Source organism: Serratia sp. TSO36, from assembly GCF_057808395.1.
The window spans coordinates 1-57,671 of sequence record NZ_JBJZOU010000013.1 but is presented as its reverse complement, the minus strand read 5'-3'; the positions used below and the strand labels follow the sequence as shown (position 1 = coordinate 57,671).

The window sequence follows — 57,671 nt, the reverse complement described above, 5'->3', positions numbered from 1 at the left end:
AGTCATAAGCGTGGGCGCCCTCATCGCGGCAGAGAATGATGGCGCGCTGAACCGCACGCAGGATTTCGAGATGGGTGCCGCAGCGGCACAGGTTGCCGGACAGCGCCTGACGGATCTCCACCTCGCTCGGGGCGGGATTGCGATCCAACAGGGCTTTGGTGGTCATGATCATGCCGTTGAGGCAGTAGCCGCATTGCGCCGCCTGCTCTTCGATAAAGGCACGCTGCACCGGGTGCGGGCGCTGGCGATCGCCAAGGCCTTCCAGGGTCACGATCGCCCGGCCGGACACGCGGAGCGCCGGGATCACGCAGGAGCGCGCCGCCACGCCGTCGATCAACACGGTACAGGCGCCGCATTCGCCCAGGCCGCAGCCGTATTTCGGGCCGTTGAGCGCCAGATCGTTGCGCAGTACCAGCAAGAGCGGCGTATCCGCCATCACCTGCGCATGAAGCTGTTCGCCGTTCACCGACAGCATCAGCGGATGCTCCGTCAGCGTGGTTTTCGCGCCTTCCCTGGGCGACTGCACTTCAGATATCGCCATTGTTCGCGTCTCCGCCTGCACTTGATGGTCTTATGGGCTGGCCTCTCGCCACCGACCACCAGGCAACCGACGTTGCGCGGGCGAATCAGCCGGTGGGCGGATCTTCCAGCATTTTATTCAGCAGGAATATCAGCGCTATCCGTTCGGCCGGGTTGAGCGTGCCGAACGTCAGCTCTGTGATTTTCGCCGCCTGCGGCACCGTTTCCGTCAGCAGCACGGCGCCGGCGTCGGTCAGGCCGACCACCACCTTGCGCCGATCCACCGGATCCGGCGTCACCGTGATCAGATCGCGCGCCTTTAGCCGCTCGACGATGCCGCGTATGGTGGCCTGATCCACCGCCGTCACCTGCACCAGCTCGGTCAGCGAGCTCGGCCCCATATCGCGCACCGCGCACAGGGTGATGAACTGCACCGCCGTCAGCTGCGAATCGCCGACGTTTTGCTGAAAAATCGCCAGGTGGCGCTGATAAACCTTGCGCAGCAGGTGCCCGACTTGCTCGGTAAAATGATAATTTTCGGGTTGGCCGCTCACGGCTGACGGGTATTCGGGGGGCGTCATTGCGTTACTCTCACCATCTATGGAATTCACGAGAATAGTACAAACCCCCGCCGTTGGCAGCAACGATTAAGCCCGACGCGCGCGCGAGGCCTCCGGCGCCACCACTTCCCCATCCGCCACCACCGTTTGCCCGTCGAGGCGGATGTCGCAGCCGCGCAGCGCGATGTCCATATGGCAAGGCGTTTTGCGCGTGCCGCCCACTTCGGTGTTCGGCCCGGTGGAGAACAGGAAGTTGCCGTAGAACGCGCGCGCGTCCATGCACATGCCGTCGTTCTTGTCGTGCAGGCCCATCGCCGTCCACTGGGCGCGCGGCTGCAGGCCCCAGCCGATATGCGAGATGCCGTACACCTCCGGATCGTCGAAGTATTTCATGTATTCGCGCAGGTATTCCGCCTCGAAGCCGCCGTGAATGCGGGTGACGAACCCTTGTTCTATCTCCAGCGTGATGCGTTCGCGCGCGTAGCTTTTAAACGGCAGCAAGATATCGCCGACCTCCAGCACCAGCACCCCTTCCGCCTGCTCCTCATTCGGCCAGGTGAACAGGAAACCGCTCGGCCAGTGATCCCAGCGCCCCGGTTCATCGGCATAGCCGTACTCGGTCACCGTCGGGTATTGCCCGAGCGGCGCGCGGAAATCGCTGCCGGCGGCGGAGGTTACCTGCATCAGCTTCGCCTGCTCCAGCACGGCGGCGGCGGCCAGCACCCGCGCCTTGTCCTCCGCGTTAGGCAACATGCGTGCCAGCACCTCCGGCGGCTCCACCGCCAGCAGGATGCGGGTGCCGGTTTTCAGGATCTGCTCCTGCTCCGGCGAATGCAGCAGCATCATGGTATCGACGATCAGGTCGGCGGCCTCCAGCGCACGCTGCGCCGCCAGGTTGCCGGTCAGCGCGGTATCGCCGCAATAGGCGGTCATGTCGTTGCCCATCGCCCGCGGATGGTTGAACGCCGGCAGCTCGACGGCATACACCCTGGCGCCCAGCCGCAGCGCCGCGTCGGTCGCGGCGCGCACCGTGCGCGCATCGGAATAATGGCTTTTCAAAATCGCCACGCTCTGCGAAGCATCGACCTTCGACAGCGTAAGCACCTGCTCGAACAGCTGTACCAACTGGGTTTCATTGACCGCCATGGCCTGTCTCCTGTCTCGTCAAGGGTGTCCGACGCCCGCAAGGCGGCGGTGATTTTTCAAACAATTTAAAGCGAACACACTCATTTTTATCTAAATCAAAAAATCAAAGGAAAGCAAGCTGCGAATATCCACCATAAGAAAGTCCTATTTCATCCCTTGCCAATCCTGTGATTAACATGAGTTTAACAGTAAAGCGCTGTCAATTAGCGTGAGCAAGATCTGATTTAACACTTTTGCAACTTTGCGTTATCTAGTGCATACACTATAAATCGATCGTCCAGCCATGCGTTGGACCTACGCTGAAAAAAGCCAACAGACAGGGGAAACATGATGAGCAAACAACCACGCATCGCCGTCGTCGGCGCCGGGCTGGGGGGCGCCGCCGCCGCCGGGCTGCTGCAAAAAGCCGGCTTTACCGTCGATCTGTATGAACAGAGCCCGGCGTTCTCGCGCCTCGGCGCCGGCATTCACATGGGGCCGAACGTCCTGAAGATTTTCCGCCGGCTCGGTATTGAGCAGCGGCTGGAGCAGATGGCGTCTCATCCCGATTTTTGGTTCAGCCGCGATGCCGAAAGCGGCGACTACCTGTCGCGCATCGAACTGGGCGGCTTTGCCCGCCGGGAGTACGGCGCCGCCTATGTGACGGTGCACCGCGGCGATTTGCAGGCGTTGCAGCTCTCCGCGCTGCAGCCCGGCACCCTGCACTTCGGCAAATGCCTGAGCAAGATTGAAGATCGCGGTGACGAGGTGGTGCTGAACTTCATCGACGGCACCTCGGCCCATGCCGACATCGTGATCGGCGCCGACGGCATCAACTCGCGCATCCGCGAACATCTGCTGGGCGCCGAAGCGCCGACCTACAGCGGCTGGGTGGCCCACCGCGCGCTGATCCGCGGCGAGAAGCTGGCGAAATACAACCTGACGTTCGAAGACTGCGTGAAGTGGTGGTCGGCGGACCGCCATCTGATGGTCTACTACACCACCCAACGGCGCGACGAGTATTACTACGTCAGCGGCGTGCCGCACCCGGCCTGGGATTTCCAGGGCAGCTTCATCGACAGCAGCCGCGAAGAGATGTTCGAGACCTTCGCCGGCTACCACCCGATCGTGCAGGCGCTGATCGAATCCAGCGAGCAGGTCACCAAATGGCCATTGCTGAACCGCAAACCGCTGCCGCTGTGGAGCGAGGGCCGCCTGGTGCTGCTCGGCGATGCCTGCCACCCGATGAAGCCACACATGGCGCAGGGCGCGGCGATGGCGATCGAAGACGCCGCCATGCTGACCCGCTGCCTGCAGGAAACCGGCCTTGGCGACTACCGCACCGCCTTCCAGCTATATGAAGCCAACCGCAAGGAGCGCGCTTCACAGGTGCAGGCGGTGTCCAACGCCAACACCTTCCTGCGCACCCAGGAAGATCCGGCCTGGGTCTACGGCTATGACCTGTACGCGCAAGCGCTGAAATCGGAGAACGCCGCATGAGCACTTTCCTCTACGGCGCCCACGTTCACGCCAACGGCATTCGCCAACACTACCTGCGCTACGGCGGCCACGGCCCGGCGCTGATCCTGATCCCCGGTATCACCAGCCCGGCGATCACCTGGGGCTTCGTCGCCGAGCGGCTGGGGGAAAAATACGACGTCTACGTGCTCGACGTGCGCGGCCGCGGTCTGTCGTCCAGCGGCCCGGAACTGGCTTATGACGCGGAGACCTGCGCGCAGGACGTCAACGCCTTCGCCGCCGCGCTGAGCCTGGACAGTTACGCCCTGCTCGGCCATTCGATGGGCGCCCGCTTCGCCCTGCGCGCCGCCGTTTTGCAGCCCGCCGGCGTGCGGCGGCTGGTGCTGGTCGATCCGCCGGTTTCCGGCCCCGGCCGCCGCGCCTATCCCGGCCAATGGCCGTGGTACGCCGACTCGATCCGGCAGTCGCTGCCGGGCATGAGCGCCGAGCAGATGCGCGCCTTCTGCCCGACCTGGAGCGAAGAGCAGCGCCGGCTGCGCGCCGAGTGGCTGCACACCTGCTACGAGCCGGCGATCCAACGCGCCTACGACGATTTTCATCAGGTGGACAGCCACCGCGACTACCCGCTGCTGACCATGCCGACGCTGCTGATGGCCGCAGGCAAAGGCGGCGTCATTCAGCCCGAAGACCGGGCGGAGATCCGCGCACTGCAGCCGGAGATCGCCATCGTCGAGGTCGAGAACGCCGGGCACATGATCCCGTGGGACGACTTCGACGGCTTCTTCCGCGCCCTGGGCGATTTTCTGGATTAACTGAGGAACACCGACATGAGCAACCACTACCGCATCGGCCAGATCGTGCCCAGCTCCAACACCACGATGGAAACCGAGATCCCGGCGATGCTGGGCGCGCGCCAGCTGATACGCCCGGAGCGCTTCACCTTTCATTCCAGCCGCATGCGCATGAAACACGTCAATAAAGAAGAGCTGGCGGCGATGGACGCCGAGTCCGATCGCTGCGCGCTGGAGCTGTCCGACGCGCGGGTCGACGTGCTCGGCTACGCCTGCCTGGTGGCCATCATGGCGATGGGGCTGGGCTACCACCGCGAATCGCAGGCTCGGCTGGCGCAGGTGACGAAAGACAATCAGGCCGCCGCGCCGGTTATCAGCAGCGCCGGCGCGCTGGTCAACGGCCTGAAGGTGATCGGCGCCAAACGCATTGCGCTGGTGGCGCCCTATATGAAACCGCTGACCCAGCTGGTGGTGGACTACATCCAGCACGAAGGCATTGAGGTCAAGGTATGGCGCGCGCTGGAGATCCCGGACAACCTCGAAGTCGGCCGGCACGATCCGGCCAGGCTGCCGGGGATCGTCGCCGAGATGGATTTACGCGAGGTCGATGCTATCGTGCTGTCCGCCTGCGTGCAGATGCCTTCGCTGCCGGCGGTTCCGACGGTGGAGGCTCAAACCGGCAAGCCGGTGATCACCGCCGCCATCGCCACCACTTACGCGATGCTGACCGCGCTGGAGCTGGAACCGATCGTTCCCGGCGCCGGCGCCCTGCTGTCCGGCGCCTATTGAGGAGGCAGAATGAACGACACCCTCAGCGACAACTACCGCGGCGTCTGGGGCCAGCGCATCGGCTTCGGCCGGCGCCCGGCGCTGCTGGCGATCGACTTTATGCAGGCCTACACCACCGAAGGCGCGCCGCTGTTCGCGCCGGGCGTGGTGAGCGCGGTCGAGGAGAGCCGCGAGCTGCTGGCCTGCGCGCGCCGCACGGGAATTCCTGTCATCCACACCCATATCCGTTATCATGCAGGCCATTTTGCCGATGGCGGTCTGTGGGTCAAAAAAGCGCCGGTGATGAAGGACATGGTGGCGGGCAACCCGCTGGCGGCGTTCTGCCCGGCGGTAGCGCCGCTGGCCGATGAGGTGGTGCTGAGCAAGCAATACGCCAGCGCCTTCTTCGGCACCGCGCTGGCGCCGCTGCTGGTGGCGCAAGGGATCGACACGCTGCTGATGATCGGCTGCTCCACCAGCGGCTGCATCCGCGCCAGCGCGGTGGACGCGGTGCAGCACGGCTTTCGCGCCATGGTGGTGCGCGAGTGCGTCGGCGATCGTCACCCCGGCCCGCACGAAGCCAACCTGTTCGATATCGACAGCAAATACGGCGACGTGGTGCACAAACGGGAGGCGCTCGACTACCTGAACCGGTTATGAGTCAAGGATTCACCTGCAACGACAATAACGAAGGCGCAAACAGCGCCTCACGCGACCGCCCGAAACAGGGCGGCGCCCATGCAACGCAAACACAACAGGCGCCTCCTGCGGAGGCCAATACGCACCACCTGGAGACAACATCATGGCCATTGTCGACACCCCGCTGGCGGGGAAAGCGGACGCAGAATCGCTGCTGCTGTACCGCAAAATCACCTGGAAACTGATCCCGTTTCTTTGCCTGTGTTACCTGGCGGCCTACCTCGATCGCATCAACGTCGGGCTGGCCAAGCTGCAGATGGCCGACGCGCTGCAGCTGAGCGAAGCGGCCTTCGGCCTCGGCGCCGGGCTGTTCTTCGTCGGCTATATTCTGTTCGAAGTGCCGAGCAACCTGATCCTGCAGCGCGTCGGCGCCAAGATGTGGATCGCCCGCATCATGATCACCTGGGGGCTGTTGTCTACCGCCACCATGTTCGTCACCACGCCGACCCAGTTCTACGTCATTCGTTTCCTGCTCGGCGTGGCGGAGGCCGGTTTCCTGCCCGGCGTGCTCTTTTACCTGACGCTGTGGTTCCCGACCTATCGCCGCGGCCGCATCATCGCGCTGTTCATGATCGGCCTGCCGCTGTCCAGCGTGATCGGCGGGCCGCTGTCCGGCTGGATCATGGGCCATTTCGACATGCTTCACGGGCTGCACGGCTGGCAATGGCTGTTTTTGCTGGAGGGCATTCCCAGCGTGCTGTTGGGCGTGCTGACCTTTTGGCTGTTGCCTAACACCTACCAGCAGGCCAAGTGGCTGACGCCCGAGGAGAAACAGCGCATCGCCGACGATCTGGCGCGCGACGACGCCGAGGCCGATCACGGCAAGCACAGCTTCCGCGACGGCTTCTTCAACCTGAAAGTCTGGATGCTCGGCGGCATCGACTTCGCCATTCTGCTCAGCGCCTACGCCATGGGCTTTTGGATGCCGACCTTCATCAAAACCGCCGGCGTCACCGACATCACCACCATCGGTTACCTGACGGCGATCCCCAGCGTCGCCGCCCTGCTCGGCATGCTGCTGATCGGCAGCAGTTCCGACCGGCTGCGCGAACGGCGCTGGCATATCATCGTGCCGTTTATCGTCGGCGCGCTGGCGATGGCCGGCAGCACCTTCTTTACCCACAACGCGCTGGCCACGGTGCTGCTATTCTCCATCGCCCAGGCGGCGATCATCGGCGCGGTGCCGGTGTTCTTCAGCCTGCCGGCCACCTTCCTGCGCGGCACGGCGGCGGCGACCGGCTTCGCGCTGGCCTGTTCGCTGGCCAACATCGCCGGGCTGGTGAGTAATTCGCTGATGGGGCTGGCGCTGGATCTGACCGGCAAGAGCGGCGGCGCGCTCTGGGCCTTCGCCGGCTGCCTGCTGCTCAGCTCGCTGCTGGTGGTGGCCCTGCCGGCCAAGGTGGTGAACCGCTGAATGTCGACCAAGCCAAAAAGACCAAGGGCGCATAACGCGCCCTTTTGTTTGCTTACCGGGAGTGGCCGAACTTACTCGTCCTTCAGCCCGCGGTTGATCAGCATCGGTTCGATGCTCGGCTCTTTGCCGCGCCAGTCGATGTACAGCTTCTCCAGATCCTGACTGTTGCCGCGCGACAGGATCATGTCGCGGAAGCGCTGGCCGTTTTCGGCGGTCAGGCCGCCGTGTTCGGTGAACCACTGGAAGGCGTCGTCCGCCAGCATTTCCGTCCACAGATAGGCATAGTAGCCCGCGGCATAGCCGTTACCCCAGATGTGCTGGAAGTAGCTGGAGCGGTAGCGCGGCGGCACGTAGCTGAGATCGACCTTGTCTTTTTGCAGCGACTCGGCCTCGAACTTGTCCACGTCCTGCTGCGGCTGATCGGCGGTCAGCATGTGCCAGTGCATGTCCAGCAGCGCGGCGGACAGCAGCTCGGTCATGCTGTAGCCCTTGTTGAACTTGTCGGCCTTCTTGATCTTGTCGACCAGTTCCTGCGGCATCGCTTCGCCGGTCTGGTAGTGCTTGGCGAAGTGGCTGAACACTTTCGGATCGCTGACCCAGTGCTCGTTGAACTGCGACGGGAACTCGACGAAGTCGCGTGCGGTGTTGGTGCCCGACAGGCTCGGGTATTCCTGATCGGCGAACATGCCGTGCAGCGCATGGCCGAACTCGTGGAACATGGTGATTACATCGTCATACGACAGCAGCGCCGGCTGGCCCGGCGCCGGTTTGGTGAAGTTGGCGACGTTGTAAATCACCGGCTTGGTGCCGTTGAGCTTCGACTGATCGACGAAGTTGCTCATCCAGGCGCCGCCGCCCTTGTTGTCGCGCTTGAAGTAGTCGGTGTAGAACAGCGCCAGCGACTTGCCGTCCTTGTCGAACACTTCGTACACCTTGACGTCCGGCTGATAGACCGGAATGTCCTTGCGCTCCTTGAAACTGATGCCGTACAGCAGGTTGGCGGCGTAGAACACACCGTTGTTCAGCACGTTGTTCAGCTCGAAGTAAGGCTTGATCTGCGACTCGTCCAGATCGTACTTGGCCTTGCGCACCTGTTCGGCATAGAACTGCCAGTCCCAGGCCTGCACCTTGAAGTCGCCTTTCTGCTGGTCGATCACCGCCTGAATGTCTTTGGCTTCACGCTCGGCGCGCGCGGTGGCCGCCGGCACGATGTTGCGCATAAAGCTCAGCGCGGCATCCGGCGTCTTGGCCATCTGGTTTTGCAGTTTCCAGGCGGCGTAGTTCGGGTAGCCCAGCAGCCTGGCCTGCTCGGCGCGCACCTTGGCCAGACGGGAAATGGTCTGGCGGGTATCGTTGCCGTCGCCCTTCTCCGCACGCGTCCAGGAGGCGTCGAACAGCGCCTGGCGGGTGTCGCGATCTTTTAGGCTCTGCAGCAACGGCTGTTGCGTGGTGTTTTGCAGCACCAGCAGCCACTGTTTCTCCAGCTTGCGTTCGGCGGCCGCCTGGGCCGCCGCAGCCAGCTCGCCTTCCGACAGGCCGTCCAGCTTCGCCTGGTCGGTTATCGCCAGCGCACCGTTTTTGCTCGCCGCCAGCAGCTTGTTGGTGAACTGGGTGCTCAGCGTCGCCGCTTCCTGGTTCAGCGCCTTTAGCTTGGCCTTGTCGGCGTCCGACAGGTTGGCGCCCGCCAGCTCGAAGTTCTTGTAGGTCACTTCCACCAGCCGGCGCGACTCCGGATCCAGCTTCAGCGCGTCGCGATCCTGATAGATGGCCTTGATGCGCGCGAACAGCTTGCCGTTGAGCATAATGTCGTCGTTCAGCGCCGCCAGCTTCGGCGAGGTTTCTTCATCCAGCTTTTGCAGCGCGTCGCTGGTGTTGGCCGAGGTCATGGCGCCGAACACGTTCATCACCCGCGTCAGCAGCGAACCGGCCTGCTCCAGCGCCACCAAGGTATTCTTGAAATTAGGCTTGGCCGGGTTGTTGGCGATCTTCTCCACCTCTTCCCGCTTTTGCTTGATGCCCGCTTCGATCGCCGGCGCGTAGTCGCTCTCCTTGATCAGGTTGAACGGCGGCGCCTGGAACGGCAGACGGCTTTGATAGAAGAACGGATTTTGAGTCTTTTGCTTGTCGTGCTGATTGGCTTCACCGGTCACGTTAGCCTCCTTCGCCTGGCCGCTGGGCAGTGCGCTATGGTCGGCGTGAGGTTGGGTTTCTGCTGCCTGTGCCTGCGAGCCCAGCGCCATGCCGATCGCCAGCACCAATGTGGATAAACGCATCAAATCGAAACTCCTCCATGTCCACGGAATAAGGTCTCGGGGAATCGCTCCCTCTGAGTCACCTCCTAGCTTAGGTGCAGTTGGCAGTTTGAGCAAAAACAAGTGATTAGAAGTTAGCCGCCTCGCCGGCCGCTGCCAGAAGCTCCAGTGACATCTTTGTTTTTCATCATCAATATATAGTCACATAATGTAATTAGTTTATAGGAAATTAATTCAATGCCATTGATAAATAAAGAAGAATCATAAAATACCCTGTTGACTTATCAGGTTACTCAATGTAACTTGATGTAAATTTTGATTAATGGAGCTAATCAAATTGCAGCTTATAACGGAAATAGTTCTTATTGTCATTTTCATCCTCATTATCAGTGCAACTTATAAAAACGCGAAGAAAAAAGGCTTGCGCACGTACCATATCGTCATGCTGTTCTTGATATTCCCCCTTGCCGTATTTTTAGACTACTGCCTGCAGCGCCAAGCGATCCTTTTGGATACGGCCGCCCTTAAAATCACGGCAATGTATGGTTTGTCGATGGCAGTTATTTTTTCGCTTGTGTTATCTATTACCTCTCGCAAGAAGGAGCTTAAATGAGAGCCTTAACGGAAGTTGAGTTGTCATGTATTAACGGTTCTGACGGCAATGATTCTTATAATCCGACTTCACTTATTGTCGGCAGCCTGAGCACAATAGCGAAATTGCCCACCCCCGTATCATTAGCCGTGGGCGTGGGCACGGAAATCGCTATTCAGGCCGCACCGCACATGCCGGTTAACGTTGCTATTCCACAGGTTCCCATGGGCCCAATATGGAATGGCAGTGGCGGTGGTCGCCCTTCACCGTCGTCGTCACTTTCAACACCGGATTCTTCAAATTAAAAAACGTGGGCCTTATTATCCCTTGAACAACAAGGCCGATATTTAACTTGCCCTGCACCCATAAAAATAACGATTAAAAAAATGAAAAACCTCGCCATGCTTCACGAAAGCTTGATTCCTTTTGTCGCAAAAAAGACAGGTTCTCAATTACTCTGGCACAACGAATTAAGCCCTGCCGAGCAGGACGAACTGAAAAATGAGGCCAGCTATCTCATCGAAGAAAATAATCGTCATGCTATTTTTGATGACGGCACGCCGCTCTTAAACGATGAAAAAGTCTTTTTCGCCGAACGTTATGGCGGCGGGGCTATTTCGCGCAACGGCGGTGGCGCACGCTGTGGCTTTGATGGGCGATGGCAGGTTAAAGGCATCGGAGCCAATGCGTTAGTCGGTCAAGGGGCAAAGCATGTCGATGGCGAGTTGACAATGACCGGCGCAGTCTTGGAGGCATTGTGGGGAAACGTCATGGCCAAACTGCTGCCTTACGGCGCCGTGCCCAATAAGGCGATCTTGCTGACCGACAACCCCATCGCCACCCTCTCTCCTGCATCGGCGGGAGATGTCCATAACCGCAAGGCGTTGCTGGTGCGCGAACCCGTCGTGCGCCCTGCACATTTTTGCCGCGCGCCCTACTATCATCCTCATGATGCGATGCAAAGGCAGCCTTCGGATATTGAGCGGACCGAAAAGCTCATTGTCGCCGCACCGTCCTTTCTGCCTCGTCCCTCTGAGTTTGACGCTGTGCGCTGGTTGGCATTGCCGCAGGAAGAACGAGCATTCTACGGGCTCTGCGAGCTTGCCCGGCGCCTTGCGACGCAGATAGCTTACTGCCGTACCCGCCATTTGGTGATGATGACCTCACCCTCCAATTGCGATATGGCCGGCAGGCTGCTGGACTTTCATGGTGTTCGCAGCGTTTTTCCCGCAGAACGTCGAGATCCCGGCCGCAGCTACATTCAGCACAACAAACTCAACGAAGACGCCCCTTTGTTGCTGAGAGGCATGCAAGATCTCGCTTTTTATTTAGCCAAGCATCAATTTGGCCCGGCATTTCTCGCGGCAGCGCACCAAGGCATCGGCGCGGCCTTTAGTATGGCCTACAAGCGAGCCTGCCTGCTGGATAATCTCGGTATGGCGGGTTTTGCCCCTGCATTTTTACAACGCCTGCCTCTCACCGCCGAATGGTTCGCCTTAGGCGAACGCTTGCAAAAAATGTTCGATTTGGCTCCCGGCGTCTTTAGCCGTCGACAAGGTCTGGGCCAGGGGAATGCTCATCCGGCGATTGCCCTGTTGCATCGGCTCATCGACTCGCCCGTAAGGGTTTCCGCCGAACAACAGGGTACGACAGCGGAGGAGAAATTTTCTCTGGCATTCCAGCGGTTATACGCGAAGTACCTTCAGGAAACATCAGCGGATCAAACCGCCGCCGGATTACAACAGGCGATGAAGCAGACCGTCACCCGAAGGTTGGGCTCCCGCGCGTTCATGCGCCGTGAAGTGATTTTTCAAGAAATTGCCGGCTGGCGCGGTGAAGTCAGCGAGATCAGCGAACAGTTGCAAACCTATCTGGATCGTTTCGAGCGCCAGGCGATCAACGTATTACAATAATAACGCTGAGGATATTTCGTGAGTTTTATCAAAGAAAACCAGCAGGGTAAAAGTAAGTTCAGTCAATACGAGAGCCTGGGCTTCGCCGTTAACTGTATGCTGATGAATAAAAATTACAGTTTGTACCATATAAAAACGTTGCAGCTATGGACTCAGGAAGCGATTAATCAAAACCAATTCAAAATATTATTCGACCATTTGGACAATCCGTTAGGATATATAACCTGGGCCTACCTGAGAGATGAGACGCTGGGTCGATTTATTAACGATCCGCAGTTTCTTCTCCATACCTCAGAATGGGATGAGGGCGGCACGCTGTGTATTTTAGATTTTTGCTGCAAACCAGGCAGCGCGCATTTATGTTTGGAACACCTTAAAACAGTTCACCCAATCGCAGAACGTCGCACGGTTGTATGGCGTTCCCGCCGAACGGGCAAACTGATGACGGTAAAAAAATAAAGAAAAATAAACATCAGGGATGAGCCGATGAGCAAGCATCAACTATTGGATTCACAGGCGGGATTTTACTACGGCACCAAGATCGGCGATGACAAATCGAGCTATAATATCGCGGAATATGTCGAAATAAATCACACTCTCGATATCGCAAGAATGAAACGTGCCATTCATCGCGTCATCAGCCAAACGCCGACGCTGCACGTTCTGTTTGATGAAGATAACGGTACGCCTTATCAATATCCCGTCACCGCCAACATCTCAGTGGAATGGGTAGATCTTTCGCAGCGCGCCAACAATATGGCCACCGCTATCGAATTAATGGAAGCGGATACCAAGCGCCCGTTCTCGTTGAACGCTGCGCCGTTATTCAGACAAAAAATCATTAGACTGGGTGAGCAACGCTTTCTATGGTATTTCTGCAGCCACCATCTGCTGCTTGATGGTTACGGCACTTATTTGCTGATCCACCAAGTGGCACAGGCCTACCGAGGCCAAACGCAGCAACCGCAAGACGTACCTGCGATCGATGCCTTGCTCAGGGCTGAATCTGAGTATAAACAGTCAGCCGCCTATCAAGCGGACCGACATTTTTGGCAAGCAGCCAGCGCCTCACTGCCAGACCCGATGACATTAGCCTGCGCCAATATTCCCTCGGGACAAACGATCCGCCATGTGACTTCGTTGCCCTATCCTGCCGAGCGCCTTGCGCTGCAAACCGGGCACCCTTCTTGGCTGGCGCGCACTTTCGTGGCAGTGATGGCATATTTGTACTTGTGTACCGGCGAGAAACAGCAAACGATCGGCGTCCCAATGATGGCGCGAACAGACTCCCTGACGAGGCAGGCGCTGACTTGCAAAACCAACGTTGTTCCTTTGACGCTCGATATTGAGGACACGGCCTCATGCCGACAGTTGGCGCAAACCATTGAACGCATGCTCAGGCAACTCAAAAAACATCAAGCGTTCCGTTACGAAGAGATAAAAAGTCTGAGGAGCGTCACCAGCCGCTCGCCGCTGTTCAACATCGTGGTCAATATCATTCCCTTTGAAGCGGCAGCCTCATTTTCTTCCGCGCAGCGCAGCGAAATCCGTAATTTACGCTCAGGAGGCGCGCAGGATCTGGTCTTCAACATGCGTCCCGATCTCGATAACCAAACGCTTCGGCTGGAGATCGATGCCGACTCAGGGCTTTACGATGCGGCCAGCCTGGTGCGGCACAGCCAGGGGATACAGACCTTGTGCGACTTGCTGTATCACGACCCGGAAAATCTTTCCGTCGCGGCATTGCGACAACGTTTCCCGCTCTCGCTGCAGGGTAAAGCAGCCAACGAGAACGTGGTCGATATAATGCAACGTATCGATCGTGCCGTCGTTCAAGCGCCGCAACGCACGGCGATCCTCACGCCCGCACACGCTTCGCTGTCGCTAAGAGCGCTGTCTTATGCCGTTTTGCAGCAACAGTGGCGTGCGCTGGCCGATACCCTGGCCCCCGCCCGTGCTGCATACACCGTGCTGTTGCTCGACTTGCCGCAAGGGCCGGAAGCCATCATCTGCATGCTTGCTGCGCTGCAGTTGAAAATGCCGTTCGTCAACCTGAATGCCAAAGGGGATGGAGCGGCTCATCGTCAACTGCTTGAACAGTTTAGCGACGCTATCCTGATTACCGATCGCACACTTCCCTCCTTTCATTCCGAACCTGACGTATTGGCGCATTGGCGCGCATCGACACTCGATATGCCGGCGGATTTCGCGCACTTCACCGTGTTTCGCCGGCAAACAGCGGCAGAGGCGCCGCCATTCCCGGCCGGAACCGGCTATATCATGTTTACCTCCGGCTCGACGGGAATGCCTAAAGGCGTGATAGGCGCCCGACATGCTCTCAACGTTTTTGTCGATGCGGCGATAAAATGCTATGGCATTCAACCGCATGAACGCGTGTTGCAATTTGCGCCCTTGCATTTCGATGCGTGCATTGAAGAAATTTTCATGACGCTGGGTGCCGGCGCCCACCTGTGTATCGCCCCTGAGGCCGTCAAGCACAGTTTTGCCGCTTTCTTCACATTCTGCGCCGATCATCAAATCAGCCTGCTGGATCTGCCGACCGCCTACTTTAATGAGATGCTGTTCGCCTCCGGCGGCGAACAGACGCTGCCGCCGGCCGTCACGACCGTTATCATCGGCGGCGAAAGCCTTTCACCGCGAGCCAAAGAAAGCTGGTTCGCGCACTATCCCAAAGGCAGAAAGTTATTCAACTCCTACGGCCCAACCGAGACAACCGTGGTGGCGACGGTCGCCGAAATCAAAAACGATGGCGCCGCCGTGACGATAGGCGCACCGTTGGACGGTATATACACGGCGATCGTCGGCGAGGATCTCAGGCTGTTGCCGCTCGGCTGCAGCGGCGAATTACTGATAGCCGGAGCGACCGTCAGCCTGGGATATTTGCATCAGCCAACGCTGAGCGCGGAAAAGTTCGTCACCCTTGAGGTTAACGGCCATCCCATGCCCGCCTTTCGTACCGGCGATATCGCCTGCCAGCGCCAGGATGGGCAGCTGGTGTTCCTTGGCCGCAAAATTCGTGAAGCGAAAATCGCCGGGCAGCGCGTCAATATGGGTGAGATAGAAAGCTGTCTGGCCCGGTTGCCCGCAATTGTCGAAATTGCCGTGCTGGCCAAAAGCGGCGACGCGGGAACGGAACTGTACGCGCATTATCACAGCCGGCAGCCGCTCAGCGAGGCAATGCGCCGCACGCTGTATGGCGAACTGCCCAATGCACATATTCCTCAGCGCTTCGTGCATCACCCAACGCCGCTGGCCAAACTGGCTAACGGCAAGATTGATTATCGCACCCTGGAAAGACAATCCCGGCTGCCTGAACCCACACGGGAATTGCGTTCGACGACATTCAACACCCTGGTGCATGAGGTTTGGCTGGCGACGCTGGGCAGTGACGATGGCGACTTCTTCACGCTCGGCGGCGAGTCGCTGCAGGCCATAAAAATCATTAACGCGCTTAACGCCCACTGTCGGTTGGATCTGAACCTGAGCGACATTTTTGAACATCCGAGACTCGCCGATTTCTGCCGACACCTAACGCAGCTGGCCCATGCACGCTATGGCCTGGATCCGCAGCATCTGGACATCCGCTGCGCTATCGGCCGCCGCCTATCAACCGAGGCGCCGGCCAGCAGCCGGCTGTTTATTCAATCTCCCGAAGGCGCAGATGAACGACTTTTGTTGGCTGCCCTCGCCGACAAACACGGTGTGGACATTCTGTCACCGCAGGCGCTGCCGTTGCATGCTGAATGGCCGCTGAACGCGGCCATATTCAACGTACCGAACGAAGCCACGCAATATGCCAGCTGGCTTGATGCGCTTTCGGCCCTGCTGCTCGTCCTGCCCGGCCGAGTTAACTACATGATCTTCATGCATGATACAGCCGGCGGCGCCAGACTCACGCAAAGCCTGCTGCGCGATTTTCGGCATGAGCGGCTGCTGTTGCTGCATAAAACCGATTCGCGCCGCCAAGCCGTCGACGCCGGCGTTACTGAGTTGATAGCCTTTTCCGCGCGGCTTGGCTATTTCCCGCACATCCGGTTCGATACGGCCAATGAGCGATTGAACGGCTGCGTACTGAGGATCTTCGGCTTCGATGATGGCGAGAATATCGATCATCGCGCCGCCTTCACAATGGCACAGCGGAGAAACCCGGGAGTGCAGTTGTGTAGCTTGTCGCATTGGCTGAATTTGATTTCCGCCCACAGCGACAAACGCCCGAATAAAAGCGGTCGAACAGGGAAAGCTATCGACGTCAACATAGAAGGAGTGCACTGATGAGCGTCATCGGCCTGATCAATCTGATGGAAATGGCGAAACAGGGAGCAACATTCGGCGAGCTGTCACCTCGACGCCAAACCATCGAGCATGTCGACGCCGCCGCCCTCAGTGCGGTGCAGGAAGACATCACCGCATTTTTATCTGTCTGTACGCCAGATAATGCAGTGCGAGACACCGGGGAGAAGCCTTGTTACACCGTCAATCACTACGCGGGGCAATACCTGTGGCTGTATGAAAACTTCACCAAGAACAGCCCGCTGTATAACATTCCGATCGCCAAAGAGATCCTGGGGCCCTTTGAACCCACGCGTTTGCTCGCCGCGCTGAAAAAACTACTCAAGCGGCACGGTGCGCTTTGCGGCCGCTATCGGCTAGACGGGGAAGCCATCACCGTTGACATCGTGCATCCTGATGAAACCATTTTCGAACACAGTCTCGAGGACATCAGCGGGCAGAATAGTGAGGAGCAGCAAAAAAGTATGCTGGCGGCGCTTAACGCCCAGTGCACGATTCCGTTTGATCTCGGTGCCGAGTATCCCCTGCGCTGCCGGATCTTGAGAAAGAGCGCGCAGCACCACTATCTGTTCTTGACCTTTCACCATTGCGTGGTCGACGGCTGGACGGCCAATTTGCTGGTGGATGAACTGAGCCGTGGCTATCACGCGCACGAAGAGCATTGCCATTATGACAACGGCCAGGCGTTTTTCCGCTACCTTGAAGACCCTTTCCTCGCCGTCGCCAATGTCGATGACAGCATGGCGTTTTGGCGCGATGAACTGGATGGTGCGCCGGAAAAACACGCGCTTGAATACGATATCGCCATCACCGCGGCAGGCAAAACACAGAATATCGTCAGAACATCGCTGACGAACGAACTGCAGTCGGCTCTGGCCCAGTTAGCCAAACATAACGGTACGACGCTGTTTACGCTGTTGCACTCCGCCTTCGCGTTACTGATTGCCAGAGAATCTGCGACGGATCGCGTGGTCATCGGTAGCCCGATCGCCAACAGGAACGAGCCGACGTTAAACGATGCCGTGGGCAGCTTCGTCAACACGATCGCTCACCAATTTATCATCACTGGCGACGACAGTTTCACCGCGCTGCTGCAAAAGAACGCGAATAAATTTGCGCGCGCTTTCAAACATCAGGGTTTGCCATTCTCTTACCTGGTTGAACAACTCAAGCCCACGCGCGGCAAGTTTCACCCCATTTTTCAAATCATGTTCGTCTGCCAACATCGCAAAAGCAATGAGCTGAATGTTGGCGGTGCGCAGGTTAACACCCTGCCGAGACGCTATGCGCCGCCCAAGTTTGATCTGGTTCTGGAGGTGATTTCCAGCGCGGAGGGCATTCAGTTGGAATGGCAATACAACGCCAAGCTGTTTACGCCGGAGCGCATTGACGGATTGGCGCAAGCTTACGCATTGCTGCTGCAGCAAATTGCCTGCGATCCCTCGCGGGCCGTCGGCCACTATTCGCTGGCGTCAATGGCCGATAACCGGCAATTGCATCAGCTCTCCATCGGACAGGCGATGCCGGCATTCTTGCGGCAACCTCTTTCCGATCGGCTGTTACGCACTGCCCACCAGCATGCGGATCGCCCGGCGTTGTACGAGGGCGATAGCGTATGGCATTACGATCGGCTGTTGCGGCACGCCGGCCTCGTGGCGCATTGGCTGATCGCCCATACCGCCCCAGGCGCGCTCATCGCCATCGATCTTCCACGCGGCGCTCATCAAGCTATTGCGGCGCTCGGCGTGATCCTCGCCGGACGCGCCTACTTGCCGTTGGCCGAAGGATTGCCGGATGCCCGCGCAGCCGCCATTATGCGGATATCAGGTTGCGCCTGGGTTTTGAGCAACCAGGCTCACCATCGCGCCCGCTATCCGCAGACTACCCGCATTCAAGATCCGGAGGCGCTGTTTTCCCCTCATGTCACAGACACAGCGACCTTCCCGCCAGGCGAAGCGGAAGCGCTCGCCTATGTCATTTATACGTCGGGGACGACCGGCACGCCAAAAGGTGTGGCTATGGAACAGGGTGCCGTCACCAATACCTTGCTGACCATGAACCGACAGTTTAACGTTTCTCATCGTGACAACGTATTGGCGCTCGCCGATCTGGCCTTCGATTTATCGGTCTATGACCTGTTCGGCAGCTGGCTAGCCGGCGCATCGGTAACGGTGCTATCGCCGCATGAAGCGAAAGAGCCGTCAGCATGGCTAAATGCGATACGCCAGCGGCAAATCAGCATCTGGAACTCGGTTCCCGCCATCTTGCAAATGCTGGTGCAATATTGCGCACAAGAAAACATCCTGTCGCTGCCTCAACTGCGGCATATTTGGCTGAGCGGCGATCGCATCTCTTCGCGGCTGATCGCCGAGGCACATCGGCTTTGCCCCAACGCCACCATCACCAGCCTTGGCGGTGCAACCGAAGGGGCAATATGGTCAATTTATCATCCGGTTACACGAGATACGCACTACAGAAACGCCATCCCCTATGGAACCGCATTGCCAAATCAGAGCATGTGGGTGTTGGATGAAAAACTCGAGCCGTGCGGTTTCGGCGTTACCGGCGACATTTATATCGGTGGCGTTGGGGTTGCCCGCGAGTATTGGCGCGATAGCCAAACCACCGCCGGCAGCTTTGTGCTTTTCCCAACCACCGGAGAACGCGTGTACCGCACCGGCGATCGCGGCCGTTGGCATCGCAGCGGTTACATCGAGTTTCTCGGCCGCGAAGACCAACAGGTGAAACTGCAGGGTTTTCGCGTCGAATTGGGTGACGTCGAATTCGCGCTCAAAAGCAGCGAGCTGGTCGCTGAAGCGTGTGTCGTCTGTCGCGATGAAACCGGGAACGGCACACCGCATCTGGAGGCTTACATCACATTGACCGAGGCGGGGAAAACCTGCATTCAAGCAGAGCAAAGAATACGCGAGCTGGTTACGGCCGCATTGCCCACGTATATGGCGCCATCCCGCTATCATCTCATTGAACGTTTCCCGCTTTCACGCAACGGCAAATTGGATCGCACCTTGCTATCGCCAGGCACCGAACGGAGTCAGGCCAGCGATGTTGCACCCGCGGCGTCCGCGGAACTCATGCTGCTACGAGAGCTGTTGGCGAATACGTTAGGCTGTACCCCAGACAAGATCGACCCCCATGCCAGCTTCTTCAGCAATGGCGGCAGCTCGCTTTCCGGCATCACGTTTTTGGGCAACATCAAGCGCGCCCTTAATGTGGAATTAACCCTGGCGGAAATCCTTGGCTACTCACAGCTCGATAAACTTGCCGAGCGTCTGCGCGCGAATGCGCCCCTGCCGTTATCGATGCTGTCCGGCTCAGCCGATCGCCCCTCTCTGCCCACCTTGTATTTGGTGCATGGCGCCGGCGGCCAGGTACATCAATATGCAAAGTGGACAAAACAGCTTTGCGCCTGCGCCAACATCATTACCATCGCCAGCCCGGGGTTGGCCGCGCCAGGCGCAGACGACACACTCACCCTGCAGCGATTGGCCGCCTCCCACTTGGCGGCCATACCGCGTGCCAAACGCGACACGGCCGTTATCGCCGGCTGGTCATTGGGTGGCCAATTAGCTGTCCATATGGCGGCGCTGGCCACGGAACAAGGCGCGCCCTTTGCGCATGCGGTGGTTGTCGACAGCGGTTTGCCCGCCCAGCAGCCCGCAGTGAAGCGACGTTTCAGCGTGGCCCAAAGTTACCTCAGTCTGTTCGACTCCCTCGGTATTGCGCGCCATTTGTGTCGGCGTCAAGAAACGAATGCGATAGACAGCTTCGCCAACGAGATAAAAATGCACTATGCGCTGAATCAGAGCGTGCTTGCGAAGAAGATCACGCTGGAACATGCCGAAACCTTCTGTTGGGCGCTGAAAAAATCGTTCGAACTAACGAATAACGCCGGCCCCCTGCCGCAGATAGCGATACCGCTAACGCTTTGGCTCAGCCAGCAACGTCAGCGTAAACACCCCCATCTTGCACAACGCTGGGAGATGCAATCCTCGCATAGCGTTCAACTCAGTTATTGTGCAGAAACGCATTACAGCATTTTAAACAACGCTCAACTTCTTCGAGCGCTGACGCAATTGCTGCACGCGTTGTCAACATCATTGGAATAACGCGAGAAGATACCCCCTATCAATCAAACCTATCGAGGCACTGATGAAATTACCAAGCAGTTGGATTTTTTTGTTCTGCTTTTACTACACATTTATGGATATTTTTTATTCTTTATTTTTTCCCGAAGACCGGAGGTTTACCAGCACAATCATTCAATCCTTTATCTTTTCAACCTTGCTAGTGGCATTTTTCTGGTATCGGAAAACTGCAAAAACCAAAAACCAATAATATAAGGAAGTCATTATGAGAGAGCTTACACTTAATGAAGTGAACTTTATCGCGGCAGCTGGGGATTTCAGCTATGCAGAGTTGGGCGGTGCAGTCGCTGCCGGCGCGGTTGGTGGAGCGATGACCGGCGCCATGGCTGGCGGCGTCGGTGCTGGCCCAGGCGCTGTTGCCGGTGCCGTTATCGGTGGTGCCGCCTATACCGCTGGCAAAATGGTGGAATCCATGTTGGGTGGCAATAAACAAACATCGACGAACAATCCTGCCGACAGTAACTAATGCAGGAAGATTCGTATCCATCATATGAAAAGATTATTCATTATATTGTTCGCCATTTTAATCGGGCTTGTTGTTGGCGCGATTGCGGATTATTTCAGCCTCAATCGTTTCTTGAAATACGCCCTTATCGCCTTTGCCGTTATCGCCACGCATAAATTGCTCAATAGCGATCGCGGGCGACGCTCAGCATGATCAACGTGGCTTATTTTAAAATTTAATTATTAAGGAGCAAGTATGCGCAATCTTACCTCTGAAGAATGTTCAATCATTTCCGGTGCAGGAGATCGCAGCGGTACATTGACGGTTTCCGCAGAAACTGTCGGCGCAGCGATCGGCGGCGGCATCGGCTCTATCGGTGGCGTGGCGGGCGGCGTTGTCGGCACTATTGTCGGCGGTGCTGTCGGTAACTATGTCACCGGCGATCGTGCCCCCGGCTCAGTTGGCCCATCAGGCATTCCCTGGGGCGGGAGCAACGGCGGCGGTACCATGTGGGGGAACAACAACAATACCGATTCGAACTGATCGGGGCCCTGCAAGCCTCGCGGTTGACCTCAGCGGTTAACATTGGCTTCAGCGCCTAAAGCGTCACATCATGCCAGGGTTATCATTGTGATAACCCTTTTTTCACGGGTTCACCGCAGGATGAGTGCGAGGTTGACGTAGCGAAAATATCGGGGTGAAGAGGCCAGGTAAAGCGAAACTGACATTACCCGAGTCGAATGACTCTATCCGCAGAGGCAATCGTCGACGGACGGTGCGCAATAATCACGCGGGTAATGTTCAGTTGTGAAATAGCGCGGTTAATATGTGTTTCATTATCTAGATCCAGGTGGCTAGTCGCTTCGTCCATAAACAGAATGCTGGGGCGACGATAGAGCGCACGGGCTATCAATAAGCGCTGTTTCTGCCCGCCAGAAAGGCTCCCCCCCAGTTCGCCGATCAATGTTTCATAGCCCATCGGCATGTTTTGAATATCATCATGCATATTGCAACGTCGTGCGCACGCCTCAATACGCTTCAGATCCATTTCGGCATCAAATCCTGAAATATTTTCAGCGATAGATCCCGCCAGCAGCTTGTCATCCTGCAACACGCAAGCGATACATTGGCGATAATTATTAACGCCAATGTTGCTGATATCCATACCGTCGACCAGCACGGCCCCTTCATCCGGCGACAGCAACCCACACATTAACTTCATCAACGTGGTTTTACCCGCGCCGGAGGGACCGACAATCGCCACGCTTTCTCCCGCTGCAATGCTGAGATTCAAATCCGCGATAATGGGTTTCGCCAAGCGATCATACTGGTAGCGCAGATTCCGCACCTGAAGCTCCGCGGCTTTGCCTTTTGTGAAGAGCTGACGCGCGGGCATTTGCGATTCCGGTGACGAAAGCACAATGTCCGCCACCCTTTCATTATGCAAACTCAGCATTCGCAGCTGAAGCATCATGTCGATCAGGCTGCTGGCACGCTCCGAAAACTGCCCGCGGTAGGCGTTAAACGCGATAAACATGCCGATCGTCATTTGATTGTCTATGACCAATGCCGCGCCTAGCCAAAGGATGATCACCTGATCGCAGGTGGCGATAAACGCCCCCAGGCCGCCAAACATCATGTTTAATTTGGTCAGCTTGATACCGGCATTGATCGTTTCTACGTTTAGATTCAGCCAATACTGCGAACGGGTTTCAGATAACCCCAGCGCCTTTAACGTACTGACGCTATACAACGTTTCCATGAAATGAGACCCGGCTCGTGCCCCTTTCACCAACTGCTCTTCCGACAGCTGCCGATAATATTGATAGGTCGACAACCTGAGAATAACGTATATCGCCGTAAAGCCGAGCACCACCCAAACCAACCAGCCGCCATAGAGCAGCATCATGATAAATACGCCTACGGACATGATGCCATCAATAATACTGCTGACGATGCTGGTAGTGAAAGTCGCTCTTATCGTATCCAATGAGCCGAAACGGGATTGAATATCACCCAACTTGCGCTTCTCAAAGAAGGAAAGCGGCAATTTCATCAGATGATCGAACACTCCCGCCTTCCACTGCACGTCTATCAACGCGCCCATGACGATAGAGATCCACGAGCGCAACATGGATACGCCGGTACGGAATAAAATAAAAAACAGCAATCCTATGCATATCAGCGCTAAAAGATCATGATCGCCGGCCAGAATCACATGGTCCATGACCAACTGCGTACCGACGGGCAACAGCAGATTAACCGTTTCAATCACGATCGACAGACAGAAGATCTTTAGCAAGGCCCCCTTGAGGCCGCGCACATTGCTCATCAGCTTGCGAAAACGCAATCTGCTTTGCTGTTTGATCGGCTGAAATTCACTGTCTGGCCACAGCTCAAGCGCTACGCCGGTAAAATGCCGCGACAGTTCATGCAACCCCAGCACTTTACGGCCAAAGGCAGGATCATGGATCACCGCCCGCCCTCGGCTGACACTGACAAGCACCACGAAATGCTTCATGTCCCAATGCAGAATACAAGGCATTTTCAATGCCTTAAGTTCATCGATATTCAGCGATAACGCTCTGGATTGCAGTTTCAGTGCGCTCGCGATGTCAATCAGCGCGGACAGCGTCGCCCCGCGTGAAGAAAAGCCGTAGCGGCTGCGCAGATTAAACAGATCGATTTGCAAGCCATGGTAATGGCATACCATCGCCAGACTGGCCAGCCCACATTCCGAGGCTTCAGTTTGCAGGATCTGCGGCACTTTGCGGCGCAGCGACAAGTTGAGTTTGCCCTTTAGCGTGTCGAAATAAGATTCAGTCATTGATTGGCCCCATCAGGCTGTTTTTCATATCGTAGAAAGGCGAGAACATCCATTGATATAAAGGCCTTTTTTCCAGAAACAGCGTGGATTGAGCCCGCATGCCGTTAGTGAGCTGCAACGCCTTGCCCTGGTAACTGATATGCGTTTCATCCAGGGAAACGGTGACCTTGTAATAAGATGCCGTTTGCGCGTTGGGCTGATGCACGGGAGAACTGCTGTAAGTTGACATTTCTTGCATGGAGGCCGGCACATAAGCGATGCTTTCTATCCTGCCGGGAAACTGGCCAAACTTCTCATAGGGGAAAGCATCATAACGAATGTTGATGGCGTCCCCCGCTGAAACATAAGGCACACTGGCGTTCGGCAACCATAAAACTAGCTGATAAATCGCGCCATTACGTGGAATAATCTGTACCAGACTGTCACCGCTATTGACCATCTGACCCGGGGTAACGCTGAGAGATTCAATGCGGCCATCGCTCGGGGCGTTCACGATCAATGCGCCGCTGGCATCGGCTTCCGCTAACTGCCGTTGCAAATCATTACGCTGAAACTGGTACTGTGAAATTTGATTATCGAAATCTGCCGCGCGCGTAACGATGTCGCTTTCCAAATTCGTAATTTGCAACGATTCCTGAATGTGTTGGCTATGCAGGTTTTGGAACAGACTTTGTTGTTGATAAAAAGAATAGGTTTGTCCGCTAAGCTGATCTTTGGTAATCAGACCGCGCTGCTGATATTCCTTATAGGAACGCATGTTGTCCTGAGCAAATGCCACCCCTTCTCGTGCGTTATCCAACAGCTGTTTGGACTGCATGTGCGCCAATTCATACTGTTTTTTTTGCGCGCGTAGATTTTCCAGCGTCATGCGCTTGTTGTCTTGCAACTTAAGGATGATGCTGTCAACGTGTTTTAACTGGTTTTCCAGCGCCAGGCGCGTATTGGCGCTCACTTTCCCGTTATCCGTCACCCGGCTGACATCAATCTGATAAAGACGCTGGCCTTTTTTAACCACGTCGCCCACTTCGACGAAGCGTTCCGAGATAAAACCCTGCTGGGGTGCAAACACATTGACTGAGCGGGGGAAGGTGGTGATTTCACCATAAACATTAATGCGGCGCGTATAATGACTGAATATAAGAAAAGAGAGGAAAACAAGAATAAATAAAAACGATAAAAGACCAAAGCACCAGGCGGGCAAGCCGTTTATCAATAAGGCCTTACCCGCCCATTTCGCCCGCTGATGATCCGTGGCTTCCTGTCGAAACAAATCACGCATGAAATCCCTTTCCAGAAATAAAGCTCAAGCCAATCCTGGCTCGTAAAATGCAGAAGTACACCGAAAAAACAGCAACAGTGATTAAAACAAGCCTGTTGCTTTTTAAGCAGCGATATCGTAAAGATAATTATTCTCATTATGATATAGAGCCCCCCGAAGAAATGCAATGCTTTTTACGCACTTATCCAGCAACATGGCTGTATATCACCATGTGTATTCATAAAAAACCAATAAAGAGTCTCCTAACCAAATAATCGTATTCAGACTACATCTCGGCATGTCCAATAAATAATCATGCGCCGCACTTCCATTGTCTGTTTTTCATCCACAACGTGTGCAGCAATAACGCTATCAAGGCTTTCACTTCCTTATGTTAAAATTGTCGCCACGCGGTGTCGGCGTATTCCAATATGCCTTTGCGCCAACACCGCGAATGAAATCAGTCTGACACCGCCGCCTGATAAACCACCTTGCCGTCCACATAGGTGCGATAAATATTGCGATCGTCCCCCAGCGTCATCAGCACGAAGCCTTGTTCCGCCGGCGTGGCGCTGTTGGCGTAGCGTAACTGCTGCAGCGGCGTCACCGCCGGATCGAGCACCACGAAATCCGCCTCTTTGCCGACGTCGAAGTTGCCGATTTTGTCGTCCAGCGACAGCGCGCGGGCGCCGCCCAGGGTGGCGTGATAGAACGCTTCTATGGCGGAGAGCCGGTAATGCTGCAGCTGGCCGACCTTGTACGCCTCGCCCAGCGTGCGCAGCATATTGAAGGAGGTGCCTGCCCCCACGTCGGTGCCGATGCCGAGCTTAACCCGCTTGCGCCAGGCCTGCTGCAGGTCGAACAGCCCGCTGCCGAGGAACAGGTTGGAGGTGGGGCAAAAGGCGATCGCCGAACGGGTCTCGCACAGGCAGTCCCACTCCTGCTCCTCCAGGTGCAGGCAGTGTGCGAACACGCTTTTGCCGCCGGTCATGCCGTAGCGATGGTAAACGTCCAGATAGCTTTGGCTTTGCGGGAACAGCGATTTTACCCAGGCCACTTCCTGCGGATTCTCGCTCAGGTGCGTCTGCAGCCACACGTCGGGGAATTCTTCGCGCAGCCGCTGCACCTGCGCCAGCAGCGCCGGGGTGCTGGTTGGCGCAAAGCGCGGCGTAATGGCGTAACCGAGGCGGCCTTTGCCGTGCCAGCGTTCAATCAACTCGCGCGTGTCGCGGTAACTCTGCTCCGGCGTTTCCAGCAGCGCCTGCGGCGCATGGCGATCCATCATCACCTTACCGGCGATCAGGCGCATGTTCAGCGTTTGCGCCTGGCTGAACAGCGCATCGACCGACTGCGGGTGCACGCTGCCGAACACCAGCGCGGTGGTGGTGCCGTTGCTCAGCAACTCCCGCAGAAAGAAGGCCGACATCGCGTCGGCGTGCCGCTCGCAGCCATAGCGGCTTTCGGTCGGGAAGGTGTAATTATTTAACCAGTCCAGCAGTTGGTCGCCATAGGCGGCAATCATTTCGGTTTGCGGATAGTGGATATGGGTGTCGATAAAGCCCGGTACGATCGGTTTGTCGCGATACTCCGTGACCGCGAAACCCGGCGGCAGCAGCGCCTCGCCCTGCTGCCAGCTGCCGAACCAGACGATGACGCCCCCGTTCAGCAGCAACAAACCGTCGGGAATGTGCCGCAGGCGTTCGTCAAGCTGTTGCGGTTCCTCCACGCAGGCCGCGATATCAAAAAAATTGCCACGAATAGCCGTGGTGAATTGCAGTGCCATTATTTTCTTCCTTGTGACGACCGGCCAATCTCACCCGCATAATAACCTGCGCCGATGAAACAATGCCTTCTGTTGCCCAAACTTAAAGACCGGGTTAAGCATAGCAAGCCGTGTGCCAACAGACCGACATAAAATATATTTTCACGTTAAAACAAAGTGATACTAATTAAACAAAGAAAACCAACCGAAGAAAAAGAATAAAACACGCGGCGATCTTCGACGGCAGACTAATAGCAACCGTTTGCTTACCGAAATAACACCGTTGCTGCACCTTTAATGGGCAAAGGGATATTTTCGCGCCCGTCAGCCTATTTCAAGGCGATAAAAAGAGGCCGGAACCATTCAGGAACCCACCCGACAAACTTGAAACGATAACCATTCTCAATTATCATCCGCGCATCTTTTTGACCAGCAATGCGAAAACCATGTCCGCCACCGCTTCCGCCCCGCACGCCGCGCTGTCGCGCCTTTACGCCACCCATCACGCCTGGTTGCAGGGATGGTTGCGCCGGCGGCTGGGCTGCGCTTTCGACGCGGACGATGTGGCGCAGGACACCTTTATGCGCCTGCTGAAAAGCGACGCCGCGGCGACCCTGCGCGAGCCGAAAGACTTTCTGGTCACCGTCGCCAAGCGGGTGATGGTCGATCTGTTCCGCCGCAGAACGCTGGAGCGCGCCTATCTGGAGATGCTGACGCTGATCCCGGAAGGCTACGCCCCGTCGCCGGAACAGCGCCAGAGCCTGTTGGAAAGCCTGCAGAAGATCGACGCCATGCTCGACGGCCTGGGGCCGAAAGCGAAACAGGCCTTTCTGCTGTCGCAGCTCGAAGGCCTGGGCTATGCGGACATCGCCGTGCGCCTCGGCGTGTCGGTCAGTTCGGTTAAAAAATACATGGCCAAGGCCACCGAGCATTGCCTGCTGTTCAGCCTGGAAAACGACGTTTTCTCATGAGCAACGCCATTACCCCCGAGCAGCGCCAGGCGCTGAAGATGGCCGCACACTGGTATGCCCTGTTGTGCGATGAGCACGTCACCGACCGCCAGCGCCTACAGTGGCAAGCCTGGCACCAGCAGCACGCCGATCACCGCTGGGCCTGGCAGCGCGTCGAAGCGCTGCAGAGCCAGCTGCAGGGCGTGCCGGGCAAGTTCAGCTACCGCGCGCTCGATCGCGCCGGCCGCCAGTCGGCAATCGATCGCCGCACCCTGCTGAAGAGCCTGCTGCTGTTGCTTGGCGTAGGCGGCGGCGGTTTCCTTTACCAATCGCCGTTCGGCCGGGAGCTGCGCGCCGACTACCGCACCGCCACCGGCGAAATCAAACCCATTGTGTTAAGCGACGGCACCCAACTGGTGCTCAACACCGCCAGTGCGGTGGACGTGCATTACGACGATCGTCAACGGTTGATCCGTTTGCACGCCGGAGAAATCAGCCTGATTACCGGGCGCGACCCCCGGCCGCTGTGGGTGCAAAGCCCGCAGGGGGCGATGCGCGCGCTCGGCACCCGCTTTTTGGTGCGCGAGATCGGCGGCGAGACGCGCCTGACGGTGCTGGAGCATGCGGTCGAAGCGCAGCTGGCGCAGGATCCGCAGCAAACGCGCCGGGTGGACGCCGGGGAACAGATCGGCTTCAGTGCCTCGGCCTTCAGCGACAAGCAACCGGCTGCGGCGGAGGACGGCTGGCTGCGCGGCGTGCTGAGCGTCAGCCAATGGCGGCTGGACCAGGTGATCGCCGAACTGGCGCGCTACCGACGCGGCCACCTGAGCTGCGATCCGGCCGTTGCCGGCCTGCGCGTCAGCGGCAGTTTCCCGCTCAACGATACCGATCGCGCCCTCACCCTGCTCAGCCAGACGCTGCCGGTGCGCCTGCAAAGCTTTACCCGCTATTGGCTGCAAATCGTTCCCGCCTGAATTTTTTAAATGAAAATGATAAAAAATCGCATTCTTGATTGTCCCTTTTGCTTCGCTCATCCGACTCCCAGGAAAACACTGCAGCAATAAATAAAAAATGATTCAGGAGAAGGTATGAACAACGCTTGGGGAAAGGGAGCGCCGGCTTCGCTTTGGGGAAAACGCGCCACGCCGCTGGCCGTGGCCATTGGCCTGGCCTTCGCCGCACCGCTGACGGCGAACGCCGCCAGCGCCGCCGCAGCCTATCATATTCCGGCCGGTGAGCTGGACGGCGCGCTGAACGCGTTCGCCGCGCGCGCCGGCATCGCGCTCTCGGTGGACGGCGCGCTGACCGCCGGTAAACGTTCGCCGGGCCTGAGCGGCAGCTACGGCGTCGATGACGGCCTGAACGCCCTCCTGGCGGGCAGCGGCCTGCAGGCTAAAGCGCTCGGCAACAACGGTTACACGCTGGCCAAACTGCCGCAGCCGCAGAAGGAAGAAGACATCACCGTGGTCGGTGACTGGCTGGCGGAAGGCCGTCAGGTAGACGTGTTCGAACATCCCGGCGCGCGCGACGTGGTGCGCCGCGAAGAATTCGCCAAAACCGGCACCACCACCGTGCGCGAAGCGTTGAACCGCGTGCCGGGCGTGGTGGCGCCGGAGAACAACGGCACCGGCAGCCATGACATGGCGCTGAACTTCGGCATTCGCGGCCTCAACCCGCGCCTCGCCAGCCGCTCCACCGTGCTGATGGACGGCATCCCGGTGCCCTTCGCTCCTTACGGCCAGCCGCAGCTGTCGCTGGCGCCGGTCTCGCTCGGCAATATGGACGCGATCGACGTGGTGCGCGGCGGCGGCGCGGTGCGCTACGGGCCGCAGAGCGTCGGCGGCGTCGTCAACTTCGTCACCCGCGCCATCCCGAAAACCTTCGGCATGGAGGCCGGCATGCAGGGGCAGCTCAGCCCGACCTCGCGCCAGGATCACCCGAAAGGCACCGGCAACCTGATGATCGGCGGCACTGCCGACAACGGCTTCGGCGCGGCGCTGCTCTACTCCGGCACGCGCGGCAGCGACTGGCGCGAGCACAGCGCGACCAAGATTGACGACGTGATGCTGAAAAGCCGTTACGCCCCGAACGAGGTGCACACCTTCAACAGCCTGCTGCAATACTACGAAGGCGAGGCGGACATGCCGGGCGGCCTGAGCCGGGCGGACTACAACGCCAACCCGTTCCAGTCGACGCGCCCGTACGACAAGTTCTGGGGCCGCCGCCAGCTGGCGAACTTCGGCTATCAGTATCAGCCGGATCAACAGCACAAGTTCGACGTGCAGAGCTTTTACACCTACACCCTGCGCAGCGGCTATCTGGATCAGGGCAAAAATCTGACGTTGTCACCGCGTGAATACTGGGTGCGCGGCGTGGAACCGCGCTACAGCCAGAGCTTCCGCTGGGGAGATTCGGCGCATGAGGTCGGCGTCGGCTACCGCTACGTCAGCGAATCCACCCACGAGCTGCGCTACACCAGCAAGGCCAGCACCGGCCGGCTGCCGTCCAGCGCCAGCCCGTACGATCGCGATACCCAGTCCGGCACCGAGGCGCACGCCTTCTATATCGACGATCGCATCGACATCGGCGACTGGACCATCACGCCAGGCATGCGCTACGAGTACATCAAGTCGTATCAGAACAACTACATCAAGAACAACCGCCTCGACGTCAGCTATAACGCGCCGCTGCCGGCGTTGAACGTGATGTATCACCTTAACGAATACTGGAACCTGTACGCCAACACCGAAGGCTCCTTCGGCACCGTGCAGTACAGCCAGATGGGCAAAGCGGTTGACAGCGGCAAGATTGAACCGGAGAAGGCGCGCACCTGGGAGCTGGGCACCCGCTACGCCGGCGATGCGCTGACCGGCGAAATCGGGCTGTTCCTGATCAACTTCAACAACCAGTACGACTCCAACCAGGTGACCGACAGCGTGACCGCGCGCGGCAAAACTCGCCACGCCGGGCTGGAGGGCAGCCTGCGTTACGATCTGTCGCAGCTGACGCCGAAACTGGACGATCTGACCGCCTACGCCAGCTACGCCTACGTCAACGCCACTATCCGCGAAGACGGCGGCTACAAGGGCAACCAGGTGCCGTTCTCACCGAAGCATAAAGGCACGCTGGGGCTGGACTACACGCCGGGCAACTGGGCGTTTAACCTCAACGGCGAGTTCCAATCCAGCCAGTTCGCCGATAACGCCAACACCGTGGCGGAAAGCGCCGACGGCAGCACCGGCCGCATTCCCGGCTATATGCTGTGGGGCGTGCGCGCCGCCTATGATTTCGGCCCGGAAATGGCCGGTCTGAATCTGGGCGTCGGCGTGAAAAACCTGTTCAACCACGAGTATTTCACCCGCGCCTATGACGACAATAACAAAGGTCTGTACATCGGCCAGCCGCGCACCATCTATCTGCAAGGCTCGGTGAAGTTCTGATCCCCGGCGGCGGGCGCACCTCATCGCGCTCGCCGTCTCACTTATAGCGTGACATTGTCACTAAATCCGATCTTTCCATCTTGCCCAACCGACGAAAAATAAGTCGCTTCTGCCGCCAATGCGCGTAATATCGACGATCCGCCCTAATTTATGGGCGTGGATTTTTGCCGTTCTGGCCTGAAAAGCGAGGGAAAATAAGATGAATCATAATGACCTTTCTCAGTGCCGCGTGGACACCGACCGTTTGTTGATTGCCCCCTTTACCGCAGCAGACGCCGACGATGTTTACCAGGCGATCACCCCCACTCTGACGCGCTTTATGGCCTTTGAACCGGAGGCGTCGCCGGAAGATTTCGCCAACGTCTGGCAAGGCTGGCTACCGCTGATGCGCGAAGGCGAAGAAGTGATCTTCGTCGCCCGTCGGCGCGAAGACCGGCAGTTTGTCGGCGTCGGCGGCGCGCACAACCTGCGCAGCCGCACCCCGGAGCTGGGCATCTGGGTGAAAGAGAGCCTGCACGGCCAGGGCTACGGCCGCGAAATCGTGCAGGGCATCGCGCGCTGGGTCAGCGAGCGCTTTCAGCCTCAGCACCTTATCTACCCGGTAGCCGAGCAAAATACCGCCAGCCGCCGCCTCGCCGAGTCGCTGGGCGGCGTGCTGGCCGGCAAGCGTGAAAACATCAAGTATGACGCCGTGGTCTACCACCTGCCACCTCAGCATTGATCCGCACCGGGCCGGCGGCCCGGTGCGGCCTTTTTTTCTCTGCGCCGCGATAACCGCTGCCACTGCCAGCGGGTTTGTGCTAATGATAGAGGCATGTAGGGTAAAAACAGTTGAGGAACAGCAACATGATTATTTTTGTTACCGGCGCCACCTCCGGTTTCGGCGAGGCAATCGCACGCCGTTTTATCCGTGAAGGCCACCAGGTGATCGCCGCCGGGCGCCGCCTTGAGCGTCTCGAAGAGCTGCAGGACGAATTAGGGCAAGCGCTGCACATCGTGCGGCTCGACGTACGCAACCGCGCCGCCATTCAACAGGCGATTGAAGCACTGCCGGCCGAGCTGCGCCAGATCGACGTGCTGGTGAACAACGCCGGCCTGGCGCTGGGGCTGGAGCCGGCGCACAAGGCCAACGCCGATGACTGGGAAACCATGATCGACACCAACGCCAAAGGGCTGGTGAACATGACGCGTGCGCTGCTGCCGGCCATGGTCGAGCGCAACGTCGGCCATGTGATCAACATCGGCTCCACCGCCGCCAACTGGCCTTACGCCGGCGGCAATGTGTACGGCGCCACTAAGGCGTTCGTCAAACAGTTCAGCCTGGGGCTGCGCGCCGATCTGCACGGCACGCGCATCCGCGTGACCGATATCGAGCCGGGCCTGGTGGGCGGCACCGAATTCTCCAACGTGCGCTTCAAGGGCGATGACGGCAAGGTCAACAAAACCTACGAAGGCGCCGATGCGCTGACGCCGGAAGACATCGCCGAATCGGTGTTCTGGGTCGCGACGTTGCCGGCGCGCGTCAACATCAACACGCTGGAAATGATGCCGGTCAGCCAGTCCTTCGCCGGGCTGAACATCCACCGCGGCGCCTGATCTCCGGCGGCGGGAGGCGACTCCCGCCGTGTTTGCTCAGGCTGCGCGCCAGCCGGAAACGATGATCAACATGCCCGCCAGCGCCACCCCCGCGCCCACCCAGTCCAGCGCAGACAGCTTCACCCCGTCCACCACCCGCAGCCACAGCAGCGCCGTCGCCACATACACGCCGCCGTAGGCCGCATAGACCCGCCCGCTGGCCGCCGGATGCAGCGTCAACAGCCAGACAAACAGCATCAGGCTCAATGCCGCCGGCAACAATAGCCAGGCGCTGCCCTGCTTTTTGAGCCAGAGATAAGGCAAGAAACAGCCGATAATTTCAGCCAGGGCGGTGGCGAAAAACAACAGCGTGGTTTTTAACATCGGTCGCAGTTTTCTCTCGATAAAGTAAACGAATCGGCGCTTGGCTGGTGAATTTCAGAAGCGCGGTGGTATATTTGTCACCACGCCTGCGGGCGAAGTAACGCCAGTGTCGCCATCATCAGGCGCACTCACTCATAAGGATGAAACGATGAAAACATTTTCGACCCAACGACTGCTGCGCGGGATGCTGCCGGTCGCCATGCTGGCCGTTATGGGCGCCTGGCAGGCGCCGGCGCTGGCCGCCACCTGCACGCAGGGCAGCACCTGCGTCACCGTCGATGGCAAAGGCAGCGGCGCGATGAGCACCGAAGAAGCACGCCAGAGCAAAGAGCAGTGGAATGATACCAAATCCCTGCGCCACAAGGTTAACACTCGCGTCGAGAAAGAGTTCGACAAGGCCGATCGCGCGGCGGATGACGAAGATCGCTGCAACGACAGCAACAACGTCAACGCGTACTGGGAGCCGGACACCCGTAAATGTCTGGATCGTCAGACCGGGCGTCGGATTAATCCTTAATCCGCCTGCGGCGGGCGGGCAAGCGTGAAACCCGGCCGCCATTACTGCTATCCTGTTACAGGAAGTCCATTGTCTAAAAGGATGACGTGATGAAGAAAACGCTGATATTAACCGCTGTCTTGCTGGCCGGCGAGCCGTTGGCGGCCCTAGCCTCCTGCGAAAGCGTGAAAGCGGACATTTCGCAGAAAATCATCAATAACGGCGTTCCGGAGTCCGGCTTCAAACTGGAGATCGTGCCTAACGATCAGGCCGATCAAGCAGGCGGCCAAGTGGTCGGCCACTGCGAAAACGACACCCAGAAGATCGTCTATACCCGCCTGAACAATGGCGACGATCGCGGTGACGCGGCGCAGACCGGCAGCAGCCAGGATACCTCCAACACGCAGTAAGCCGCATCGGCTATCCAGGGCGCAGTTCATTCACAGCCGCGCCCTTTACTTTTCCCTTACGCCTGCTCCGCCTCTTTCCCTTCGCCCTGCGGCCGACAACGCGCCGGGATCAGCATCGCCGCCGCCAGCGCCAGCAACGACACCAACGCCGAAGCCAGGAACACCCAATGCAGCGAAGCCGCCACCTGCTGGATCAGCTGCGCCAGCGCTTCGCTTCCCATGCTCTGCCGCACCGCCGGCTCCATCAGCCGCTGCACCGGATCGTCAACCTCCGGCAAACGCCACTGCAGGTTGAGGTTCAGCGTGGCGCCCAAAATCGCAGTGCCGATGGCCGACCCCACCATGCGGGTAAACACCGTACAGGCGGTGGCGATGCCGCGAATGCTGTAATGCGCCGCATTCTGCACCGACACTAAAAACGTGGTGTTGCACAACCCCATGCCGGCGCCGACCATAAACGCCGCCACCCGGCCCCACAGCAGGCCGCCGGTCGGCTGCAGCATCAGCAGGATCAGGCCGCCCGCCACCAACAGCAGCGCCCCCAGCAGCGCCGTCGCGCGGTACGAGGTCATCAGCATCAAACGGCCGCTCAGCGTGCTGGCCAACGGCCAACCGATCGACATCAGCGCCAGCGTGGTGCCCGCCTCCAGCGGCGAGCCGCCCATTACGCCCTGAATGAAGGTAGGCAGGAAGGCGCTGATGCCCATCATCGCCGCGCCGATCACCAGCCCGCCGATGTTGCCGGCGACGATCACCCGGCTTTGCCACAGCGCCAGCGGGAACAGCGGTTCGACCGCGCGCCGCTCCTGGCGGACAAGCAGCGCCAGCGACGCCGCCGCCAGCGCGAGCAACGGCACCACCCACCATCCTAGGCTTTCCATCTGCAACAGCGCCAGCAGCAGCGCCGAAACAAACAGCGTCAGCCAGGCGGTGCCCGCCAGATCCAGCGCGTGCCGCCGCAGCTGCTGATGCGCCGGCAGATAGCGCCAGAGGAAAAGCATCGCCAGCAGGCCGATCGGCAGGTTGACCCAGAACACCAGCGCCCACGGCAGGTGCTGCACGATAAACGCCCCCAGCAGCGGGCCGATGATCGCCGACACGCCCCACACGCTCGACAGGTAGCCCATCACCTTCGGCCGCTCGGTGGCGCTGTAGATGTCGCCGATGATGGTGGAGGCGATCGGCATGATGGCGCCGGCGCCCAGCCCCTGCAGCAGACGGAAGCCGATCAGCCAATACATGTCGGGGGCGAAGCCGCACAGCACCGATCCCACCAGGAACAGCGTGGCGCCGAAGAAGAACACCCGCTTGCGGCCGTAGAGATCCGCCAGCCGGCCGTAGATGGGAATGGTGATCGCCTGCGCCAGCAAATAGACCGCGAACACCCAGCCCAGCAGCGAAAAGCCGCCGAGATCGCCGATGATGGTCGGCATGGCGGTGGCGACGATGGTGGCTTCGATCGCCGACATGAACATCGCCAGCATGCAGGCGATCAGGATCAGCGGGCGGTGGGCGATGGGTGCGGGTGAAACGTTATTTGTCATGGCGTTATGCTGGCTTCCTGGCGTTTTTATTTTCCCTGAGTATATCAGCAAGCGTCTGCGCCGAGTCTATCCGCCCTCACATCCTGCCTTTGCCGGCGGCGAATCGCACCATTTAGACTGATTGTTACGGCGTAACGTTTTGCTGCGGATTTTTTTTACTTTCCACGCATCCCAGCGCTGACGCGGTCTGCGGCGCCAATCTGGGCAAACTCAATCAGCTGATTTTGTTCATAAAACTTGGCACGCTCAACGACAGGGTGCTATACCTTCCCTAGCCGGCGCCTTTGGGCTTCGTGCTTTCTCGGGTTTAAATATCAGTATCTTATGCTGATTAACTCACGTATTGAGCCTACGTTCAGCACGCTGTGCCGAACGCACCCTTCGCTCAATGTCGCTAACCTCATGCGAAACGCCCGTTTTGTACCGCCACGCCCGCCGGGCCGTGGGTAACAATCAGAGCGGAATGCGCCGCCTATCGGCCGCTCCGCGCAACGGAGGACGCAACATCATGCACAAGTCAGCGCCATACCGGCGCCTGCTCCTCGGGAGCCTGCTGTTTATCGCCGTCGTCGCGCTGCTGGTTTACGGCATCGGCTTGGAAACCCTCAAGTCGCGCCGGGAAGATTTGATTTACCTCGGCCAGCAGCACATGTTCCTGGTGGCGTGCTCCATGCTGCTGTCGCTGCTGGTCGGCATTCCCAGCGGCATCCTGCTGAGCCGCCCTTTCGCCCGCCGCTGGGCGGAGCACGTGATGCAGATCTTTAACGTCGGCAACACCCTGCCGCCGCTGGCGGTGCTGGCGCTGGCGATGGTGATCATCGGCATCGGCGACCGACCGGCGGTGGTGGCGCTGTTCCTCGCCTCGCTGCTGCCCATCGTGCGCAATACCTATGCCGGCCTGCGTTCGGTGCCGCCGGCGCTGGTCGAGGCCGCCAACGGTATTGGCATGACTGCCGGGCAGCGGCTGCGACAGGTCGAACTGCCCAACGCCCTGCCGGTGATCTTCGCCGGGGTGCGCATCGCAATGGCGATCAACGTCGGCACCGCGCCGCTGGCATTTTTGATCGGCGCCAGCAGCTACGGCGAACTGATCTTCCCCGGCATCTACCTGAACGACTTCCCGACGCTGATCCTCGGCGCCGCCGCCACCGCGCTGATCGCCCTGCTGCTCGATCTGGCGCTGGCCGGTCTCGGCCGCCGGCTCAGCCCGCACACCGCATCCTGATGGGAGAAACGCGATGACTCGATGGTTACAACGCCTCCGCCACGCGCTGCTGTTCTCCTTGCTGATGACCGGCGCGGCCGCCTGGGCCGCCCCGCTGACGCTGGCGAGCAAGAACTTTACCGAACAGCGCATTCTGTCGGCGATCACCGTGCAATACCTGCGGGCCAAAGGTTTTCAGGTCGAACCCAAGACCAATCTGGCCACGGTGATCACTCGCAACGCCATGATCAACAAACAGATCGACATGACCTGGGAATACACCGGCACCTCACTGATCATCTTTAACCACATCAATAAGCGCATGACGCCGCAGGAAACTTACGACACGGTGAAAAAGCTCGACGCCAAACTCGGCCTGGTGTGGCTGCAGCCGGCGGACATGAACAACACCTACGCCTTCGCCATGCAGCGCCAGCGCGCGGAAAAAGAGCAGATTCGCACCATGTCACAGCTGGTGGCCAAAGTGGAACAGGTGCGTAAAACCGACCCGAAACACAACTGGCTGCTGGGGCTGGATCTGGAGTTTGCCGGCCGCTCGGACGGCCTGAAGCCGATGCAGGCGCTGTACGACATGCCGCTCGATCGTCCGCAAATCCGCCAAATGGATCCCGGCCTGGTCTACAACGCCATCCGCGACGGCTTCGTCGACGCCGGGCTGGTGTACACCACCGACGGCCGGGTGAAAGGCTTCGATCTGCAGGTGCTCGAAGACGACAAGGGTTACTTCCCGAGCTATGCGGTCACGCCGGTGGTGCGCGCCGACGTGTTGCAAAACACGCCGGGGCTGGAAGAGGCGCTGAACACGCTGTCGAAACAGTTCAACAATCAGGTGATCACCGAGCTTAACGCCAGGGTGGATATCGACTACCAGACGCCGCAACAGGTCGCCGACGCGTTCCTCAAGCAGCGCGGCCTGATTTAGGGAGGCATGTGATGAATACCATACTTTACGCCTGGCAAAACTGGGCCTATATCGCCGGATTGACGCTGGAACATCTGCTGCTGGTCGGCGTCGCCGTCGGCCTGGCGATCCTGATCGGCGTGCCGCTCGGCGTGCTGATCGTCCGCCACAAATGGCTGGCGACGCCGGTGCTGAGCCTGGCCACGCTGGTGCTGACCGTGCCCTCCATCGCCCTGTTCGGGCTGATGATCCCGCTGTTTTCCTTAATCGGCCACGGCATCGGCTACGTGCCGGCGATCACCGCGGTGTTCCTTTACTCGCTGCTGCCAATCGTGCGCAACACCCACACCGCGCTCGACAACCTGCCCGGCGGGCTGCGCGAAGCCGGCCGCGGCATCGGCATGACGTTCTGGCAACGCCTGCGCTGGGTGGAGATCCCGGTGGCGCTGCCGGTGATTTTCGGCGGCATCCGCACCGCCGTGGTGATGAATATCGGCGTGATGGCGATCGCTGCGGTGATCGGCGCCGGCGGCCTCGGCCTGCTGCTGCTCAACGGCATCAGCAGCAGCGACATTCGCCAGTTGATTACCGGCGCCGTGATGATCAGCCTGCTGGCGATCGTCCTCGATTGGTTATTGCACCGCTTGCAAATTGCACTAACGCCCAAGGGGATCCGCTCATGATTAAATTGGAAAATCTGACCAAACAGTTCATGCAAAAGAACGGCACGCCGTTCAACGCCGTCGACAACATCAATCTGGACGTGCCGGAAGGCGAAATCTGCGTGCTGCTCGGCCCTTCCGGCTGCGGCAAAACCACCACGCTGAAGATGATCAACCGCCTGATCGAACCCACCGGCGGCACCATTCTGGTCAACGGCGAAGACACCAGCGCGCTGGATACCGTCAGCCTGCGCCGCAAAATCGGCTACGTCATCCAGCAGATCGGCCTGTTTCCCAACATGACCATCGAGGAGAACATCACCGTGGTGCCGCGCATGCTGGGCTGGGACAAAAAACGCTGCCACGATCGCGCCGAGGAGCTGATGAGCATGGTGGCGCTGGATCCCAAGCGTTTTTTGCACCGCTACCCGAAAGAGATGTCCGGCGGGCAGCAGCAGCGCATCGGCGTGATCCGCGCGCTGGCAGCCGATCCACCGGTGCTGCTGATGGATGAACCCTTCGGCGCAGTGGATCCGATCAACCGCGAAACCATCCAGAACGAGTTTCTCGACATGCAGCGCCAGCTGAAAAAGACCGTGATGCTGGTGAGCCACGACATCGACGAAGCGCTAAAGCTCGGCGATCGCATCGCGGTGTTCCGCCAGGGCAAGATCGTGCAGAACGCCAGCGCCGATGAGCTGCTGGCGCGGCCGGCCAACGACTTCGTCGCTTCCTTTGTCGGCCAGGATCGCACGCTGAAGCGCCTGCTGCTGGTGCAGGCCGGCGACGTGGCCGAACAACAGGAAACGGTGACGGTGCGGCGGGAGACGCCGCTAGTGGAAGCGTTCGGGCTGATGGACGATATCGACGCCCGCTCGGTGACGGTGGTGGACGCCGACGGCAAGCCGCTGGGGTACGTCAAGCGCCGCGAGGCACGCGGCGCGCCGGGCATCTGCGCCGACAGCCTGCACCATTTCCGCGTCACCGCCCGTGCGGAGGAGAACCTGCGCGTGGTGCTGTCGAAGCTGTACGAGCACAACACCTCCTGGATGCCGATCGTCGATGAAGACGGCCGCTACAGCGGCGAAATCTCGCAGGATTATATCGCCGACTACCTCAGCTCCGGCCGCACGCGCCGGGTGCTGACGCCGCAATAACCCACGCCGGGGCGCTCGCCGCCCCGCCCACGCCGCAGTTTGCTAAAGATTCACTGGTCATCGGCCGGAGCGCCAAGCACAATGCGCTGATGACCCTTTGATTTTTCTCACGACGCTGCCCACGCATGAAAAGATTGGTCCACCTGCACCACTATCGCGCCCTGTTGCGCAGCCTGTTTATCGCCGTGTTCATCGGCGTCGCCGCCGCCCTGGCGGTGTGGTTGTTCCACCGTTCGATGATTGGCCTCGAGTGGCTGCTGCTCGGCAATGCCGACGGCAGCCTGGTGGCCGCCGCCGCCGCGCTGCCCGGCTGGCGGCGCGCCCTCACTCCGGCGCTGGGCGGGCTGGCGGCGGGCCTGCTGCTGTATATGCATCAGCGCTACCGCCACCAGCGCCCGGCGGCGCCCACCGACTATATGGAAGCGATCGAGACCGGCAACGGCAAGCTGGACACCGGCGCCAGCCTGGTGAAGTGCCTGGCGTCGCTGCTGGTGGTGTCGAGCGGCAGCGCCATCGGCCGCGAAGGCGCGATGATCCTGCTGGCGGCGCTGGTGGGCTCGCTGTTCGCCCAGCGCTTTACGCACGAGAAAGAGTGGAAACTGTGGGTGGCCTGCGCCGCCGCCGCCGGGATGGCCAGCGCCTATCATGCGCCGCTGGCGGGCAGCCTGTTTATCGCCGAGATCCTGTTCGGCACCCTGATGCTGGCCTCGCTCGGCCCGGTGGTGATCGCCGCGGTCAGCGCCCTGCTGATGACCAACCTGCTCAACGGCGGCCAGGCGCCGCTCTATCTGGTGACGCCGCTCGCCGCCCCCTTGCCGACGCAATACCTGCTGATGGCGCTGGTCGGCGTGGTGGCCGGCGCCGGCGGGCCGCTGTTTTTATGGCTGATGACCGCCACCGGCCGCGCGTTCCGTTCGCTGCGGTTGAAGCCGCCGTTGCAGCTGGCGCTGGGCGGCCTGATCGTCGGGCTGCTTTCTCTGCTGTTCCCGCAGGTGTGGGGCAATGGTTACAGCGTGGTACAGGCGCTGCTGATCGCGCCGCCGGGGGTATTGCTGCTGGGGGCGATCCTGGTGTGCAAACTGTTGGCGATCCTCGCCAGCAGCGGGTCGGGCGCGCCGGGCGGGGTCTTCACCCCGACGCTGTTCGTCGGCGCCGCGCTCGGTTCGATCATCGGTCAGCTGTTTGGCCTGTGGCCGGGCATGGATGCGGCGGTGCCGCTGCTGCTGGCGCTGACCGGCATGGCCACCCTGCTGGCCGCCACCACCCATGCGCCAATCATGGCGGCGCTGATGGTGTTTGAAATGACCGGCGAATACGCGCTGCTGCCCGGCATTCTGCTCTCGTGCGTGATCGCCACCACCGTGTCGCGCGGTCTGCGGCCGGTGTCGGTGTATCACTCGGCGCCGCCGCCCAAACGCGAGGCTTAGAACTCGCCCTGCTGCAGGATTTTCCTGAACTGCGGGCACTGCAGGTGCTCGGGTTCAGGGCAATCGACCATGTGGCGCAGCCCGTCGCGCACCTGCATCAGGCGTTGGATATGGCGATCCAGTTCATCCGCCCGCGCCGCCAGCAGCCCGCGATCGAGCGCTATCTTGCCCCGTTCGTCAAACAAGGCGCTCATCTCGTCCAGCGTAAAACCGGCCAGGCGCGCCAGCGCGATCAGCCGCAGTTGGTCAAGCACGCCGGCGGCGTATTGGCGGCGCAAACCGTGGCGGCCCGTCGACGCGATCAGCCCTTTCTTCTCGTAATGCCGCAGCGCGGAAGGCGCGACTCCGCTCAGGCGCGCCACCGCGCCGATATCCAGTTCTTTTGCCATTGACTTGAAGCCGACTTTAAGTTGCACACTGTGCGCACATTATCACGTCACTGAGCCAAGGACACCCTATGACCCCCGATCTGCTAGTGCGCATCCTGTTAACCGGCGCCGGCGCCACCCTCTGTATGGATCTGTGGGCGCTGCTGCTGAAGCGGCGCTTCGACATCCCTTCTCTCGATTATGCGCTGGTGGGCCGTTGGTTTCTCGGCATGTTCGACGGCCGCTGGTTTCACGCCACCATCGTTACGGCGCCGCCGCGCCGGGGGGAGAGAGAAATCGGCTGGATATTGCATTACGCCATCGGCATCGCGTTTGCCTTTATCCCGCTCGGGTTGGCGGGCAGCGAGTGGTATGCGGCGCCGGAGCCGCTCATCGCGCTGTTGAGCGGCTGGCTGAGCCTGGCGGCGCCGTTTTTGGTGATGCAGCCCGCGCTGGGCTTTGGCGTGGCGGCGGCGAAAACCGCCTACCCACGAAAAGCGCGGCTCCTCAGCCTGCTCACCCACACGGTGTATGGGCTGGGCCTGCTGATCGCCGCTCGGCTGTTGGCGACGCTCTGCGCCTGAACGGACTTACAGCAGCGTGGAAATATCGAGGTAGTGCGCCAGTTCGCGCTGCTCCGCGCGCGGCAGATACGGAATTTCACCCAGCAGCGGCGCGGGAATGCGCTGCTGCAGCGCCGTGATGGTTTCGGCATAGTGCGCCAACCCCGGGTTGATGCGGTTGGCGACCCAGCCCAGCAGCGGCAGACCGTCGTTGATGATCGACTGCGCGGTCAGCAGCGCGTGGCTGACGCAGCCCAGTTTGATGCCCACCACCAGCACCACCGGCAGCTGTTCCTGCACCACCCACTCGGCGTAAGGCCGCAGATCGTTCATCAGCACCCGCCAACCGCCGCTGCCTTCCACCACCACCGTGTCGGCTTTGGCGGACAGATCGCGCAGACCGCTGCTCATCACGCCATAGTTGATGTCCTCGGTTGCATGCGCGTGAAACACCTCATCCAGGCAGGTGATGGGATTGATCTCCTCGTAGGACAGCGGCAGGGTTGAGGTGGCCTGCAACACCAAAGCGTCTTTATTGCGGATGCCCTCACTGGTTTCCTGGCAGCGTGCGGCGATCGGCTTGTAGCCGGCCACCGAACGGCCATCGGCGGCCAGCGCCTGCATCAACCCGCGGGAAACCACGGTTTTACCGACGTCGGTATCCGTGCCTGTCACAAATAAACGCTTCAACATGAATAAAATGCCCCAGAATGCCCCGTTAACAATGTGTCGCCGCACCGGCGGCGAAGAAGTCTTGCGGAAAAATTCTAGGGGATGCGCCCTCATAGGGGCTTGAGGTAGCTCAATCTTTTGCGGGATTAATAAGAAGTTCTGATGTTAGCCCTGCAACAGCTGCACCAGCAATGAACCGTTGTACAGCGCCTCTTTCACCAGCGCCGCGCCAGGCATGGTGCCCTGATTGAAGAACTGCGTGGATTCGACCTTGACCTGCTCGCTGTAGGCCGGCAGCGCCTGCTGGCGAATGCAGGAGGCGATGGCCGGATGCAGGATCTCCGCCGCGCGGTTGAGCGGCGAGCCCACCAGGATCTTCTCCGGATTGAACAGGTTGACCATGATAGCCAGAATGCGCCCCACGCTGTGGCCGACGCCGAGGATGATGTCCCGCGCCAGCTGATCCCCCGCCAGCGCGGCGTCGCACAGCGATTCGACGGTCAGCGGCGCGCCGTGCAGGCTGGAGCTCATCGAGCCGCTCAGCCGCTGCTGGGCGATCTCCAGCATGTTCTCGATGCTGGCCACGGTCTCGAGACAGCCGTGGTTGCCGCAGTAGCAGCGTTTGCCGTAAGGATCGACCTGGGTGTGGCCGATCTCCACCACGCTGTGGCTGCCGGCGTGCAGCACATGGCCGCCGGTGATCACCCCGGCGCCGACGTTATGGTCGATCACCACCTGAATGACGTTCTGGCTGCCGCGCGAGGCGCCGTACAGCGCTTCGGCCATGGTCCAGGCGCTGATGTCGTGCTGTAGGTAAACCGGCAGGCCGGTGCGGGTTTCCAGCGCCGGGCCGAGCGGCATCTCCAGCACGTCGTAAAACGGCATGCGGTGCACCACGCCGGACTGCACGTCGATCATGCCCGGCAGCGTAATGGCGATCGCCGTCAGCCGCTCCAGCTTGCTTTGATGGCGGATAAAGAATTGGTCGACTTCGGTCAGGATGCGTTTCAACAGCGGTTCGGGGTGTTCGGCCGCCAGCGGCAGCTGTTCCTCCACCACCAGTTTGCTGCTGAGATCGCGCAGCGCCAGCGTGATGCTGCCGCGGCTGATGCGGGCGGACAGGTAATGCCAGGCTTCGGTGTCCAGCACCAGGCCCACCGCCGGGCGGCCCCGGCTGCCGATTTCCTGGTACTCGGTTTCCTTGACCAGATGGGCTTCCAGCAGTTCGCGCACGATCTTGGTGATGCTGGCGGGCGCCAGCTGCGCGCGTTTTGACAGTTCGATGCGCGAAATCGGGCCCAGTTGATCGATTAGCCGATAAACCGCCCCCGCATTAGTCTGCTTGATTTGATCGATATGCCCAGGCTGCCCAACCGCAATCACAAACCTGCTCCTACTATTTTTCGCGCTTCTAAATAAAGACTAGGGGTTATGGTGGGGCTTTTGTCATACAGCGTCAACTATTTGATTCGTTATGTGATTTGCTGCACAAATTCCTCGCAATTTCAGCGTGAATCGAGTTTTATTTACCCGGTTTCGGCGTCATTTGAGCATCAACGCCATCAGCGCCTGTGCCGCAGCGGTCAGCGGCCGCCGGCGGTGATGCACCAGCCACACTTCAGTGGTGGCGTCCGGTTCCGCCAGCGGCAGGTAGCGCACGCCGTCCACCCGCACCCGGGCGAAAGAGGCCGGCAGAATCGACACCCCCAACCCGGCGGAAACCAGCCCGATAATGGTCATCGCTTCGCCCACTTCCTGGGTGATGTACGGAGTTATGCCGGCCTTGCCGAGCAGCAGCAGAATTTCGTCGTACAGCGCGGTGCCCACTTCGCGCGAGAAAAACACGAACGGCTCCTGCGCCAGATGTTGGAAACGCAGCGCGCCGCCGGGCGTTTCCGCCAGCGGATGCCCTTGCGGCACCACCGCCACCAGCGGTTCGCGCAGCAGCAGCTGATAGTGAAGCGCCTCCGGCAGCCGCGTGTTGCGCATCACCCCCAGATCCAGCTCACCGTTCAGCAGCGGTTCGATCTGCTGTTTGGTGTTGATTTCGCGCATTTTGATATGCACCTGCGGCGAGTGCTGACGAAAGGCGCGCAGGCTGCGCGACACCACGCCGATAAAGGGCGCGGAAGAGGTAAAGCCGATGGTCATTTCCCCCAGTTCGCCGCGATCCAGACGCGCCGCCTTTTCCGCCGCGCGCCCGACCTGATCGAGCACCTGATAGGCTTCTTTGAGGAACATCTCCCCGGCCTGGGTCAAACTGACGTTGCGGTTGTTGCGCGCCAGCAGCCGCGCGCCGACCATCTCCTCCAGCGCCTGGATTTGCTGGCTGAGCGGCGGCTGGGAGATGCGCAGCCGTTCGGCGGCGCGGCCAAAATGCAGCTCTTCCGCCACGGCGATAAAGTAACGCAGGTGCCTCAATTCGATATTCATATTTAAAACGTCTTAATTTTAATTATTAATATATTAGACAAAAAAATCGCCGCTCCCTATCATTTTGTTATCTGCAAAGTGTCTGTTTATCTCCCCGAAGTTCGGTAAGGAAACGCTGTGACAACCCCTGTGCGTTCTGCGGCCGCGATGCCGTCGACGCTGGCCGCCAACGATGACGCGGCCGCTGCGCCAAAAGTAAAACGCTCCACCCTCAACAACAAACTCCCTTACATCGAACGCGGCACGCCGCAGTTTATGCGCGTGACGCTGGCGCTGTTTTCCGCCGGGCTGGCGACCTTCGCGTTGCTCTACTGCGTGCAGCCGATCCTGCCGGTGCTGTCGCAAGATTTCGGCGTCTCGCCGGCGGAAAGCAGCCTGTCGCTCTCGGTCTCCACCGGCCTGCTGGCGATCGGCCTGATGTTCACCGGGCCGCTGTCCGACGCCATCGGCCGCAAATCGGTGATGGTGGTGGCGTTGCTGCTGGCGGCGGTCTGCACGCTGATCTGCGCCTTTATGACCAGCTGGCACGGCATCTTGCTGATGCGCGCGCTGATCGGCCTGTCGCTGAGCGGCGTGGCGGCGGTCGGCATGACCTATCTCAGCGAAGAGATCCATCCCAGCTTCGTCGCCTTCTCGATGGGGCTGTATATCAGCGGCAACTCGATCGGCGGCATGAGCGGCCGCCTGGTGACCGGGGTGTTGACCGACTTCTTCTCCTGGCGCGTGTCGCTCGGGGTCATCGGCCTGTTCGCCCTCGCCGCCGCCTGCATGTTCTGGCGCATCCTGCCCGCCTCGCGGCATTTTCGCGCCAGCTCGCTGCGCCCGCGCACCCTGCTGATCAATTTCAAACTGCATTGGCACGATAAGGGCCTGCCGCTGCTGTTCGCGGAAGGTTTCCTGCTGATGGGCAGCTTCGTCACCCTGTTCAACTACATCGGCTATCGCCTGCTGGCGGATCCTTACCACCTGAGCCAGGCGATCGTCGGCCTGCTGTCGGTGGTGTACCTCACCGGCTCCTACAGCTCGCCCAAGGCCGGCGCGCTCACCTCGCGCTTCGGGCGCGGCCCGGTGCTGCTGGCCTCGATCGTAATTATGCTGATCGGGATTCTGATTACCGCGCTGCCGCAGGTGCCGGCGATCTTTATCGGCATGATGCTGTTCACCGCCGGCTTTTTCGCCGCCCACTCGGTGGCCAGCAGCTGGATCGGCCGCCGCGCGCGCCGCGCCAAAGGCCAGGCGTCGTCGCTATATCTGTTCTGCTATTACGTCGGCTCGAGCGTGGCCGGCACCCTCGGCGGCGTGTTCTGGCACAGTTTCGGCTGGAATGGCGTGGCGGCGTTCATCAGCCTGATGCTGCTGCTGGCGCTGCTGGTAGTGCATTACCTGAAACGCCTGCCGGAAGCGGCGCGCCTTTGAAGAGAAAAAGCCGCGGTGGTTTGCCGCGGCTTGTCATGCCAGTGCCTGTGATTATTGACCGGTTTTCCAGCGGGTGCGCAGGTACTCCACCGCCTTATCCGTTTGCGGCTCAGTCAGATAGCGTTGCCGGAACAGGATGGTTCCCCCCATTCCCGGCAGGCTTTCGTTGAGATCGAGCTGCCTTTTCAGTTCGGGAACGCCGCCCTCGACGGTCCAGGCCGGCTCGCTAGCCGCAGGCGTTCCTACTTTATACAGCGCCACCCCGGCATAGAGCCGAACCGACGTGCCTTTCACCACCTCGGCCCACCAGTTGGCCAGCACGTCGTAGCGGACAATTTCGCGATCAAAAGGCCAATACAGCTGCGGTGCGATGTAATCGAGCAGCCCCAGTTTTACCCACTGGCGCGTATCGGCATAGGCCGCATCGTACGATGGCGCGCCTGCCCGCGTCGCCGAACCGTCAGGATCGTCCGCTTTGTTTCGCCATACGCCCGCCGGACTGATGCCAAACGCAACCTCGGGCTTCAATGCTTTGACGGCGGCTGACACCTGTTTTATCAATTGCAGCGTGTTGTCCCTGCGCCAGGCGGCTTTGTCTGCAAATCCTTTGCCGTATGCGCGATATGTTCGTTCATCATCCAGCGGCGATTGCGGCGTTTCGTAATAGAAGTAATCGTCAAACTGAATGCCGTCGACCTCATAGTTTTTGACGATTTCAGCCACCACGCCGGTGATCCAGTTGCGCACGTCGGGCAGGCCGGGATCGAGCACGAAGCGCTCGTTGGCGGTGCGTATCCAGTCGGGATGCAGCGCATAGACGCTGGCCGGCGGCGACTGCAGCGTATGATTGAGTGCCTCAATCGTCTGTGGGCGGGTATTCATGGAAACCCGATAAGGGTTCAACCAGGCATGCACCTTGATGCCGCGCCGGTGCGCTTCTTGCAGCATAAAGGCCAGCGGATCATAGCCGGGATCCTGGCCAACGGTGCCGGTCAACACCTCAGACCAGGGCAAGATGTTTGAGCGCCACAGGGCCGTGCCGTCCGGTTTAACCTGAAAATAGACCGTGTTAATCCCGGTTTTCACCATCTCGTCCAGCGCGTCCGTCAGCCCCTGTTTCTGCTGGCAAACCCGATCTTGCGCGGTTTCCGCCTTCAGGGAGGCCGCCGGCGGCCAGTCCAGGCCAATGACCGTGGCCAGCCAGATGCCCCGCATCGGTGTTATCGGCGGTGTCGACTGCGGGGGCTTCTCCGGTTCGGGTGGCTTGGCGCATCCGCTCACGCCCAGCATGGCGGCCATCAACAGCCATCCGCCTAATTTTGTTGCGCCTGTCGGCATCCTGATTCTCCTTCCGTGAGTGACGGTTATCCCATGTCGTTACGTGCAGAGCAAGAAACTGCCCGCTATCAAGCTGCCGGCGTCGCCTTTTTCAGACGACGCCGGTGTCCTTATCCCATCACCAGCTCAGCCCAGTCCCACGAGGGAACGCCACCTTGCCCGTATTGGTTTCCGCATCGTAGTCATGCCAGGTGTTGACCGGCAATTTGCCCTGCGGTTTGATTTTACCCGTCAGCACCTGCGCCAAAGAGACCATCGAAGGGCCGCGCCACACGCCGCTGTCATACCCGTAGTAGGCGTAGGTGGCGACGGCCGCCTCCACCTCTGCGGCATAGTTCACGATATCGTAAGGGGCGCGCAGTGAGAGGTGAACGCGTTTTTTCCCCTGCTCGGCGGCGTATTTCAACCAGCCCGGATAAGGGCTGCCGTCATTGCCCGCTCCGGTTGCTGAAGTCACCACCCCATCCTGCTCGGCAGGCGTAAAGCGGGTTGACAGCGTTCCGAGCAGGAACACGTCGCAGCCGGCAATATGCTCTCTGACTTGGGCGTCGCTCAGTTCCGTTTCCTTCGCGGCAACGACGTTCTGATACCCCTCCTGCGCCATCACGCGCGCAATGCCGTTGGCCTGCTCGCCCCACGGGGTCAAAATAAAGTAGCGCAGCGTTTTGTCCTTCAACGGCAACAGGCTGTGGCGATTGATCACCACGGTAATGGAGCGATCGGCGATGCGTTTTTCCAGCTTGTGCGCTGAGGACGAAGCGTCGTTGGAACACGGCCTGTCGCTATGGCCCATCAGGTTATGGCGTAATTTCAGGCGCAAAATTCGCTCGACCGAGGCATCGATATCGGCTTCGCTGAGATGCCCCGTTTTCACCCTGTCCGCAAGGTAACGGATCAGTTCCGGCAGCAAGCGCGCCTGGGCCGGCGAGGCGATGCTGACAGGCATCAGGGCAATATCCACCCCGGCGGCAAAGACGTTTTCAGCGGCCGCTTGCTGGCTGAAATGCTCGGCAATCGCGCCCATATCCAGCGCGTCTGAAATCGTTACGCCGGCATACCCCAATTCATTGCGCAGGATCTGGGTCTGAATTTCATGCGACATGGTGGCCGGCACCGTGATTTTTTCACCGCTGCGGGTGTCTATCTGGCGGTTATCCAGTGCCGGATACTGAATATGGGCGGTCATGACCATGTCCGGCGCCGCGCAGCGATCGATGGCCTGCTTGTAAGGGGCGATATCGATGGCAAAAGCCTCTTCCCGCGTGCGATCGACGCGCGGCAAACCGGTATGCGAGTCGGTCGAGGTGCTGCCATGGCCGGGGAAGTGCTTGTAAGCGGTGATCAGCCCCTGCTGTTTCATGCCCGCCACCATTTTCTCTGCCAGACGGGAAACGGTGTTCTTATCATCGCTGAAGGCGCGAACGTTAATCACCGGATTGAACGGGTTGGTGTTGACGTCCACGACCGGGGCAAAGTTGGTATTGATATGCAACGCGCGCATATCCTGGGCCATCAGTTTGCCTTGTTCAACGGCGAGATGTTTATCCGCACCGCCCTCAATCGCCGCTGCGAGCGCCATATTGCCGGGAAATGAGGCATAGTCGCCGCGCGGCAGCCGGAAAACGTTACCGCCTTCGTTGTCGGTGCCAATAAACAAACGAATGCCCGCGTGGGTTTTCATCGCGGCATACCAGGCCGTCAATGTGTTGATCTGCTGCTTGTCTTTCAGATTATTGGCAAACAGGATCACCCCACCCACGTGGTTATCGGCGATCAGCTTGCCAATGGCTTCATCGGGAACGGTCATATCCTGATTGCTGCTACCGCTCCGATCCCAGTAGCGAAAATCCAGCATGATTTTTTGCCCGATTTTCTCTTCCAGCGTCATGTTTTTGACTTTCTGTTTAATATCCACAGTGAACCTCCGTTTAAAGCGCCCGTTAATGACAGAAGAAAAGATAACCCCAAGGGCTCATCGCGTCCTGCCATTCCGTTTGTTCCAGCGTTTGGACAACGGCGTGCGGAAAATGGATTAAACAAAACACAAACGAACAGGATAAAATCCATAAAATAATCAAAACACTACGCATACAGAGTGTCTTGCGTGCCCTGCCGCCAAAGACCGTTATGGCGTATTTTCCGCTGATAAGCCGGGTGGCCAATGAAGCCGCCTTTTCCCCGGTAGCCTATGTTGCCCCCAGTCTGCTACTCTTCTATAGTATGTTGTAACTAAAATAGGAGGGTGCGATGAGCAGATACGATGTGATTGGCCGGATGAACGCCTGCTTTAGCGAACTGGAGCAGGCGCTCGGCGCGCTGCAGCAGCAGATCGCCCCGCTGCGGTTGCTGGCGGCGCGGGTGTTCAGCCTGCCGGAGGTTGAAAAAGGCCAGGAACATCAGGCCATCTCACATATCGCGGTCGAACAGCATGTAGGGCAAGCGGCGCGCGATCTGGCGCTGGAGCACTATCAGCGGCTGTTTATCCACCATAACCGGGAGAATGTCAGCAGCAAGGCCGCCGTTCGCCTGCCCGGCGTCATCTGTCTGGCGGTGGAGCAGCCGGAGTATCAGGTGCTGCAAACGCAGCTGGCGCTGATCAATCGCCTGAAGGGCGAGCTGGAACAGATTATCACCGTCGATTCCGGCCTGGCGCCGGAGCAGCGTTTCGAGTTCGTGCACACCCATCTGCACGGGCTGATTACCCTCAGCGCCTATCGCACCCTCACCGCCCTGACCAATCCCGACTCCGTGCGCTTCGGCTGGGCCAACAAGCACATCATCAAAAACGTCAAGCGGGACGACATCCTGGCACAGCTGGAGAAAAGCCTGAAAGCCGGCCGCGCGGTGCCGCCGCACAGCCGTGAACAGTGGGCTGCCCTGGTCAGCCGCGAGATAGACGACGTCAGCCGCCTGCCGCAGCACGCGACGCTGAAAATCAAGCGGCCGGTCAAAGTGCAGCCGATCGCCCGGGTGTGGTATCAGCAGCAGCAAAAACAGGTGCAACACCCCTGCCCGCTGCCGCTGATCGCCCTGTGTCAGGTTGAAAACGGCGCCGCGGTGCCGAAGATTGGCGAGCTGCTCAACTACGACGTCGACGCGGTGAAACACCGTTACAAACCCGACGCCCGGCCGCTGCGGCTGCTGGTGCCACGCCTGCACCTGTATACCGACGACGCTACTCGCTGAGGGCATACACCCGCAGGCGATGGCCGTCCGGATCCCGCGCCACGAAGGTGTAACCGAACGCCATCTCGGTCGGCGTTTGTTCAATCGGCAGCCCGAGTTCGCGCCACTGGTTATAGCGCGCCTCGACCTCTTGCGGATCCTGGCACAAAAAGCCCAGTTCACCGCCGCCGCCGGTCAGGGTCGCCGCAGGTTTTACCCCCTGTTTGGCCCACATCCCCAGCTTAAAGCCGTTGTTGAGCACGAACAGGGCGAAGCCGGGAGAAAGTTCCACCGGCGCCTGTCCCAGTAAGCGTTGATAAAAGGCGGCGCTGTTCAGCGGGTTATCGACGTAAAGCAGGGTCATGCTGGGAAGAGTCATCGGTCTGTCCTCTGGGTGATGGGAACCAGCCGGTTCCCGATAGGCACAGACTAAAGCGCGCGGCTGACAGTTTATGGCAGCAGCGTGCCGCTATTGCTCCGTAATGCCCTCGCTGAGGCGCCACTCTTTCAGCAGCCGCCGCCGGCCGCGCGGATAGCGCTGTTCCAACGGCATGGCGGCCTGAATGCGATCGAGGCGAAAATGGCGAAACGCCTGGCGCAGCTCGCACCAGGCGACCAGCACCTGGAGCTGGTCGAAAAAGCCCAGCGCAAAGGGCCACAGCAGGCGTTCGCTGCGCTGCCCCGCCAGATCGAGATAGCCGATATGCAGCTTGCGCTCGCGGCGGATGGTGTCACGGATCAGCACCCGCAGCTCATCCGCCACCGGCGGTGCCTGAACCGGCGCGATCAACAGCGTGTTAGCCTCCAGCTCCTCCCGCAGCGCCGGCGGCAGCACGGCGGCGATCTTGGCCAGCGCCTGGCCCGCCGCGCTCGCCAGCTGGCTGTCGCCGCGGCGGCTGACCCAGCGCATGCCCAGCACCAACGCTTCTGTCTCCGCCTGCGAGAACATCAGCGGCGGCAGCATAAAGCCGGGGCGCAGCACATAGCCGACGCCCGCCTCGCCGGCGATCTCCGCCCCCTGCTGCTGCAGCGTGGCGATATCGCGGTACAGCGTGCGCATGCTGATGCCCAGCGTCTGCGCCAGCGCATGGCCCGCCACCGGATAACGGTGGCTGCGCAGCAGCTGCATCAGATCGAGTAAACGTTGTGCGCGCGACATCTTGATTTCTCCACAAAAAAAGGGCTTACCTCAGTAAGCCCCCGGTTGCCTCACAGATCAATCATTTCTGCATGCTGCCGACCATCGCTTCCGGCCGCACCCACTCGTCGAACTGCGCTTCGGTCAGGTAGCCCAGCTTCAGCGCCGCGGCTTTCAGCGTCAGCCCTTCCTTGTGCGCTTTCTTGGCGATTTCCGCCGCCTTGTCGTAGCCGATGTGGGTGTTGAGCGCCGTCACCAGCATCAGCGATTCGTTCAGCAACTGGGTGATGCGATCGCGGTTCGGTTCGATGCCCACCGCGCAGTGCTCGTTGAAGCCCTGCATGCCGTCGGCCAGCAGGCGAATCGACTGCAGGTAGTTGTGGATCACCATCGGGCGGAACACGTTCAGCTCGAAGTTGCCGGAAGCGCCGCCAATGTTCACCGCCACGTCGTTGCCCAGCACCTGGGCGCACAGCATGGTCATCGCCTCGCACTGGGTCGGGTTGACCTTGCCCGGCATGATGGAACTGCCCGGTTCGTTCTCCGGGATCGAAATCTCGCCGATGCCGCAGCGCGGGCCGGAAGCCAGCCAGCGCACGTCGTTGGCGATCTTCATCAGCGAGGCCGCCAGCCCTTTCAGCGCGCCATGCCCTTGCACCAGCGCGTCGCAGGTCGCCAGCGCTTCGAACTTGTTCGGGGCGGTGACGAACGGCTGATGGGTCAACTCCGCCAGCGCTTTAGCAACGCGCACCGCGTACTCCGGATGGGTGTTCAGCCCGGTGCCGACCGCCGTGCCGCCAAGCGCCAGCTCGGCGATGTGCGGAATACTGTCCTCGATGTGTTTCAGATTGTGCGCCAGCATCGCCGCCCAACCGGAGATCTCCTGCCCCAGGGTCAGCGGCGTGGCGTCCTGCAGATGGGTGCGGCCGATTTTGACGATGTCGCGGTAGGCTTCAGCCTTGTCGCTCAGCGTCTTGTGCAGCACTTTCAGCTCGGGGATCAGATGTTCGCGCAGCGCAATCACCGCCGCCACGTGCATCGCGGTGGGAAACACGTCGTTGGAGCTCTGGCTTTTATTGACGTCGTCGTTCGGGTGCACCTTGCGCTCTTCACCGCGCACGCCGCCCAGCAGCTCGCTGGCGCGGTTGGCCAACACTTCGTTCATGTTCATGTTGGTCTGGGTGCCGGAGCCGGTTTGCCAGATCGACAGCGGGAACTGGTCGGCATGGCTGTCCGCCAGCACTTCGTCGGCGGCGCTGATAATGGCGGCGCCCCGTTCGGCCGGCAGCAGCCCCAGATCCACGTTCACCTGCGCGGCGGCGCGCTTGGTCAACGCCAGCGCGTGGATCAGCGCGGTCGGCATCTTTTCGGAGGAAATGCGGAAATGCGCCAACGAACGCTGGGTTTGCGCGCCCCACAGCTTGTCGGCCGGTACTTCGATGGGGCCCATAGAGTCTTTTTCGATACGAACGCCTGCCATCATTATCTCCTTAGCATAATTCCTAAAATCGTAGGGTTAGGCCGACGCGCTATCCCCCGTCGGCATGCACTCCCAGTATAGTGACATAATAACTATTCGCATTAAGAGAGTTATCTCACAGCACGTTTCATCTTTTTTACCCATTAACGACGCGGTTATTTTCCATCGGTTAACCCGCGGCGAAATAAACGGCCGGGAATGAGCCAGGAGAATAAAAGTGTGGCTACTCATTAACGCGGATGACGCGAATTAAAATTATTGATGCGCTGCGCCTGTAAATGATTGAGCTCATCGATACGTTGTTGCTGCAGATGATTGATCTCGTCGTAGGCGTCCTGCCGTTCATGATGCCGATAGGCCCCGGTCGCCACCGCGCCGGCGGTGAGCGCCAACGGGTGCGCCACGGGCACGATCGCGGCGGGAACCGCGACCGGCGCGGGTGCAACGACGATCGGCGCCGGCGCGATCGCCACGGCGCGCGGCGCCGCGTAGGGATAGGTGACAATCACCGCCGCCTGGGCTGCGCCGGCGCAAAGCCCCAACAGCAACAACAGTTTTTTCATGCAACAGACCTCTGGTTTTGTTAAATCGACTCGTTAGCCGTTACGGTAAAGGGGTCTGACGCGCAGGTTTAAGCTCGGCGTGTGATCGCCCGGCGCAGCGCGAAAATAATAATAAGGGAATGGCTCAGACGGTAAAAAATAAATTCAGCAGTCATATTTTGACATGCTGAATAATAAATAATGCGGCAGGATGAGCGGACTATCGGCAATAATCCTGCCGGTTCAAAAAATAATCGAATGGCGGGTTTTCCGGGCCGCCTTGAGGCCTGCGCGCCAATTGAGGCGCCGATCGTTATCACGCTATACTTTGGCCCCGTTGCCGGGCGCGACGTTATTCGGCGTTGTTTTGATCGCGCCCATGATTTTTCCTGCCGACGCGGGCGTATGATGGTTGTCGGCACAGATTTAACTAACCGTATAAAATCAGTAAGTTATTGCCATCCGGTACGGCAATGACGCTAAGGACGTTTATCGACATGCAAAAAATGACCAACGCGGTACAGAATTACGCCTGGGGCAGCCACGATGCGCTGACCCGTCTTTACGGCATCGCCAACCCTGATAATCTGCCGATGGCCGAACTGTGGATGGGCGCCCATCCCAAGAGCCCTTCCCGCGTGCCGGGCGCCGACGGCGAGCTGCGTTCGCTGCGCGATCTGATCGATGAAGACCAGCCAAAACAGCTGGGCACCAACGTCGCCAGCCGCTTTGGCGAGTTGCCGTTCCTGTTTAAAGTACTCTGCGCCGATCAGCCACTGTCGATCCAGGTTCACCCGAGCAAAGCGGCGGCCGAAATCGGCTTCGCGAAAGAGAATGCCGCCGGCATCCCCCTGAGCGCCGCCGAACGCAACTATAAAGATCCCAACCACAAGCCCGAGCTGGTGTTCGCCCTCACGCCGTTCCTGGCGATGAACGGCTTTCGCGAACTGGCCGATATCGTTTCCCTGCTGCAACCGATCGCCGGCGCACACCACGACATCGCCGCCTTCCTGCAACAGCCGGACACCGCGCATCTCGCAACCCTGTTCGCCAGCCTGCTGACGATGAGCGGCGAGCAAAAGTCGCTGGCGCTCGGCGTATTGAAAGCCGCGCTCAATAACCAGCAGGGGGAACCCTGGGATACCGTACGCTTTATCGCCGGCTTCTATCCGGACGACAGCGGCCTGTTCTCACCGCTGCTGCTGAACGTGGTGCAGCTCGCGCCGGGCGAAGCGATGTTCCTGTATGCCGAAACGCCGCACGCCTACCTGAAAGGCGTGGCGCTGGAGGTGATGGCCAACTCGGACAACGTGCTGCGCGCGGGCCTGACGCCGAAATTCATCGACGTGCCCGAGCTGCTGGCCAATCTGCAGTTCCGCCCGCAGCCGGCTTCCGGCCTGCTGACCCAGCCGGAGCCGCGCGACAACGAGCTGTTCTTCCCGATTCCGGTGGAGGATTTCGCCTTCTCGCTGCACGATTTGACCACCGCCCCGCAGGCGCTGGCGCAGCAAAGCGCCGCCATCGTGTTCTGCGTCACCGGCGAAGCGACGCTGGAAAAATCCGGGCAACGCCTGACGCTCAAACCGGGCGAATCCTGCTTTATCGGGGCTTTCGAATCCCCGGTCAACGTCAGCGGCAGCGGCCGCATCGCCAGGGTTTATAACCAGCTGGCCTAACCGTTGATAAATTTCAGCAAATTGCTTGCTGAAAGCGAGAGCTACCCCCACAATTAAACGCCTGCGGGCGTTTATTTTCGGCCCCTATTTGCCCCTCCCGCGCAACGGAGGGTGATAAGAAAAAAGGATGAAACAGAGCTATGAAAAAATCGTTAGTCGCTGTCAGCGTCATTGTGGTTCTTGGCGCAGCATGGACCGGGGCATCCTGGTACACCGGGAAACTGATCGAGCAGCACATGGGCGAAGTCGTCGACAACGCCAACGGCCAGCTGAAAGCTTACCTGCCGAAAGCCGGCGTGAAGCTGAGCTATGAAAACTACCAGCGCGGCCTGTTCAGCAGCAAAGTGCGTTATGTGCTGCGCTCCGACGGCACGGATACCAGTGAAGACGCGGCGCTGAAAGCCGGCGAAGAAGTGGCGTTCCTGGAAACCATCGATCACGGCCCGTTCCCCTTCGCCCAGCTGAAAAAATTCAATCTGCTGCCGAGCATGGCGTCGGTGCATACCGAGCTGGAAAATACTCCGGCGGTGAAAGGTCTGTTTGACACCACCAAAGGCAAATCGCTGTTTACCGCCGATTCGCGCATCTCTTACAGCGGGGACACCTCGTCCGCCATCGACATCATCCCGTTGGACTACCAAAAGGATAAGTCTTCGCTGAAATTCAGCGGCGCCACCATTAACGCCGACGTGTCCAGCGATCTGAAAAAATTCGTGCTGGACGCCAATAGCGACAATATTGTGTTCGCCAGCCCGAACGAATTCGGTCAAAACGAGCAGATCACCTTCCAGGGCTTCAACCTGAAAGGCAACAGCAACGAGAGCAAGTTCGGCGTGAAGCTCGGCGATCAGACGATGACGCTGAAGCAGTTCAAACTGACGATCGACGGTAAAGATACCGTGGCGTTGGACGGTTTCAACCTGGTGAGCAAGTTCGGCGAGCAAGGCAGCAGCAATATCGGCGGCCAGATCGACTACACCATGGACGCGCTCAAGGTGCAGGGCAACGATTTCGGCGCCGGCAAGCTGGCGCTGAAAATCGACAACGTCGACGGCAAGGCGCTGAAAGACTTCGCCGACAGCTACAACCGCCAGACCATGGCGCTGCTGCAACAGGGCGAGAACCTGGATCCGGCCGTGTATGAGCAGCAAAACGCCGAGCTGTTGCAAAAGAACCTGCCGCTGCTGCTGAAAGGCAACCCGAGCCTCAGCATCGCGCCGCTGAGCTGGAAAAACAGCAAGGGCGAGAGCACCTTCACGCTGGATCTGGCGCTGACCGATCCGAGCAAGGCCGCCTCCCCGGCGCAATCGCCGGATCAACTGATCGCGCAGGCGGTTAAAAAGCTGGATATCAACCTGACCATTCCGGAAGCGATGGCCACCGAAGTGACCGCGAAAACCGCGCTGTTGCAGGGTTACAATGCGGAAGACGCGCAGAAACTGGCGCAGCAGCAAGTGCAGGGCCTGGCGGCCATGGGCCAGATGTTCAAGCTGACCACCCAGAAAGACGGCGTGATCGCGAGCCAGTTCCACTATGCCGACAACCAGGTTGACCTGAACGGCAACAAGATGTCGCTGCAAGAGTTCATCGGCCAGTTCGCCATGCTGGGCGCCCCGGCGGAAGACGCTGAACCGGCGCAGGAAGCGGAACCCGCTCCGGCACCGGCGCAGTAATCGCCTGAAAGTCTGATCAAGGGCCCCCTGTGAACTGCACCCCAAATGTTGGACACATCTGACATTTGGAGGTGCAGTTCTATGAAGTTTTCGCTGCAAGACAAACTCAGTGCCGTCCGGCATTACCTTGCCGGGCTTGGCAGCCAGCGGCAAAC

Annotated in this window: 51 protein-coding genes (2 of these 51 only partly in view); 31 read left to right on the top strand and 20 right to left on the bottom strand. The window is 59.6% G+C overall.

Annotated elements, in window-relative coordinates:
* Positions 1-6 carry the 5' end (the start) of a molybdopterin cofactor-binding domain-containing protein gene (locus tag ACK3CV_RS12235; protein WP_164141107.1) on the bottom strand. The gene continues 3,567 nt to the left of window position 1, outside the view, so 6 of the gene's 3,573 nt are visible here — the first part of the coding sequence; the start codon lies at positions 4-6; the stop codon falls past the left edge of the window.
* A protein-coding gene (locus ACK3CV_RS12230) for a (2Fe-2S)-binding protein (protein ID WP_164038386.1) crosses the window boundary here: on the bottom strand, positions 1-541 show its 5' portion. It extends 2 nt beyond the left edge of the window; the window shows 541 of its 543 coding nt (coding positions 1-541); it begins with the start codon at positions 539-541; the stop codon is cut by the window's left edge — 1 of its three bases falls inside, at position 1. Before ACK3CV_RS12230 ends, ACK3CV_RS12235 begins: the two co-directional genes overlap by 8 nt.
* An 85-nt stretch (positions 542-626) precedes the next feature.
* Complete coding sequence (locus ACK3CV_RS12225) at positions 627-1,100, bottom strand: MarR family winged helix-turn-helix transcriptional regulator (RefSeq protein ID WP_033634451.1); 474 nt, start codon at positions 1,098-1,100, stop codon at positions 627-629.
* A 66-nt stretch (positions 1,101-1,166) separates the two neighbouring features.
* Entirely contained in the window at positions 1,167-2,225 is a 1,059-nt protein-coding gene (locus tag ACK3CV_RS12220) for a 2,5-dihydroxypyridine 5,6-dioxygenase (RefSeq protein ID WP_164038383.1), read from the bottom strand.
* 327 nt (positions 2,226-2,552) lie between these two features.
* Here ACK3CV_RS12220 and ACK3CV_RS12215 point away from each other — a divergent pair, with 327 nt between their 5' ends.
* The 5 genes from ACK3CV_RS12215 (at position 2,553) to ACK3CV_RS12195 (ending at position 7,355) form a co-directional block, all read left to right on the top strand.
* Entirely contained in the window at positions 2,553-3,704 is a 1,152-nt protein-coding gene (locus tag ACK3CV_RS12215; RefSeq protein ID WP_060438692.1) for an FAD-dependent monooxygenase, read from the top strand.
* Positions 3,701-4,495, top strand: a complete 795-nt coding sequence (locus ACK3CV_RS12210; RefSeq protein WP_039566278.1) for an alpha/beta hydrolase — start codon at positions 3,701-3,703, stop codon at positions 4,493-4,495. The genes ACK3CV_RS12215 and ACK3CV_RS12210 overlap by 4 nt, the downstream gene beginning before the upstream one ends.
* Before the next feature lie 15 nt (positions 4,496-4,510).
* On the top strand, positions 4,511-5,263 hold the full coding sequence (locus ACK3CV_RS12205) for a maleate cis-trans isomerase family protein (protein ID WP_015377793.1): 753 nt from the start codon (positions 4,511-4,513) through the stop codon (positions 5,261-5,263).
* Positions 5,264-5,272: 9 nt separating this feature from the next.
* Positions 5,273-5,902, top strand: coding sequence for an N-carbamoylsarcosine amidohydrolase (locus tag ACK3CV_RS12200; protein WP_033655190.1), 630 nt, complete (start codon positions 5,273-5,275; stop codon positions 5,900-5,902).
* A gap of 142 nt (positions 5,903-6,044) precedes the next feature.
* On the top strand, positions 6,045-7,355 hold the full coding sequence (locus ACK3CV_RS12195; RefSeq protein WP_033655189.1) for an MFS transporter: 1,311 nt from the start codon (positions 6,045-6,047) through the stop codon (positions 7,353-7,355).
* Between the two features lie 71 nt (positions 7,356-7,426).
* Here the strand turns inward: ACK3CV_RS12195 and dcp are convergent, their stop codons facing one another.
* The gene (gene dcp / locus ACK3CV_RS12190) at positions 7,427-9,628 is read right to left on the bottom strand and encodes a peptidyl-dipeptidase Dcp (RefSeq protein WP_033655188.1); all 2,202 of its coding nucleotides are present in this window, start codon (positions 9,626-9,628) and stop codon (positions 7,427-7,429) included.
* 316 nt (positions 9,629-9,944) lie between these two features.
* Between dcp and ACK3CV_RS12185 the strand changes: the two genes are divergently transcribed.
* The 9 genes from ACK3CV_RS12185 to ACK3CV_RS12145 all read left to right on the top strand — a co-directional run bounded on the left by ACK3CV_RS12185 (position 9,945) and on the right by ACK3CV_RS12145 (position 21,577).
* Positions 9,945-10,220 (top strand): hypothetical protein, encoded by a 276-nt coding sequence (locus ACK3CV_RS12185; protein ID WP_060420559.1) that lies wholly within the window; start codon positions 9,945-9,947, stop codon positions 10,218-10,220.
* A complete protein-coding gene (locus ACK3CV_RS12180) occupies positions 10,217-10,504 on the top strand; it encodes an E492 group microcin (protein WP_164141110.1) in 288 nt (95 codons plus the stop codon). Before ACK3CV_RS12185 ends, ACK3CV_RS12180 begins: the two co-directional genes overlap by 4 nt.
* An 81-nt stretch (positions 10,505-10,585) precedes the next feature.
* Positions 10,586-12,112, top strand: a complete 1,527-nt coding sequence (locus tag ACK3CV_RS12175; protein WP_128884729.1) for an MchC protein — start codon at positions 10,586-10,588, stop codon at positions 12,110-12,112.
* A gap of 18 nt (positions 12,113-12,130) precedes the next feature.
* Positions 12,131-12,571 carry a toxin-activating lysine-acyltransferase gene (locus ACK3CV_RS12170; protein WP_033634445.1) on the top strand — a complete coding sequence of 147 codons (441 nt, stop codon included), beginning with the start codon at positions 12,131-12,133 and terminating at the stop codon, positions 12,569-12,571.
* 27 nt (positions 12,572-12,598) lie between these two features.
* Complete coding sequence (locus ACK3CV_RS12165; RefSeq protein WP_164141112.1) at positions 12,599-16,405, top strand: AMP-binding protein; 3,807 nt, start codon at positions 12,599-12,601, stop codon at positions 16,403-16,405.
* A complete protein-coding gene (locus ACK3CV_RS12160; protein WP_164038374.1) occupies positions 16,405-20,550 on the top strand; it encodes a non-ribosomal peptide synthetase in 4,146 nt (1,381 codons plus the stop codon). Before ACK3CV_RS12165 ends, ACK3CV_RS12160 begins: the two co-directional genes overlap by 1 nt.
* 244 nt (positions 20,551-20,794) lie before the next feature.
* Entirely contained in the window at positions 20,795-21,055 is a 261-nt protein-coding gene (locus tag ACK3CV_RS12155) for a hypothetical protein (RefSeq protein ID WP_049196799.1), read from the top strand.
* A gap of 24 nt (positions 21,056-21,079) precedes the next feature.
* Positions 21,080-21,247 (top strand): hypothetical protein, encoded by a 168-nt coding sequence (locus ACK3CV_RS12150; protein ID WP_154067229.1) that lies wholly within the window; start codon positions 21,080-21,082, stop codon positions 21,245-21,247.
* Positions 21,248-21,289: 42 nt separating this feature from the next.
* The gene (locus ACK3CV_RS12145) at positions 21,290-21,577 is read left to right on the top strand and encodes a hypothetical protein (protein ID WP_025302730.1); all 288 of its coding nucleotides are present in this window, start codon (positions 21,290-21,292) and stop codon (positions 21,575-21,577) included.
* A 184-nt stretch (positions 21,578-21,761) separates the two neighbouring features.
* Here the strand turns inward: ACK3CV_RS12145 and ACK3CV_RS12140 are convergent, their stop codons facing one another.
* From ACK3CV_RS12140 to guaD, 3 genes are all read right to left on the bottom strand, one after another.
* On the bottom strand, positions 21,762-23,861 hold the full coding sequence (locus tag ACK3CV_RS12140; protein ID WP_033638474.1) for a peptidase domain-containing ABC transporter: 2,100 nt from the start codon (positions 23,859-23,861) through the stop codon (positions 21,762-21,764).
* The gene (locus ACK3CV_RS12135; protein WP_033648236.1) at positions 23,854-25,140 is read right to left on the bottom strand and encodes an HlyD family secretion protein; all 1,287 of its coding nucleotides are present in this window, start codon (positions 25,138-25,140) and stop codon (positions 23,854-23,856) included. Before ACK3CV_RS12135 ends, ACK3CV_RS12140 begins: the two co-directional genes overlap by 8 nt.
* Positions 25,141-25,579: 439 nt before the next feature.
* On the bottom strand, positions 25,580-26,902 hold the full coding sequence (gene guaD / locus ACK3CV_RS12130; RefSeq protein WP_164038371.1) for a guanine deaminase: 1,323 nt from the start codon (positions 26,900-26,902) through the stop codon (positions 25,580-25,582).
* A 425-nt stretch (positions 26,903-27,327) separates the two neighbouring features.
* Between guaD and fecI the strand changes: the two genes are divergently transcribed.
* From fecI to ydfG, 5 genes are all read left to right on the top strand, one after another.
* Positions 27,328-27,852 carry a ferric citrate uptake sigma factor FecI gene (gene fecI, locus ACK3CV_RS12125; protein ID WP_164141114.1) on the top strand — a complete coding sequence of 175 codons (525 nt, stop codon included), beginning with the start codon at positions 27,328-27,330 and terminating at the stop codon, positions 27,850-27,852.
* Positions 27,849-28,805 carry a ferric citrate uptake sigma factor regulator FecR gene (fecR, locus tag ACK3CV_RS12120; protein WP_164038368.1) on the top strand — a complete coding sequence of 319 codons (957 nt, stop codon included), beginning with the start codon at positions 27,849-27,851 and terminating at the stop codon, positions 28,803-28,805. The genes fecI and fecR overlap by 4 nt, the downstream gene beginning before the upstream one ends.
* A gap of 114 nt (positions 28,806-28,919) precedes the next feature.
* Positions 28,920-31,271: a TonB-dependent Fe(3+) dicitrate receptor FecA gene (gene fecA, locus ACK3CV_RS12115; RefSeq protein ID WP_164038364.1), complete on the top strand. Its 2,352-nt coding sequence runs from the start codon at positions 28,920-28,922 to the stop codon at positions 31,269-31,271.
* 199 nt (positions 31,272-31,470) lie between these two features.
* Complete coding sequence (locus ACK3CV_RS12110; RefSeq protein WP_033638468.1) at positions 31,471-31,992, top strand: GNAT family N-acetyltransferase; 522 nt, start codon at positions 31,471-31,473, stop codon at positions 31,990-31,992.
* Positions 31,993-32,117: 125 nt separating this feature from the next.
* Complete coding sequence (ydfG, locus tag ACK3CV_RS12105) at positions 32,118-32,867, top strand: bifunctional NADP-dependent 3-hydroxy acid dehydrogenase/3-hydroxypropionate dehydrogenase YdfG (RefSeq protein ID WP_025302722.1); 750 nt, start codon at positions 32,118-32,120, stop codon at positions 32,865-32,867.
* A 36-nt stretch (positions 32,868-32,903) separates the two neighbouring features.
* Here ydfG and ACK3CV_RS12100 read toward each other — a convergent pair whose 3' ends face one another.
* Positions 32,904-33,230: a YnfA family protein gene (locus ACK3CV_RS12100; protein ID WP_004938563.1), complete on the bottom strand. Its 327-nt coding sequence runs from the start codon at positions 33,228-33,230 to the stop codon at positions 32,904-32,906.
* Between the two features lie 148 nt (positions 33,231-33,378).
* On the opposite strand from ACK3CV_RS12100, the gene ACK3CV_RS12095 reads away from it, so the two are divergent.
* The gene (locus ACK3CV_RS12095) at positions 33,379-33,747 is read left to right on the top strand and encodes a DUF1283 family protein (protein ID WP_004938560.1); all 369 of its coding nucleotides are present in this window, start codon (positions 33,379-33,381) and stop codon (positions 33,745-33,747) included.
* Between the two features lie 89 nt (positions 33,748-33,836).
* On the top strand, positions 33,837-34,136 hold the full coding sequence (locus ACK3CV_RS12090) for a DUF1161 domain-containing protein (RefSeq protein WP_489009859.1): 300 nt from the start codon (positions 33,837-33,839) through the stop codon (positions 34,134-34,136).
* 56 nt (positions 34,137-34,192) lie between these two features.
* On the opposite strand, the gene ACK3CV_RS12085 is transcribed toward ACK3CV_RS12090, so the two are convergent.
* On the bottom strand, positions 34,193-35,680 hold the full coding sequence (locus tag ACK3CV_RS12085) for an MDR family MFS transporter (RefSeq protein WP_164038362.1): 1,488 nt from the start codon (positions 35,678-35,680) through the stop codon (positions 34,193-34,195).
* A 508-nt stretch (positions 35,681-36,188) separates the two neighbouring features.
* Between ACK3CV_RS12085 and ACK3CV_RS12080 the strand changes: the two genes are divergently transcribed.
* From ACK3CV_RS12080 to clcB, 5 genes are all read left to right on the top strand, one after another.
* Positions 36,189-36,905 carry an ABC transporter permease gene (locus tag ACK3CV_RS12080; protein WP_164141118.1) on the top strand — a complete coding sequence of 239 codons (717 nt, stop codon included), beginning with the start codon at positions 36,189-36,191 and terminating at the stop codon, positions 36,903-36,905.
* Positions 36,906-36,969: 64 nt separating this feature from the next.
* Positions 36,970-37,827 carry a glycine betaine ABC transporter substrate-binding protein gene (locus ACK3CV_RS12075; protein ID WP_223307178.1) on the top strand — a complete coding sequence of 286 codons (858 nt, stop codon included), beginning with the start codon at positions 36,970-36,972 and terminating at the stop codon, positions 37,825-37,827.
* Positions 37,828-37,838: 11 nt separating this feature from the next.
* Positions 37,839-38,489 carry an osmoprotectant ABC transporter permease OsmW gene (gene osmW, locus ACK3CV_RS12070; protein ID WP_033638455.1) on the top strand — a complete coding sequence of 217 codons (651 nt, stop codon included), beginning with the start codon at positions 37,839-37,841 and terminating at the stop codon, positions 38,487-38,489.
* The gene (gene osmV, locus ACK3CV_RS12065; RefSeq protein ID WP_164141120.1) at positions 38,486-39,625 is read left to right on the top strand and encodes an osmoprotectant ABC transporter ATP-binding protein OsmV; all 1,140 of its coding nucleotides are present in this window, start codon (positions 38,486-38,488) and stop codon (positions 39,623-39,625) included. The genes osmW and osmV overlap by 4 nt, the downstream gene beginning before the upstream one ends.
* A gap of 125 nt (positions 39,626-39,750) precedes the next feature.
* Positions 39,751-41,052 carry a voltage-gated ClC-type chloride channel ClcB gene (clcB, locus tag ACK3CV_RS12060; RefSeq protein WP_060430135.1) on the top strand — a complete coding sequence of 434 codons (1,302 nt, stop codon included), beginning with the start codon at positions 39,751-39,753 and terminating at the stop codon, positions 41,050-41,052.
* On the opposite strand, the gene ACK3CV_RS12055 is transcribed toward clcB, so the two are convergent.
* Positions 41,049-41,441, bottom strand: a complete 393-nt coding sequence (locus ACK3CV_RS12055) for a helix-turn-helix domain-containing protein (RefSeq protein ID WP_033648225.1) — start codon at positions 41,439-41,441, stop codon at positions 41,049-41,051. The two genes, clcB and ACK3CV_RS12055, sit on opposite strands and share 4 nt — an antisense overlap.
* Before the next feature lie 68 nt (positions 41,442-41,509).
* Here ACK3CV_RS12055 and ACK3CV_RS12050 point away from each other — a divergent pair, with 68 nt between their 5' ends.
* Entirely contained in the window at positions 41,510-42,004 is a 495-nt protein-coding gene (locus tag ACK3CV_RS12050; RefSeq protein WP_039566303.1) for a DUF2938 family protein, read from the top strand.
* Positions 42,005-42,010: 6 nt separating this feature from the next.
* On the opposite strand, the gene bioD is transcribed toward ACK3CV_RS12050, so the two are convergent.
* From bioD to ACK3CV_RS12035, 3 genes are all read right to left on the bottom strand, one after another.
* On the bottom strand, positions 42,011-42,676 hold the full coding sequence (gene bioD, locus ACK3CV_RS12045; RefSeq protein WP_033648223.1) for a dethiobiotin synthase: 666 nt from the start codon (positions 42,674-42,676) through the stop codon (positions 42,011-42,013).
* A 144-nt stretch (positions 42,677-42,820) separates the two neighbouring features.
* Positions 42,821-44,038 (bottom strand): sugar metabolism global transcriptional regulator Mlc, encoded by a 1,218-nt coding sequence (gene mlc, locus ACK3CV_RS12040; protein WP_004938526.1) that lies wholly within the window; start codon positions 44,036-44,038, stop codon positions 42,821-42,823.
* A 159-nt stretch (positions 44,039-44,197) separates the two neighbouring features.
* Positions 44,198-45,088 carry a LysR substrate-binding domain-containing protein gene (locus tag ACK3CV_RS12035; RefSeq protein WP_033638441.1) on the bottom strand — a complete coding sequence of 297 codons (891 nt, stop codon included), beginning with the start codon at positions 45,086-45,088 and terminating at the stop codon, positions 44,198-44,200.
* Between the two features lie 147 nt (positions 45,089-45,235).
* Between ACK3CV_RS12035 and ACK3CV_RS12030 the strand changes: the two genes are divergently transcribed.
* Positions 45,236-46,504, top strand: a complete 1,269-nt coding sequence (locus tag ACK3CV_RS12030) for an MFS transporter (RefSeq protein ID WP_031300458.1) — start codon at positions 45,236-45,238, stop codon at positions 46,502-46,504.
* A 51-nt stretch (positions 46,505-46,555) separates the two neighbouring features.
* Here the strand turns inward: ACK3CV_RS12030 and ACK3CV_RS12025 are convergent, their stop codons facing one another.
* The gene (locus ACK3CV_RS12025) at positions 46,556-47,842 is read right to left on the bottom strand and encodes a glycoside hydrolase family 10-like protein (RefSeq protein ID WP_164038356.1); all 1,287 of its coding nucleotides are present in this window, start codon (positions 47,840-47,842) and stop codon (positions 46,556-46,558) included.
* Between the two features lie 118 nt (positions 47,843-47,960).
* Entirely contained in the window at positions 47,961-49,757 is a 1,797-nt protein-coding gene (locus ACK3CV_RS12020) for a glycoside hydrolase family 3 protein (protein ID WP_164038353.1), read from the bottom strand.
* A 332-nt stretch (positions 49,758-50,089) separates the two neighbouring features.
* Between ACK3CV_RS12020 and tus the strand changes: the two genes are divergently transcribed.
* Complete coding sequence (tus, locus tag ACK3CV_RS12015; RefSeq protein ID WP_094860125.1) at positions 50,090-51,028, top strand: DNA replication terminus site-binding protein; 939 nt, start codon at positions 50,090-50,092, stop codon at positions 51,026-51,028.
* Here tus and ACK3CV_RS12010 read toward each other — a convergent pair.
* The 4 genes from ACK3CV_RS12010 to ACK3CV_RS11995 form a co-directional block, all read right to left on the bottom strand.
* Positions 51,018-51,386, bottom strand: a complete 369-nt coding sequence (locus ACK3CV_RS12010) for a VOC family protein (RefSeq protein ID WP_033638436.1) — start codon at positions 51,384-51,386, stop codon at positions 51,018-51,020. The two genes, tus and ACK3CV_RS12010, sit on opposite strands and share 11 nt — an antisense overlap.
* A 90-nt stretch (positions 51,387-51,476) precedes the next feature.
* Entirely contained in the window at positions 51,477-52,166 is a 690-nt protein-coding gene (locus ACK3CV_RS12005) for a helix-turn-helix transcriptional regulator (protein ID WP_164141122.1), read from the bottom strand.
* Between the two features lie 61 nt (positions 52,167-52,227).
* Positions 52,228-53,625 carry a class II fumarate hydratase gene (fumC, locus tag ACK3CV_RS12000; RefSeq protein ID WP_033638434.1) on the bottom strand — a complete coding sequence of 466 codons (1,398 nt, stop codon included), beginning with the start codon at positions 53,623-53,625 and terminating at the stop codon, positions 52,228-52,230.
* A gap of 230 nt (positions 53,626-53,855) precedes the next feature.
* On the bottom strand, positions 53,856-54,188 hold the full coding sequence (locus ACK3CV_RS11995; RefSeq protein ID WP_033654745.1) for a hypothetical protein: 333 nt from the start codon (positions 54,186-54,188) through the stop codon (positions 53,856-53,858).
* Between the two features lie 476 nt (positions 54,189-54,664).
* Between ACK3CV_RS11995 and manA the strand changes: the two genes are divergently transcribed.
* Both manA and ACK3CV_RS11985 read left to right on the top strand, forming a co-directional pair.
* Positions 54,665-55,843 (top strand): mannose-6-phosphate isomerase, encoded by a 1,179-nt coding sequence (gene manA / locus ACK3CV_RS11990; protein WP_164141124.1) that lies wholly within the window; start codon positions 54,665-54,667, stop codon positions 55,841-55,843.
* 140 nt (positions 55,844-55,983) lie between these two features.
* Positions 55,984-57,516 (top strand): YdgA family protein, encoded by a 1,533-nt coding sequence (locus ACK3CV_RS11985; protein ID WP_164141126.1) that lies wholly within the window; start codon positions 55,984-55,986, stop codon positions 57,514-57,516.
* Positions 57,517-57,671 lie beyond the last annotated feature (155 nt).

Bases quoted from the DNA above. Each gene is read 5' to 3' on its own strand.
- ACK3CV_RS12225 (WP_033634451.1), bottom strand. From the start codon at position 1,100: ATGACGCCCCCCGAATACCCGTCAGCCGTGAGCGGCCAACCCGAAAAT.
- ACK3CV_RS12220 (WP_164038383.1), bottom strand. From the start codon at position 2,225: ATGGCGGTCAATGAAACCCAGTTGGTACAGCTGTTCGAGCAGGTGCTT.
- ACK3CV_RS12215 (WP_060438692.1), top strand. From the start codon at position 2,553: ATGATGAGCAAACAACCACGCATCGCCGTCGTCGGCGCCGGGCTGGGG.
- ACK3CV_RS12210 (WP_039566278.1), top strand. From the start codon at position 3,701: ATGAGCACTTTCCTCTACGGCGCCCACGTTCACGCCAACGGCATTCGC.
- ACK3CV_RS12205 (WP_015377793.1), top strand. From the start codon at position 4,511: ATGAGCAACCACTACCGCATCGGCCAGATCGTGCCCAGCTCCAACACC.
- ACK3CV_RS12200 (WP_033655190.1), top strand. From the start codon at position 5,273: ATGAACGACACCCTCAGCGACAACTACCGCGGCGTCTGGGGCCAGCGC.
- ACK3CV_RS12195 (WP_033655189.1), top strand. From the start codon at position 6,045: ATGGCCATTGTCGACACCCCGCTGGCGGGGAAAGCGGACGCAGAATCG.
- dcp (WP_033655188.1), bottom strand. From the start codon at position 9,628: ATGCGTTTATCCACATTGGTGCTGGCGATCGGCATGGCGCTGGGCTCG.
- ACK3CV_RS12180 (WP_164141110.1), top strand. From the start codon at position 10,217: ATGAGAGCCTTAACGGAAGTTGAGTTGTCATGTATTAACGGTTCTGAC.
- ACK3CV_RS12175 (WP_128884729.1), top strand. From the start codon at position 10,586: ATGAAAAACCTCGCCATGCTTCACGAAAGCTTGATTCCTTTTGTCGCA.
- ACK3CV_RS12165 (WP_164141112.1), top strand. From the start codon at position 12,599: ATGAGCAAGCATCAACTATTGGATTCACAGGCGGGATTTTACTACGGC.
- ACK3CV_RS12160 (WP_164038374.1), top strand. From the start codon at position 16,405: ATGAGCGTCATCGGCCTGATCAATCTGATGGAAATGGCGAAACAGGGA.
- ACK3CV_RS12155 (WP_049196799.1), top strand. From the start codon at position 20,795: ATGAGAGAGCTTACACTTAATGAAGTGAACTTTATCGCGGCAGCTGGG.
- ACK3CV_RS12150 (WP_154067229.1), top strand. From the start codon at position 21,080: ATGAAAAGATTATTCATTATATTGTTCGCCATTTTAATCGGGCTTGTT.
- ACK3CV_RS12145 (WP_025302730.1), top strand. From the start codon at position 21,290: ATGCGCAATCTTACCTCTGAAGAATGTTCAATCATTTCCGGTGCAGGA.
- ACK3CV_RS12140 (WP_033638474.1), bottom strand. From the start codon at position 23,861: ATGACTGAATCTTATTTCGACACGCTAAAGGGCAAACTCAACTTGTCG.
- ACK3CV_RS12135 (WP_033648236.1), bottom strand. From the start codon at position 25,140: ATGCGTGATTTGTTTCGACAGGAAGCCACGGATCATCAGCGGGCGAAA.
- guaD (WP_164038371.1), bottom strand. From the start codon at position 26,902: ATGGCACTGCAATTCACCACGGCTATTCGTGGCAATTTTTTTGATATC.
- fecI (WP_164141114.1), top strand. From the start codon at position 27,328: ATGTCCGCCACCGCTTCCGCCCCGCACGCCGCGCTGTCGCGCCTTTAC.
- fecR (WP_164038368.1), top strand. From the start codon at position 27,849: ATGAGCAACGCCATTACCCCCGAGCAGCGCCAGGCGCTGAAGATGGCC.
- fecA (WP_164038364.1), top strand. From the start codon at position 28,920: ATGAACAACGCTTGGGGAAAGGGAGCGCCGGCTTCGCTTTGGGGAAAA.
- ACK3CV_RS12110 (WP_033638468.1), top strand. From the start codon at position 31,471: ATGAATCATAATGACCTTTCTCAGTGCCGCGTGGACACCGACCGTTTG.
- ydfG (WP_025302722.1), top strand. From the start codon at position 32,118: ATGATTATTTTTGTTACCGGCGCCACCTCCGGTTTCGGCGAGGCAATC.
- ACK3CV_RS12100 (WP_004938563.1), bottom strand. From the start codon at position 33,230: ATGTTAAAAACCACGCTGTTGTTTTTCGCCACCGCCCTGGCTGAAATT.
- ACK3CV_RS12095 (WP_004938560.1), top strand. From the start codon at position 33,379: ATGAAAACATTTTCGACCCAACGACTGCTGCGCGGGATGCTGCCGGTC.
- ACK3CV_RS12090 (WP_489009859.1), top strand. From the start codon at position 33,837: ATGAAGAAAACGCTGATATTAACCGCTGTCTTGCTGGCCGGCGAGCCG.
- ACK3CV_RS12085 (WP_164038362.1), bottom strand. From the start codon at position 35,680: ATGACAAATAACGTTTCACCCGCACCCATCGCCCACCGCCCGCTGATC.
- ACK3CV_RS12080 (WP_164141118.1), top strand. From the start codon at position 36,189: ATGCACAAGTCAGCGCCATACCGGCGCCTGCTCCTCGGGAGCCTGCTG.
- ACK3CV_RS12075 (WP_223307178.1), top strand. From the start codon at position 36,970: ATGACCGGCGCGGCCGCCTGGGCCGCCCCGCTGACGCTGGCGAGCAAG.
- osmW (WP_033638455.1), top strand. From the start codon at position 37,839: ATGAATACCATACTTTACGCCTGGCAAAACTGGGCCTATATCGCCGGA.
- osmV (WP_164141120.1), top strand. From the start codon at position 38,486: ATGATTAAATTGGAAAATCTGACCAAACAGTTCATGCAAAAGAACGGC.
- clcB (WP_060430135.1), top strand. From the start codon at position 39,751: ATGAAAAGATTGGTCCACCTGCACCACTATCGCGCCCTGTTGCGCAGC.
- ACK3CV_RS12055 (WP_033648225.1), bottom strand. From the start codon at position 41,441: ATGGCAAAAGAACTGGATATCGGCGCGGTGGCGCGCCTGAGCGGAGTC.
- ACK3CV_RS12050 (WP_039566303.1), top strand. From the start codon at position 41,510: ATGACCCCCGATCTGCTAGTGCGCATCCTGTTAACCGGCGCCGGCGCC.
- bioD (WP_033648223.1), bottom strand. From the start codon at position 42,676: ATGTTGAAGCGTTTATTTGTGACAGGCACGGATACCGACGTCGGTAAA.
- ACK3CV_RS12035 (WP_033638441.1), bottom strand. From the start codon at position 45,088: ATGAATATCGAATTGAGGCACCTGCGTTACTTTATCGCCGTGGCGGAA.
- ACK3CV_RS12030 (WP_031300458.1), top strand. From the start codon at position 45,236: ATGCCGTCGACGCTGGCCGCCAACGATGACGCGGCCGCTGCGCCAAAA.
- ACK3CV_RS12025 (WP_164038356.1), bottom strand. From the start codon at position 47,842: ATGCCGACAGGCGCAACAAAATTAGGCGGATGGCTGTTGATGGCCGCC.
- tus (WP_094860125.1), top strand. From the start codon at position 50,090: ATGAGCAGATACGATGTGATTGGCCGGATGAACGCCTGCTTTAGCGAA.
- ACK3CV_RS12010 (WP_033638436.1), bottom strand. From the start codon at position 51,386: ATGACTCTTCCCAGCATGACCCTGCTTTACGTCGATAACCCGCTGAAC.
- ACK3CV_RS12005 (WP_164141122.1), bottom strand. From the start codon at position 52,166: ATGTCGCGCGCACAACGTTTACTCGATCTGATGCAGCTGCTGCGCAGC.
- fumC (WP_033638434.1), bottom strand. From the start codon at position 53,625: ATGGCAGGCGTTCGTATCGAAAAAGACTCTATGGGCCCCATCGAAGTA.
- ACK3CV_RS11995 (WP_033654745.1), bottom strand. From the start codon at position 54,188: ATGAAAAAACTGTTGTTGCTGTTGGGGCTTTGCGCCGGCGCAGCCCAG.
- manA (WP_164141124.1), top strand. From the start codon at position 54,665: ATGCAAAAAATGACCAACGCGGTACAGAATTACGCCTGGGGCAGCCAC.
- ACK3CV_RS11985 (WP_164141126.1), top strand. From the start codon at position 55,984: ATGAAAAAATCGTTAGTCGCTGTCAGCGTCATTGTGGTTCTTGGCGCA.